This window comes from Croceicoccus esteveae (assembly GCF_031846435.1).
GTDB classification, from domain to species: domain Bacteria; phylum Pseudomonadota; class Alphaproteobacteria; order Sphingomonadales; family Sphingomonadaceae; genus Croceicoccus; species Croceicoccus esteveae.
In genome coordinates this window covers 286,396-344,066 of sequence record NZ_JAVRHS010000001.1, presented here as the reverse complement: position 1 = coordinate 344,066, position 57,671 = coordinate 286,396, and the positions used below count along the sequence as shown (strand labels likewise).

Annotated in this window: 42 protein-coding genes (2 of these 42 only partly in view); 26 read left to right on the top strand and 16 right to left on the bottom strand. The window is 61.0% G+C overall.

Translation table 11 applies throughout. The features are described from left to right. On the top strand, positions 1 to 1,296 hold the 3' portion of the coding sequence (gene sdhA / locus RM533_RS01575; RefSeq protein WP_311339427.1) for a succinate dehydrogenase flavoprotein subunit. Its footprint begins 525 nt before the window's first position; 1,296 of the gene's 1,821 nt are visible here — the last part of the coding sequence; its start codon lies off the left edge, out of view; the stop codon is at positions 1,294 to 1,296. Positions 1,297 to 1,378: 82 nt separating this feature from the next. Here the strand turns inward: sdhA and ligA are convergent, their stop codons facing one another. The 3 genes from ligA to RM533_RS01560 form a co-directional block, all read right to left on the bottom strand. Further along, positions 1,379 to 3,466, bottom strand: coding sequence for an NAD-dependent DNA ligase LigA (ligA, locus tag RM533_RS01570; protein WP_311339426.1), 2,088 nt, complete (start codon positions 3,464 to 3,466; stop codon positions 1,379 to 1,381). Between the two features lie 10 nt (positions 3,467 to 3,476). After that, positions 3,477 to 5,195, bottom strand: coding sequence for a DNA repair protein RecN (gene recN, locus RM533_RS01565; RefSeq protein WP_311339425.1), 1,719 nt, complete (start codon positions 5,193 to 5,195; stop codon positions 3,477 to 3,479). A gap of 225 nt (positions 5,196 to 5,420) precedes the next feature. Beyond that, positions 5,421 to 6,242, bottom strand: coding sequence for an outer membrane protein assembly factor BamD (locus RM533_RS01560; RefSeq protein ID WP_311339424.1), 822 nt, complete (start codon positions 6,240 to 6,242; stop codon positions 5,421 to 5,423). 289 nt (positions 6,243 to 6,531) lie between these two features. Between RM533_RS01560 and RM533_RS01555 the strand changes: the two genes are divergently transcribed. Further along, positions 6,532 to 8,289, top strand: coding sequence for a DUF885 domain-containing protein (locus tag RM533_RS01555; protein ID WP_311339423.1), 1,758 nt, complete (start codon positions 6,532 to 6,534; stop codon positions 8,287 to 8,289). 4 nt (positions 8,290 to 8,293) lie between these two features. On the opposite strand, the gene mnmA is transcribed toward RM533_RS01555, so the two are convergent. Beyond that, positions 8,294 to 9,487, bottom strand: coding sequence for a tRNA 2-thiouridine(34) synthase MnmA (gene mnmA, locus RM533_RS01550; protein WP_311339422.1), 1,194 nt, complete (start codon positions 9,485 to 9,487; stop codon positions 8,294 to 8,296). 267 nt (positions 9,488 to 9,754) lie between these two features. Here mnmA and sciP point away from each other — a divergent pair, with 267 nt between their 5' ends. From sciP to RM533_RS01525, 5 genes are all read left to right on the top strand, one after another. Then, a complete protein-coding gene (gene sciP, locus RM533_RS01545; protein WP_311339421.1) occupies positions 9,755 to 10,045 on the top strand; it encodes a CtrA inhibitor SciP in 291 nt (96 codons plus the stop codon). 152 nt (positions 10,046 to 10,197) lie between these two features. Then, entirely contained in the window at positions 10,198 to 10,461 is a 264-nt protein-coding gene (locus tag RM533_RS01540; protein ID WP_311339420.1) for a GlsB/YeaQ/YmgE family stress response membrane protein, read from the top strand. Positions 10,462 to 10,696: 235 nt separating this feature from the next. Then, positions 10,697 to 11,989, top strand: coding sequence for an efflux RND transporter periplasmic adaptor subunit (locus tag RM533_RS01535; protein ID WP_311339419.1), 1,293 nt, complete (start codon positions 10,697 to 10,699; stop codon positions 11,987 to 11,989). Positions 11,990 to 12,002: 13 nt separating this feature from the next. Continuing rightward, positions 12,003 to 15,413 (top strand): efflux RND transporter permease subunit, encoded by a 3,411-nt coding sequence (locus RM533_RS01530; RefSeq protein WP_311339418.1) that lies wholly within the window; start codon positions 12,003 to 12,005, stop codon positions 15,411 to 15,413. 88 nt (positions 15,414 to 15,501) lie between these two features. Next, entirely contained in the window at positions 15,502 to 16,710 is a 1,209-nt protein-coding gene (locus RM533_RS01525; protein WP_311339417.1) for a DUF445 domain-containing protein, read from the top strand. Between the two features lie 24 nt (positions 16,711 to 16,734). Here the strand turns inward: RM533_RS01525 and RM533_RS01520 are convergent, their stop codons facing one another. Both RM533_RS01520 and RM533_RS01515 read right to left on the bottom strand, forming a co-directional pair. Then, a complete protein-coding gene (locus RM533_RS01520) occupies positions 16,735 to 18,042 on the bottom strand; it encodes an FAD-dependent oxidoreductase (protein WP_311339416.1) in 1,308 nt (435 codons plus the stop codon). Between the two features lie 62 nt (positions 18,043 to 18,104). Further along, positions 18,105 to 18,917, bottom strand: coding sequence for an alpha/beta fold hydrolase (locus RM533_RS01515; RefSeq protein ID WP_311339415.1), 813 nt, complete (start codon positions 18,915 to 18,917; stop codon positions 18,105 to 18,107). A gap of 81 nt (positions 18,918 to 18,998) precedes the next feature. Here RM533_RS01515 and lepA point away from each other — a divergent pair, with 81 nt between their 5' ends. The 4 genes from lepA (at position 18,999) to RM533_RS01495 (ending at position 25,774) form a co-directional block, all read left to right on the top strand. Beyond that, complete coding sequence (gene lepA, locus RM533_RS01510; RefSeq protein WP_311339414.1) at positions 18,999 to 20,801, top strand: translation elongation factor 4; 1,803 nt, start codon at positions 18,999 to 19,001, stop codon at positions 20,799 to 20,801. 114 nt (positions 20,802 to 20,915) lie between these two features. Continuing rightward, positions 20,916 to 22,139, top strand: a complete 1,224-nt coding sequence (locus RM533_RS01505; RefSeq protein WP_311339413.1) for an NADP-dependent isocitrate dehydrogenase — start codon at positions 20,916 to 20,918, stop codon at positions 22,137 to 22,139. A 94-nt stretch (positions 22,140 to 22,233) separates the two neighbouring features. Beyond that, the gene (locus tag RM533_RS01500) at positions 22,234 to 23,862 is read left to right on the top strand and encodes a GNAT family N-acetyltransferase (RefSeq protein WP_311339412.1); all 1,629 of its coding nucleotides are present in this window, start codon (positions 22,234 to 22,236) and stop codon (positions 23,860 to 23,862) included. 118 nt (positions 23,863 to 23,980) lie between these two features. Next, the gene (locus RM533_RS01495; protein ID WP_311339411.1) at positions 23,981 to 25,774 is read left to right on the top strand and encodes a cation:proton antiporter domain-containing protein; all 1,794 of its coding nucleotides are present in this window, start codon (positions 23,981 to 23,983) and stop codon (positions 25,772 to 25,774) included. Positions 25,775 to 25,882: 108 nt separating this feature from the next. Here the strand turns inward: RM533_RS01495 and alaS are convergent, their stop codons facing one another. The 6 genes from alaS to dapA all read right to left on the bottom strand — a co-directional run bounded on the left by alaS (position 25,883) and on the right by dapA (position 34,333). Then, positions 25,883 to 28,540 (bottom strand): alanine--tRNA ligase, encoded by a 2,658-nt coding sequence (gene alaS / locus RM533_RS01490; protein ID WP_311339410.1) that lies wholly within the window; start codon positions 28,538 to 28,540, stop codon positions 25,883 to 25,885. 274 nt (positions 28,541 to 28,814) lie between these two features. Then, complete coding sequence (gene recA / locus RM533_RS01485) at positions 28,815 to 29,873, bottom strand: recombinase RecA (protein WP_311339409.1); 1,059 nt, start codon at positions 29,871 to 29,873, stop codon at positions 28,815 to 28,817. Between the two features lie 93 nt (positions 29,874 to 29,966). Further along, on the bottom strand, positions 29,967 to 32,039 hold the full coding sequence (locus tag RM533_RS01480) for a response regulator (protein ID WP_311339408.1): 2,073 nt from the start codon (positions 32,037 to 32,039) through the stop codon (positions 29,967 to 29,969). Between the two features lie 186 nt (positions 32,040 to 32,225). After that, the gene (locus tag RM533_RS01475; RefSeq protein WP_311339407.1) at positions 32,226 to 32,810 is read right to left on the bottom strand and encodes a DUF2062 domain-containing protein; all 585 of its coding nucleotides are present in this window, start codon (positions 32,808 to 32,810) and stop codon (positions 32,226 to 32,228) included. A gap of 116 nt (positions 32,811 to 32,926) precedes the next feature. Next, complete coding sequence (gene smpB, locus RM533_RS01470) at positions 32,927 to 33,409, bottom strand: SsrA-binding protein SmpB (RefSeq protein ID WP_311339406.1); 483 nt, start codon at positions 33,407 to 33,409, stop codon at positions 32,927 to 32,929. A gap of 42 nt (positions 33,410 to 33,451) precedes the next feature. Then, positions 33,452 to 34,333 (bottom strand): 4-hydroxy-tetrahydrodipicolinate synthase, encoded by an 882-nt coding sequence (dapA, locus tag RM533_RS01465; RefSeq protein ID WP_311339693.1) that lies wholly within the window; start codon positions 34,331 to 34,333, stop codon positions 33,452 to 33,454. A gap of 117 nt (positions 34,334 to 34,450) precedes the next feature. On the opposite strand from dapA, the gene RM533_RS01460 reads away from it, so the two are divergent. Next, the gene (locus RM533_RS01460; protein ID WP_311339405.1) at positions 34,451 to 36,517 is read left to right on the top strand and encodes a lytic transglycosylase domain-containing protein; all 2,067 of its coding nucleotides are present in this window, start codon (positions 34,451 to 34,453) and stop codon (positions 36,515 to 36,517) included. A 100-nt stretch (positions 36,518 to 36,617) separates the two neighbouring features. Here RM533_RS01460 and RM533_RS01455 read toward each other — a convergent pair whose 3' ends face one another. Continuing rightward, on the bottom strand, positions 36,618 to 37,250 hold the full coding sequence (locus RM533_RS01455; RefSeq protein ID WP_311339404.1) for an outer membrane protein: 633 nt from the start codon (positions 37,248 to 37,250) through the stop codon (positions 36,618 to 36,620). Between the two features lie 224 nt (positions 37,251 to 37,474). Between RM533_RS01455 and rlmN the strand changes: the two genes are divergently transcribed. The 3 genes from rlmN to RM533_RS01440 all read left to right on the top strand — a co-directional run bounded on the left by rlmN (position 37,475) and on the right by RM533_RS01440 (position 40,194). Then, positions 37,475 to 38,710 carry a dual-specificity RNA methyltransferase RlmN gene (rlmN, locus tag RM533_RS01450; RefSeq protein ID WP_432265001.1) on the top strand — a complete coding sequence of 412 codons (1,236 nt, stop codon included), beginning with the start codon at positions 37,475 to 37,477 and terminating at the stop codon, positions 38,708 to 38,710. A 59-nt stretch (positions 38,711 to 38,769) separates the two neighbouring features. Then, entirely contained in the window at positions 38,770 to 39,231 is a 462-nt protein-coding gene (locus RM533_RS01445; RefSeq protein WP_311339402.1) for an NAD(P)H-dependent oxidoreductase, read from the top strand. A gap of 159 nt (positions 39,232 to 39,390) precedes the next feature. Next, the gene (locus RM533_RS01440) at positions 39,391 to 40,194 is read left to right on the top strand and encodes an SDR family oxidoreductase (protein ID WP_311339401.1); all 804 of its coding nucleotides are present in this window, start codon (positions 39,391 to 39,393) and stop codon (positions 40,192 to 40,194) included. A 22-nt stretch (positions 40,195 to 40,216) separates the two neighbouring features. Here RM533_RS01440 and RM533_RS01435 read toward each other — a convergent pair whose 3' ends face one another. Continuing rightward, positions 40,217 to 42,262, bottom strand: coding sequence for a S46 family peptidase (locus tag RM533_RS01435; protein ID WP_311339400.1), 2,046 nt, complete (start codon positions 42,260 to 42,262; stop codon positions 40,217 to 40,219). Positions 42,263 to 42,462: 200 nt separating this feature from the next. Here RM533_RS01435 and RM533_RS01430 point away from each other — a divergent pair, with 200 nt between their 5' ends. From RM533_RS01430 to recF, 5 genes are all read left to right on the top strand, one after another. Beyond that, the gene (locus RM533_RS01430; RefSeq protein WP_311339399.1) at positions 42,463 to 43,713 is read left to right on the top strand and encodes a cyclopropane-fatty-acyl-phospholipid synthase family protein; all 1,251 of its coding nucleotides are present in this window, start codon (positions 42,463 to 42,465) and stop codon (positions 43,711 to 43,713) included. Between the two features lie 98 nt (positions 43,714 to 43,811). Then, positions 43,812 to 45,032 (top strand): argininosuccinate synthase, encoded by a 1,221-nt coding sequence (locus RM533_RS01425; RefSeq protein ID WP_311339398.1) that lies wholly within the window; start codon positions 43,812 to 43,814, stop codon positions 45,030 to 45,032. Positions 45,033 to 45,134: 102 nt separating this feature from the next. Beyond that, complete coding sequence (locus RM533_RS01420; protein ID WP_311339397.1) at positions 45,135 to 45,755, top strand: septal ring lytic transglycosylase RlpA family protein; 621 nt, start codon at positions 45,135 to 45,137, stop codon at positions 45,753 to 45,755. Between the two features lie 453 nt (positions 45,756 to 46,208). Beyond that, entirely contained in the window at positions 46,209 to 46,928 is a 720-nt protein-coding gene (locus RM533_RS01415) for a DUF4236 domain-containing protein (RefSeq protein ID WP_311339396.1), read from the top strand. A 211-nt stretch (positions 46,929 to 47,139) separates the two neighbouring features. Next, positions 47,140 to 48,285: a DNA replication/repair protein RecF gene (recF, locus tag RM533_RS01410; protein WP_311339395.1), complete on the top strand. Its 1,146-nt coding sequence runs from the start codon at positions 47,140 to 47,142 to the stop codon at positions 48,283 to 48,285. Here the strand turns inward: recF and RM533_RS01405 are convergent. After that, on the bottom strand, positions 48,282 to 49,001 hold the full coding sequence (locus RM533_RS01405; protein ID WP_311339394.1) for an arylesterase: 720 nt from the start codon (positions 48,999 to 49,001) through the stop codon (positions 48,282 to 48,284). The two genes, recF and RM533_RS01405, sit on opposite strands and share 4 nt — an antisense overlap. A 69-nt stretch (positions 49,002 to 49,070) precedes the next feature. On the opposite strand from RM533_RS01405, the gene RM533_RS01400 reads away from it, so the two are divergent. The 4 genes from RM533_RS01400 to putP all read left to right on the top strand — a co-directional run bounded on the left by RM533_RS01400 (position 49,071) and on the right by putP (position 55,882). Further along, positions 49,071 to 49,769, top strand: a complete 699-nt coding sequence (locus tag RM533_RS01400) for an ABC transporter ATP-binding protein (RefSeq protein ID WP_311339393.1) — start codon at positions 49,071 to 49,073, stop codon at positions 49,767 to 49,769. Between the two features lie 23 nt (positions 49,770 to 49,792). Then, positions 49,793 to 52,348 (top strand): ABC transporter permease, encoded by a 2,556-nt coding sequence (locus RM533_RS01395; RefSeq protein ID WP_311339392.1) that lies wholly within the window; start codon positions 49,793 to 49,795, stop codon positions 52,346 to 52,348. A 156-nt stretch (positions 52,349 to 52,504) separates the two neighbouring features. Beyond that, on the top strand, positions 52,505 to 54,334 hold the full coding sequence (gene typA / locus RM533_RS01390; protein WP_311339391.1) for a translational GTPase TypA: 1,830 nt from the start codon (positions 52,505 to 52,507) through the stop codon (positions 54,332 to 54,334). 66 nt (positions 54,335 to 54,400) lie between these two features. Then, positions 54,401 to 55,882: a sodium/proline symporter PutP gene (gene putP / locus RM533_RS01385; RefSeq protein ID WP_311339390.1), complete on the top strand. Its 1,482-nt coding sequence runs from the start codon at positions 54,401 to 54,403 to the stop codon at positions 55,880 to 55,882. Positions 55,883 to 55,926: 44 nt separating this feature from the next. Here the strand turns inward: putP and RM533_RS01380 are convergent, their stop codons facing one another. Continuing rightward, positions 55,927 to 56,682, bottom strand: a complete 756-nt coding sequence (locus RM533_RS01380) for a hypothetical protein (protein ID WP_311339389.1) — start codon at positions 56,680 to 56,682, stop codon at positions 55,927 to 55,929. A 145-nt stretch (positions 56,683 to 56,827) separates the two neighbouring features. Between RM533_RS01380 and RM533_RS01375 the strand changes: the two genes are divergently transcribed. Both RM533_RS01375 and RM533_RS01370 read left to right on the top strand, forming a co-directional pair. After that, positions 56,828 to 57,454, top strand: a complete 627-nt coding sequence (locus RM533_RS01375) for a 6-phosphogluconolactonase (protein WP_311339388.1) — start codon at positions 56,828 to 56,830, stop codon at positions 57,452 to 57,454. Between the two features lie 2 nt (positions 57,455 to 57,456). Continuing rightward, positions 57,457 to 57,671: the beginning of an NUDIX domain-containing protein gene (locus tag RM533_RS01370; protein WP_311339692.1), read on the top strand. Its footprint extends 304 nt past the window's final position; the window shows 215 of its 519 coding nt (coding positions 1-215); the start codon lies at positions 57,457 to 57,459; its stop codon lies off the right edge, out of view.

Here is a 57,671-nt window from a genome sequence, read left to right as displayed (position 1 = left end):
GCGATCGACCTCATCATGGTCAATGGCGAGTGCAAGGGCGTCATCGCCATGTGCATGGATGACGGCTCCATTCACCGGTTCCGCGGCCATGCGGTCGTGCTGGCAACGGGTGGCTATGGCCGCACCTATTTTACCGCCACTTCGGCGCATACCTGCACCGGTGACGGCGGCGGCATGGTGCTGCGCGCCGGTCTGCCGTTGCAGGACATGGAATTCGTGCAGTTCCACCCGACCGGCATCTATGGCGCTGGCGTGCTCATCACCGAAGGCGCGCGTGGTGAAGGCGGCTATCTCACCAATTCCGAAGGCGAACGCTTCATGGAGCGTTACGCGCCTTCGGCGAAGGATCTTGCCAGCCGTGATGTCGTCTCGCGCTCCATGGCACTGGAAATCCGCGAGGGACGCGGCGTTGGTCCGGAAAAGGACCACATGTTCCTCCACCTCGACCACATCGATCCGACGGTCCTTGCAGAGCGTCTGCCGGGCATCACGGAAAGCGGCAAGATCTTCGCCGGTGTCGACCTCACGCGGCAACCGCTGCCGGTGGTGCCGACGGTGCATTACAACATGGGCGGCATCCCCACGAACTATCATGGGGAAGTCGTGACCATCGGACCTGATGGAGATCCAGAAACCGTGGTGCCCGGCCTGTTCGCCGTGGGCGAGGCGGCGTGCGTTTCAGTGCATGGCGCAAACCGGCTGGGATCCAATTCGCTGATCGATCTGGTCGTGTTCGGCCGCGCCACTGGCCACCGCCTGCAAAAGCTGATCAAGCCGGGTACCGGTCATGACAGCCTGCCAACCGACAGCGCTGATTTTGCCCTGTCGCGGCTTGACCATTTCCGTAACGCCAATGGTGGCTCGCCCACAGCGCAGATCCGGTTGGCGATGCAGCGGACCATGTCTGGCCATGCAGCGGTGTTCCGCACTGACGAGGTCATGGCAGAGGGCATGGACAAGCTTGCCGGTATCTATCGTCAGATGGAGGATATTCATGTGACCGATCGTTCGCTGGTCTGGAACTCGGACCTTATTGAAACGATGGAATTGGACAATCTCATCTCGCAGGCCACGGTCACGATGCACTCCGCATTCAATCGCAAGGAGAGCCGCGGTGCCCATGCGCATGAGGATTTCCCCGAGCGTGACGACGCCAACTGGATGAAGCACACAGCGGTATGGTTCAACGGCTGGGGTGGCAAGGACGGTGACGTGCGGATCGATTACCGCCCGGTGCACGAATATACACTTACCGACGACATCGATTACATCGAACCGAAAAAACGCGTTTACTGATCGCGCGGACAATTGCCCGCCGCTGGAGCAATTTTCGGCGGCGGATTTGCCATTTACGCGGCAAGCTTGTCTGGCGCCCTGCTCAACCGGCGGCCGCGACAATCTCAGCCCAGGCAGCCTCATCGATGATTTCGATGCCCAGTTCGGCCGCTTTCTTGAGCTTTGAACCTGCTCCTGGCCCCGCAACGATCAGATCGGTACGCACGGAAACCGAGCCTGCAGTCCGTGCCCCAAGGCGTTCGGCCTGCGCCTTTGCTTCGTCCCGGCTGATGGTCTCCAGCTTGCCTGTGAACACCAGGACCTTGCCCGCAACCGGACTTTCCCGCACTTCCACTGCATAAGCCGGCGGTGACACCTGCGTCAGCAGATCGTCCCACACCTCGACGTTATGCGGCTCGTGAAAGAAATTGCCCAGCGCTGACAGCACCGCCAATCCCACCCCGTCAATGCCGGTGATGCGCGCAGCGGCGGCTTCGTCGCCTGCATGTGCCGCAACAGCAGCAGTCCGCAACGCATCGAGCGTCACGAATTCCTTCATCAGGTCGCGCGCGGTGACCGCCCCTACATGCCGAATGCCAAGACCGAACAGCAGCCTAGCTGCATCTGGACTGCGCCGGCTTTCCACCGCCATCAACAGCTTATCCACAGATCTGTCCTGCCATCCGTCAAGCGCGGCAATCCGGGCGCGCTGCTCGTGCAGCCGGAATATATCGGCCGGGCTTTCAACCCAGCCGCGGGCGAAAAAGTCGGCGATGGTCCGCTCCCCCAGCCCCTCGATGTCAAGGGCAGCCCGGCTGACGAAATGCTCGAGCCGCTGCGTGCGTTGAGCAGGACAGATCAACCCGCCCGTGCATCGCACGTCGACCTCACCTTCCTGCGCCACGGCTTCGCTGCCGCACTGCGGGCAATGGTCGGGAAACGCGAAGTCGGGCCGCGCCACGTCAGGGGTCAGATTAGCGACAACCTGCGGGATGACATCGCCTGCGCGCTGGATCCTCACCCGGTCACCGGGACGAACCCCGAGCCTGCCGATTTCATCACGATTGTGCAACGTTACATTGGTAACAGTGACACCGCCGACCAGCACCGGAGCCAGCCTGCCCACAGGCGTCAGCTTGCCGGTGCGACCGACCTGCACATCGATCGCCTCCAGCACGGTATCAGCGCGTTCAGCGGGAAATTTGCGCGCAATCGCCCAACGTGGCGCCTTTGCAACTTCACCCAGACGCTGCTGCCAGTCGAGCCGGTCCACCTTGTACACCACGCCGTCGATCTCATGATCGAGCGTCGGACGTGCTTCGGCGATGGCATCATAGTGCGCGCGCAGCTGCGTTGCGCCTTCCACGCAAGCAAGCAGACGCGAAACGGGCACCCCCCACTGCGCGATCTGCTGCATTACCGCAAACTGCGACGTTGCGGGCACTGCCGATGCCGCACCCCAGCCATGCGCCATGAAACGCAGCTTGCGCTGCGCTGTCACGCTGGCGTCTTTCTGACGCAATGATCCTGCCGCAGCATTTCGCGGATTGGCGAAAGTCTTGCCGTCGGCTGCCTGTTGCGTTGCGTTCAGCGTATCGAAATCTGCCTTGCTCATGTACACCTCACCCCTGATCTCAAACAGGGCAGGCACATCACCGGCCAGCAATTGCGGAATATCGCCAATGTGCGCAACATTGGCGGTTACATCTTCGCCGACCTGCCCGTCGCCTCGGGTCGCTGCCTGAACCAACTGGCCTTGTTCATACCGCAACGAACAGGATAGTCCGTCGATCTTGTCCTCTGCTGTAAAAGCAAGTGGCGCATCCTGCGACAGCGACAGGAACCGGCGGACGCGCGCAATGAACTCGGCAACCTCCTCATCGTTGAACGCATTGTCGAGGCTAAGCATGCGCATCTCATGCGTCACCTTCGTCAGTGGTGACGCACCGATCGCATGGCCGACCGCGTGCAAAGGGCTGTCCGCGCGCGCGAGATGGGGATGGCGTGCCTCAAGCCCGGCCAGCCGCCGGACCAGTGCATCATATTCGGCGTCCGTCAGTTCAGGGGCGTCATCGGCATGATAAAGTCGGTTGGCACGGTTTATGCGCCGCGCAAGCCGCATCATCTCGTTTGCAGCGTCCGCTTCACCTGCTGCAGTTCCGCGGCTTTCCTCATCAGTCATCGCGGTCATGCACCCTCGTTCAGCCATGTTCCAGCAGGCGTTCGGCCTGCGCGCGGGCTTCGGGCGTGACTTGCGCGCCTGACAGCATCCGTGCAATTTCCTCCTGCCGCTGCTCGGTCGACAATTGCACAACCGACGTTCGCGTGACCATTGCATCTGCAGGCAGGGATTTCTGCGCCAGCACAGGCTTCCCGCTCGATTTGGCGATCAGGTAATGTGTGTCGCCGCGTGCCGCCACTTGCGGACTATGCGTTACAGCAAGCAGTTGCCCGCCGGTGGCAAGCCGGGCCAACCGTTCGCCAATGGCGCTTGCCACCGCGCCGCCAACACCCCGGTCGATTTCGTCGAAAATGATGACAGCCGCACCGCCCTGCTCGGCCAGCGCCACCTTGAGCGCAAGGATGAATCGCGACAACTCGCCCCCGCTCGCGATCTTGGCAAGCGGGGCAAAAGGAGCGCCCGGGTTCGTGGCGATCAGGAACTCCACATTGTCCATGCCGTGCGGCCCCCACCGCTCCTCCTCCAGCGGGGTGACGGCAGTCTGGAACCGCGCGGCATCCAGCTTGAGCGGTGCAAGCTCTGCTGCCACCGCCGCATCAAGCCACCGCGCCGCTGCGAGGCGCTGAGCACTCAACGCTTCGGCAAGGTTGCGATACGCTTCTGCTGCCTCGGCCGCGTCCTTCTCAAGTTCGCGCAGGCGGTGTTCGCCGCCTTCGATGGCGTCAAGCGCTGCCCGCAAGTCCACCATGCGTCCGGCAAGTTCGTCCACCGCGCAATCATGCTTGCGCGCTGCCGCCCGCAGGTCGAACAGGCGCCGCTCGGTCGTGTCGAGCCGCTCCGGATCATGGCTGAGCACTTCGGCGGCGCGTGCGATATGCTCCTCTGCCTCTCCACCCTCGACGATGCAGCGGTCCAGTGCTTCCAACGCCTGCGCCAGCAGCGGGTGTTCCGGCGCGATCCGGTCAAGCTGGCGCGCCGCGCTGCGCAATTGCGCCAGCGCGCTGTCGGATCCGGCCCAAAGATGGCGCAGCGTGTCCAGATCACCCGACAGACGTTCACCCTTCTGCATGTCGGCGCGCGCAAGGGCCAACTCCTCCTCTTCTCCCGGGACCGGAGCCAGCGCATTGAGCTCTTCCAGATGCGCCAGGAACAGGTCCTGCTCGGCAGCAGCGGTGTCGGCGGTTTGCCGAGCGGCGAGCAATGCCTCTTGTGCCCTGCGCCACCTGCGCCATGCCCGGGCAACCTCGGCTTCGTCCGCCTCGGCATAACGGGTGAGCAGAATGCGGTGCCCGCGCGGGTTCACCAGCCCCCGGTCATCATGCTGACCATGCAGTTCGACCAGGAACGGCGCAATCGCGCGCAGCACGGCAACGCCGACAGGCTGCGCGTTGACGAACGCCTTGGACCCGGCACCTTCGCCAGTGGCGCTGTCCACCTTGATGGTGCGGCGCAGGATCAGCGGCTCACCTTCCTCGATCTCGATACCGCCATCTTCAAGCACCTGCGCCATGCCAGCCGGCAGGGAGGCAAATTCAAACAGTGCCGTCACGCTGGCCTCGTTGGCGCCGGCGCGCACCAGCGCACTGTCCGCGCGATTGCCAAGCACGAGGCCAAGCGCGTCCAGCAGGATGGATTTGCCTGCGCCGGTTTCGCCGGTCAGCACGCCAAGCCCGCGCCCGAATGCAAGATCGAGCGCCTCGATGAGAACGATGTTGCGGATCGCAAGGGAAGTCAGCATCGCGCCTGATCCTTTGCGCAGGTCACTGGCACCGCTCGACACAGTCCAGACGCCTGCAGCGGCCCTGCATGGCGTCCGGCCAGACCTGAGGAGATAATGACGAACAAACCGATGATCAGTGACTGCCCGGCATCAGTGCGATACAAAGCGCTTGCGGCGGGAATTGCAGTGCTCAGGCGATCGCTCGGGTAATGACCGGAAAACTGGAGCAAGAGAGCGCCCGGATCAGCCGACGTAATTCGGCGCCTTGGCCTGCATCAGCCGGTAGGCTTCCTTGTACCATTCGCTGCCGGGGTAATTGGCAGCCAGCACCGCAGCCGATTTCTTGGCCTCCTCCGGGATGCCGAGCGCCAGATAGCTTTCGGTAAGACGGTATAACGCTTCGGGAGTGTGGCTGGTCGTCTGATAATCGGAAACGACATCGCGAAACCGCAGCGACGCCGCCAGCCACTTGCCTGTCCGTTGGTAAAACCGGCCCACTGTCATCTGCTTGCCTGCAAGATGGTCGTTCACAAGATCAAGCTTGAGCCGCGCATCCTTGGCGTAATTGCTCTGAGGATAGCGACGCACCACCTCGGTCAGGGCCTGCCGGGCAGAAGCGGTAATCTGCTGGTCACGAGTCACATCGCTGATCTGTTCATAATAGGACAGCGCGACAAGGTAATAAGCGTAAGGCGCATCCTTGTTGCCCGGATGGATGGACAAGAACCGCTGCGCCGATTGAATGGAAGCGGTGTAGTCGCGCGCCGCATAGTAGGAAAAGGCGCTCATCAACTGCGCCCGGCGTGCCCACGGCGAATAAGGATGCTGACGTTCCACCTCGTCGAACAAGGCAGCGGCCTGCTTCACCTGCCCGCGATCAAGCCGTTCCTTTGCCGCGAAATAAAGCGATTCCACGTCACGCGCCACATAGGCTGTGTCCTTTTGCGCGCCTGCGCTCCCGCCACATGCCGCCGTAAGGGTCAGCGCTGCGGCAATTGCCACATTGAGGCTACGGGAAAACGGGCGGGACGTGCGGCAGGGCACCGGGCGCAAGGCATGGATCATCTCTTCCCTATAACCGTCGGCGCCCTGAACGCCAAGTGAAGCTTGAGAGCGCTGGCCGCCTCTCTTCAGAAGCTGCCTGTCTTCGAAAACAGCCTTTCTTCAAGCTGCGCGAAGCTACCTTGATGTTGCCAATGTTGCATTGATGCCGCGCTAGCTGCCTCGGTGCTGCGCAGAAACGCGGTTGCCACTTGCGCAACATTGCGCCGCTTGGCAGTCTGCCTGTCTGCACCACCACCCGGCGCAACCCGCCTTGCGGCAAACCGCCGCGCCTTTCATGGAACATCATCGCATGCAGAAACATCTTCTTGCCCTGGCCGCCGCGTGCTGCGCCATTGCCGCTCCTGTCGCACAGGCAGCACCTGCAGACGATCTCGACCGGCTGATGGACGACATCTACGCAGCCAGGCTCAAGGCCGATCCGGTTGCCGCTTCTGCCGCGGGCGTGGAAGATTACGATCGACTTCTGGGCGATTATTCTCCTGCAGCGATGGATGCCCGCGCAGCGCAGGCGGCTGCGTTCCTTGCCCGGCTGAACACGATCGATGTGGCCGGATTGTCGCCGGAGGATCAGGCAGATCACGCCATTGTCAGGCGGCTTCTCGAAGAGACTATGGCAATGAACGGCTTTGGCCAGCGACTGCTCGCCTTTTCCAGCTATTACTCGCCCTGGCAGGGCTGGGCAGAAATCAGCAATTCCATGCAATTTGTTAAGGGTCTGGATTACGAGGAATATCTCGCCCGCCTTGAGGCCATCCCCGCCGCCAGCAGTCAGGTGGTGGCCAATACCGGCGCGGCGCTCGCCGCAGGTCACGCGCTGCCCTGCGTCGCTGTTGGCGGCGTGGAAGGTTCGATCCGCGGCGCCGTCGCTGCCGCGCCCGAGGAAACCCGGTTCTACCGGCCGTTTGCCCGCACCCGCCCCGCAGATCTGACACAAGAACAATGGGCCGCGTTACAGGAACGTGCGCGCGCAACGATCAGCAGGACGGTTGCTCCTGCTTATGGCAAAGCTGCGGACTACATCCGCGATGAATATCTGCCCCGCTGTGCCAAGGCAGCAGGCGCACTGGCGCAGCCCGACGGTGCGGCTTTTTACGCCTTTCGTGTCGGGGCGAGCACCACGACCGATCTGACCCCACAGCAGGTGCATGACATCGGCCTTGCCGAAGTGGCGCGCATCGCGGCTGAAATGGAGACGGTTGCGGCCACGGCGGGTTATCGCGACCGGGCAGCCTTTGTCGACAAGCTGCGCACCGACCCTGCCTATTACGCAACCACCCCCGAAGAATTGCTGGCGGCAGCTTCTGCGCAGGCAAAGGCACTCGACGGGTTGATGCCAGCCTATTTCAACCTGCTGCCCCGCCTGCCTTACGGCATCAGGGCCGTCCCTGCCGAAACGGCGGAAGGAACGACAACCGCGTATTACTCCTCGGGCAGCCCGGTTAACGGCGTTGCAGGTCATTATTACGTCAACACGTCCAAGCTTGACCAGCGGCCATTGTGGGAACTGCCCGCATTGACAGCGCATGAGGCGGTCCCCGGCCATCATCACCAGATCGCGCTTCAGCAGGAACTTGCCCTGCATCCGTTGCGGCGCGAATTTGCCTATTTCACTGCCTTTACCGAAGGCTGGGGCCTGTATGCAGAGAGGCTGGGGCTGGACATGGGCATCTACGACACGCCGGAAAAGGATTACGGGCGCCTGTCCTACGAGATGTGGCGGGCCACACGCCTCGTGGTCGACACCGGCATTCATGCGCTTGGCTGGACCAAGGAGCAGGCGGTCGCCTTCATGACCGAGAATACGGCACTGTCGGCAGCCAACATCGATGCAGAGGTGAACCGTTACATCAGCTGGCCGGGACAGGCGCTTGGCTACAAGCTGGGCGAACTGAAAATCAGGCAATTGCGGGAACGGGCGGAACAGGAACTCGGGCCGAAGTTCAGCCTCGCGGCTTTCAACGATGCTGTCCTGGCGCAGGGGCCGGTACCGCTCGACGTGCTGGACACGCAGATCGAACGCTGGATCACAGCGCAGAAGAACGCCTGATCGGTCAGGCGGCGCGCTGCGTTTCTTCTATCCAGCCGCCGCCGACCACCCGATCCAGATGGTACAGCACCGCTGCCTGCCCTGGTGAAACGCCATATTCAGGAACTGCGAACCGCAGCGTCACTGTGCCACCGTCAATCGGATCACCCTCAATGGCTACCGGGACAGGCCGCGCCATCGACCGGACCTTGGCGGTCAGTCCGCCTGCAGGAACAGCCCCAATCCAGTTGGTGTCGATGACCATGGCGGCATCGACCGCCAGCAGCCGTCTTGGCCCGACCAGCACGCGCCGCGTTTCGGCATCGATGCGGATGACGTAGAGCGGCTGTTCCTGCCCGCCGATATCCAGCCCGCGCCGCTGGCCAACGGTAAAGTGGATGATCCCCTGGTGCCGGCCAAGCACCTCTCCTGTTACCTCATGCACGATCTCGCCACCTTCCTGCGCCTGCGGTCGCAGGCGTTTCACCAGCGATGCATAATCGCCATCTGGAACAAAGCAGATGTCCTGGCTGTCCGGCTTGGCCGCGACGCCAAGTCCGAGGGATGCTGCAATTTCGCGCACCTGCCGCTTGGGCAGACCGCCAAGCGGAAAGCGCAGGAAGTCGAGTTGACGCGACGTGGTGGCAAAAAGAAAATAGCTCTGATCACGCGCAAGATCGACCGCGCGATGCAAGAGCGCTCCGCCGCTGCCATGGTCCGCCGGGTCGCGCTCGTCCGCGAGCGCGACCCGGCGGACGTAATGACCGGTCGCAAGGCAATCAGCGCCAAGATCGCGCGCCATTGTGAAAAGATCAGTGAACTTGGGGCCGATATTGCAACGGATACAAGGGATCGGCGTGCGCCCGGCGAGGTATTCGTCGGCAAAGCGGTCGACGACCTCGTCGCGAAAGGCGCTTTCGTGATCGAAAACATAATGTGCAATCCCGAGCCGGTCAGCCACCGCACGCGCATCGCGAATGTCATCACCGGCGCAGCAGGCGCCTTTGCGCTTCGTCGCTTCGCCATGGTCGTAAAGCTGCAGGGTGATGCCGATCACCTCCGCGCCGCTTGCCGCCGCCAGCGCTGCGACCACCGAACTGTCGACGCCGCCTGACATGGCAACGACAATCCTGCGGGCAGAGACAGGATGCTCAAGCTGGAACAGGTCGGCGGCGTCTGTGCCTGCCATGAGCAGGCTGTGTGCAGGGGATGTGGCCATGCAGAGACCCGTTACACTTTTTGCAGCGCCGGCAAAACCGCTATTGCTGTCGCCAAGGCTCCGTTTTTTGTAATGGAGGAACAAATGCGTATTACCGGCATGCCTTTTACCTGATGCTAAGTGTTTTGCCGCAAACCCCATGCGATGCGATGGCGGTGCACGACACTCCGGGCAAACCGCGAAGGCGGGTCAGCCCGGCAGTCAGGCCCGACATCATTTGTGATCATGTGGCGTAGCATCTGCTTGCGCCCATGTGTCGAGGGCGCAATGATCGAAAACCGGAACATCAGGCCAGCAGTAGTGATCGGCCCTTTAGGGGAACCGCTGACGATGGCCGACCTGCCGTCGCCCAACACCAGACGCTGGGTGGCGCGACGCAAGGCAGAGGTGGTGGCAGCTGTAAATGGCGGCCTGCTCAGCATCGACGAAGCATGTGCCCGCTACGGGTTGAGCATCGAGGAATACCAGACCTGGCACGATGCGATCCGCCAAGTTGGGCTCGAAGCATTACGCGTGACCAAGATACAGGACTACCGCAACCGCAAGGCAAGGTACTGACATGATATGCCTCCAGCACGAAATGTTCCGCAGACCTCCTGGGAACAGCGCCGCCAGGGCAGCCGTGCTGATACGCCGAATTAAAACTTCATCATTGCTGCGGAACGGGTAAACCTTTGTTGCGTTGATGACCGGAACTGAGGAGAACAAACATGAGCTGGATCATTGCAATTATTGTTGGCGGTATAATAGGCTGGCTCGCCAGTATAGTTATGCGCCGCGACGCTTCCATGGGAATATTCTGGAACATAGTGGTGGGTATTGTAGGCTCTTTTCTTGGCCGGATCATTGGCGGCCTGGTTGGCGCAGGAAGCACTTTGACCAGCCTTGATCCAGTTGGGTTGCTGATGTCGTTCATCGGCGCGGTCGTCCTGCTGGCGATTGTCAATCTTATCCAGCGCGGACGGGCTCGCTGAAGTATTCAGCTGTCGGCGGCAGCGTTGCCGCCGGCAGCAGGCCTGCCGTTCATCCCGATGTTCGTCGCACTGCTACGCTCATCAAGAGTGATGGTGACGGTGCTTTGCTTTTCTTCCTTGGCGCGCTATGATAATCGAATACCGGCTCCGGACAATCTGAAACCGGGGGGTCTGAAACGGCTTCGGGACGCAGGCGCAGTCCGCCCGTCTATAGGCAATACTGGCGGTCAGGATCATGAATTACAATTCTCCGGTCGGGGTTGACCGAACCGACTCGGTTACCGACTCCGGCACTACCACCCCTCTGTCACTTAAAACCACACATGGATTGGCGCGCCAGCCGGAGAGCCGCGATGCGCAGCATGGTGGCGCTGCAGATGAAGCGTTAAACGGAGAAAGCGACATTGCGCGTTCCGGCAAGCGCCGCCTCATCATCATCAGCGCGGCCGTTCTGCTTGTCCTGCTGGTTGTAGCGGCCTATTTTCTTGGCAGCGACGACAGCGTGACGCTGGCCGAAGGTGCCGACGCCGCTGATAACCAGATCCCTGCGGTATCGACCATCGTTCCGGGCCGCAGCACTGTTCAGGGGCGCATCACCGCATCAGGCACCTTGTCCGCCCGCCGGCCCATTCCGGTTGGCTCCGTCGGAGAAGGAGGCGCAGTGCAGACCGTCCTTGTCGATGAAGGTGACTGGGTTCGCCAGGGCCAGGTTCTTGCGGTAATCGACAGATCTGTTCAGTCGCGCCAGCTTCAGGCGCAATCGGCGCAGGTGGCGGTGAACCAGTCCGACCTGCAGCTGGCGCAGTCCAATCTGGACCGTGCATTGCAGCTTGTCGATCGCGGATTCATCAGCCAGGCCGACGTTGACCGTCTTACCGCAACACGGGACGCTGCACGTGCGCGGGTGCGTGTTGCCGAGGCTCAAACAGGCGAATTGCGTGCTCGCAATGCCCGGCTGAACATCGTTGCGCCTGCTGCAGGGCTGGTGCTGGAACGCAGCGTTGACCCCGGTCAGGTCGTTGGCGCGGGAACCCAATTGTTCACCTTGGCCAAAGGCGGAGAAATGCAATTGTCTGCGCAGATCAGCGAAGCAGATCTGTCGCGCATCAGCGTCGGCGCCAACGCCGCTGTGCAGCCGGTCGGAACCGATCGCAGCTTTGTTGGGCAGGTTTGGCAAATCGCACCCACGATTGACGAGCAAAGCCGGCAGGGCACTGCCCGGATCGCGCTTTCCTACGACGAGGCGTTGCGCCCGGGCGGCTTTGCGACCACCACGTTGCAATCGGGTACCGTGTCCGCGCCGGTCCTTCCTGAATCGGCGATACAGTCCGATGCCAATGGCAGCTTCGTTTTCGTCGTCAATCCCGACGATCGCGTGGTCCGGCGCCCGATAAAAACTGGGCTGGTGACCAGCGACGGGATCGTGATTGCCTCGGGTCTTGCCGGCAATGAACGCGTCGTCCTGCGTGCCGGCGGGTTTCTGAGCGAGGGCGATCAGGTCACTTCGCGGCCTGCCAGAGCTGATTGACGGGACCGGACTTTTGAACTTCAACAACATTTCTGCCTGGTCGATCCGCAACCCGATCGTTCCCATCGTGTTTTTCGCGGCCCTTTTGTTCGCCGGTATTCTGTCTTTCAACACGCTGGACATCAACAATTCGCCGGACATCGACTTTCCTGGTGTCAACGTCAGCGTAAGCCAGCCAGGTGCTTCGCCGACGGAAATCACCAATCAGATCACGCAGAAGGTCGAAGCGGCCGTCCGCTCCATCAACGGGGTCGACGAGATCCGCTCCACCGCCAGCGAAGGCAGCAGCAACACATTCGTTCAGTTCCAGATTGGCGTCGATGCCAATAATGCGGTGAACGAAGTGTCGAACGCCATCGACCAGGTCAGGGGCGATCTGCCCGACGGCATCCTGGAGCCGCGTATTACCAAGGTGGACATCGGTGGCGGCGGACCGATCGCCTATTACGCGGTCAGCGCCGAAGATATGACGATGGAGGAGCTGAGCTGGTTTGTCGACGACACCGTCGCGCGGCGGCTGCTGTCGATCGAAGGGATGGCGGCGGTCAGCAGGGCTGGCGGAGTAGACCGCGAAATCCGGGTGGTACTCGATCCTGCGCGCATGCAGGCTTATGGTATCACCGCTGCACAAGTGAACGCCGCGCTGCGGCAGGTGAACACCGATGCCGCTGGCGGGCAAGCAGAAATTGCAGGATCGCGTCAGTCCGTCCGTATTCTCGGAAACGCGGAAACAGCGTTCGACCTTGGCGAAACGCGCATCAATCTGGCAGGCGGACGCATTGTCCGGCTGCGCGACATCGCCGATGTTTCCGACAGCTTCTCGGAGCAAAGCTCCATTGCCAAACTGCGCGGCCGGCAAGTCGTGACGTTCAGCATGGAACGCGCAAAGGGCGAATCTGACGTGTCGGTCTATGACGGTGCGGTAGAAGAGCTGGCGGCAATCGAGCAAGAAAACCGCGGCATTCATTTCACCGAATTGTTCACGACGGTCGATTATACCAAGGAGCAGTATCATACCTCCATCGTTGCGCTGGTCGAGGGTGCGCTGCTGGCCGTGGTGGTCGTGTTCTTCTTCCTGCGCGACTGGCGTGCAACGCTGATCAGCGCCATTGCCATTCCGCTTTCTGCCATCCCGACTTTCTGGTTCATGGATCTGCTCGGCTTCACGCTGAACACCTTTTCGCTCCTGGCGCTCAGCCTGGTAGCCGGCGTGCTGGTCGATGATGCAATCGTCGAGATCGAGAACATCGTGCGGCACATGCGCATGGGCAAGACTGCATATCAGGCCTCGATTGACGCTGCGGACGAGATCGGTCTTGCCGTGGTCGCAACGACCATGTCGATCGTGGCGGTGTTCCTGCCCGTTGGCCTGATGCCGGGCATCAGCGGCCAGTTCTTCAAGAACTTCGGGCTGACGGTTGTCGCCGCGGTATTGATGAGCCTTGCCGTGGCGCGGATGATCACGCCCATGATTGCGGCCTATTTCCTCAGGGCGAAAGGCAATGCCGAACATGGCGAGGGCCGCGCGATGGACATATACATGGCCCTGCTCCGCTTCATGCTGAAGTCGGAGGATGCAGAGGCTTTCAAGCAAAGGCGCCCTTCTGCGCTTGCCCTTCTGGTTCCACCGCTTGTACTCGGCATCACCATATTTGTTTACGGCCTAGTTATCACCATAGCCTTTTCCGGCTGGGAAGAAGCAGGCGCGGCCATCATCAATGCCGCACTTGCAGGTGGAGCGGCTGCCGGCGCATTTTTCGCGATCATCCTTGTTATTGCGGCAATTGCCAGTTTCCTGCGCGACGGCAGCCTGAGCGGCGTTGTGGCGCGGGCGCGTTCCTTCGGCCATCGCACGCAGGCCCGTTTGCGCGACCACAGATTATGGGCTTTCTATATCGGGCTGACTGCCCTGGTGGTTACCGTGGCGCTGTTCGGCGTTCTGCCGCAGCAGTTCCAGCCTTCGTCAAACGAGGATAACAGCAGGGTCAACATCGAGATGACCCCTGGCACCACGATCGACCAGACAGAGCAGGTCGCCGACCAGGTGACCGCAATCGTCGAAGGCGCACCTGAAGTGCTGCGCGTGCTCGAACGCGTGCGTGAAGGTTCGGCAACATTGTTCGTGACGCTGGTGCCGGCGGAGGAGCGGGCAGCAACCAGTGTCGAGTTTGAACGCCGCCTCTCTCCGGCTCTTCAGAATGTCGCCGACGCCAGAGTGAGCTTTGCCTCGCAGGCAGGCGGGTTCGGGTCGGGACGCGACTTGTCGATCATGCTGGCCGGCTCGGATCCTGAAGAGCTTGAGGCAACAGCGCAGACGCTGGTCGAACAGATGCGCGGGCTGGACACGCTGGTCGCGCCCCGGCTGGAGGCGGACCTGCAGCGCCCCGAGCTGATCATCACTCCGCGCTTTGACCTTGCCGCTCAGCTTGGTGTGACGACTGCATCGCTCAGTCAGGCGGTGCGCATCGCAACCATCGGCGAGATCGATCAGAACGCTGCAAAGTTCTCGCTGTCTGACCGGCAGGTGCCCATTCGCGTGGTCCTGCCCAAAAGCTCGCGGCAGGATTTCTCGATCATCGAAAACTTGCCGGTGCCGACACAAAGCGGCGGTTCGGTTCCCCTCAACCGGGTGGCGGAGATCAGCTTTGGTGCCGGACCAACCCAGATCCAGCGTTATAACCAGTCGCGGCGCGTGCTGGTGGGTGCCGATCTTGCCGAAGATCAGGTGTCAGGCCCGGTAATGGAGCAAATCAAGAACCTGCCCATCATGCAGAACCTGCCGACCGGCATCTCGACACCGCCGGTGGGCGACGAACAATTCCAGGTGGAGTTGATCGAAAACTTCACCATCGCGGTGGTAACAGGAATTCTCCTCGTCTTTGCCGTGCTGGTGCTGCTGTACAAGCGGATCGTTTCGCCCCTGGTTAACATGACGTCGCTGCTGCTGGCTCCTCTGGGCGGATTGCTTGCGCTGGTGGCGCTGGGCGAGCCGGTCTCGATGCCGGTCTATATCGGTGTGCTCATGCTGCTTGGCATTGTTGCCAAAAACTCCATTCTTCTCATCGATTTCGCGCTTGAGGAGATGGACAGTGGCGTTGCCAAAAGCATCGCCATCATTGACGCAGGCCACAAGCGGGCGCAGCCGATCGTGATGACGACCGTGGCCATGGCAGCCGGCATGGTGCCGACGGCCCTGTCCCTGTCAGGCGACGGCGCCTGGCGTCAGCCAATGGGCGTGGTGGTAATTGGCGGGCTGCTCCTGTCCACACTTCTGACGCTGGTGATCGTGCCTGCAGGCTTCAGCCTTGCCGATGGTTTCGAAAAGCGGATCGGTCCGATCATGCGGCGTCGCTTCCTCACCTACCGTCCGGGCGACGACACCGCTCCTGTGCCTCCCCAGATACCGGTCCAGCCGGCCGAATGAACATCTAAGCACAGCCGCAGCCTTGATTACGCAAGCTTCATTACGCCACGGCGTCGCAACACAGCCGGGCAACGATCCGGGACGCAGGATGCGCGCAATTGCCACCGGCCTGCTGATTATCATGGCTGTCGTGTTTGTCGTCTCGCGCAGCTATGAAGGTGGTCATGCTGCGATCGGTTTTATCCGGGCGTTCAGCGAGGCGGCGATGATCGGCGCGCTTGCGGACTGGTTTGCCGTTACAGCATTGTTCCGTCATCCACTCGGCATTGCCATTCCGCACACTGCGATCATCCCCAACAACAAGGATCGCATTGCCGATACGCTTGCGCAGTTCCTGAAGACAAATTTCCTGATCCCCCAGGTCGTCGCGCGCCGCATGGGCGGGATCAATCTGGCGCAAGCCATCGGCGATTTTCTGGTGCAGCCGGGCCGGGTGGCTACGTCGCAACTGCGCACAGGGGTCATGAACCTGGTTGCTGAAATCCTGGAATCGCTTGATCCTGACCGGCTCGGCGCGCAGGTGAAGGCCGGGTTGCGGCATCAGCTGGAGAAGATCGCCATCGCGCCCGCACTTGGCGGTCTGCTGGCTGCCTTCATTGCCGACAGGCGGCACATCCCCTTGATGGAGACGATGATTCGCTGGGCCGGCAACACGCTGGAGCAGAACGAGGATTTGCTCCGCCAGATGATCCATGCCCGCACCAATGCCGTGCTCCGGTGGACTGGTCTCGATGAGAAGCTTGCCAATTCCGTAGTAAACGGTCTTTACCGGATGCTGGCTGAAATGCTGGTTGACCCTGCGCATCCAATGCGGTTGCGCGTGCAGGAGGGGCTGGAAAGCCTGGCTGACAGGCTGCGCAATGATCCAGCGCTGCAGGAGCGGGTCGAGGGGATGAAAAACGATCTGCTTGCCAATCCTGCCGTCGGCGATTGGTGGCAGGGCGTATGGGAACGGTTGCGCCGCTCCATGATCGATACGGCGCGCAACCCTGACGGCCTTTCGGACCATCTTGGTCATAGCCTTGCCGAACTGGGTGAAGCCCTGCGTCGTGATCAGGCGCTGCAAACCCAGATCAACAGATTTTTCAGGCGCAGCGCAGTCGCCGTGACGTCACGCTACGGGAATCAACTGGTTCAGCTGGTATCGCAGACGGTCAGACGCTGGGATGCGACGACCATCACCGATCGCGTCGAAGGTGCGGTTGGAAGAGATCTGCAGTTCATAAGGATCAATGGCACGCTGGTTGGCGGTCTCGTCGGCCTGTGCATCCATGGTCTGGAGCTGCTGGTGTTCTGAGCACCACCTATCTGGTGCCCGTAGCTATTTCTGAGCCTGAACAGCACGGATCATGTCATCGACATCGGTGAATTTTTCACGCGGAGACCCTGATCTTGCCGCTGTTTTCTCGGCTTCCTCGATCCGCTTCCAGTCTTTGAACGTGACAATGTTCAGCGCGCGTTCGGCGACCAACCGGTCGAAGCCTTCCCGCCCTTCCTTAGCCGCCACATTGTCAAGATCTGCCGCGATCTGCTTCACGATGCCAAACCCATCCGGCTTGTTGGTGCCAATCGTTCCGGTCGGACCCCGCCTTGCCCAGCCCACACAGTAGAGGCCGGGCGCCACGCGGCCGTCTTCGTTGGCGATACGCCCCAGCCGATCGTCAAACGGGACGCCCGCGATTCGCATGCTGCGATAACCGATGGCGGAGACCACCAGGCCGCAAGGGATGGAAGTGACCTCGCCAGTGCCGACCGCGCGGCCGCCGTCCAGCCGCGTACGCTCCACCTCCACTGCTTCAACCCGATCATCGCCAATCAACTGGACAGGAGCGGAAAAGAAATTGAACTCGATTTTGACAGGCTTGTTGCTGTCGTTGCGGGCGGATGCAAACTCCCGCAGCAGGGCCACCGATTTGCGTTGCCCGGGCTCAAGCGCATCGTCCTCCTCCTGCGGCGGAAGATCAGCCGGAGTTACAATCGGGACCGCGCGTTCTAGTCTGCCAAGTTCCCCAAGCTCCTTGGGGGTCATGGCAATCTGATGCGGCCCGCGGCGACCCAGCAGCACGATCCGGTCAAGCGCCGAGGACGCAAGCTGGTCAAGCGCGCTGGCGATAATGTCGGAGCCGGTGAACTCCTCACGCGTCTTTGCCAGAATGCGGGCAATGTCGAGCGCGACATTGCCATTGCCGATGAGGACAGCCGTTTTGCTCGAAAGATCGGGCTTCAGCCCTGCAAATTGCGGGTGACCGTTGTACCAGCCGACAAATTGCGCGCTGCCATATACCCCGGCAAGGTCACTGCCGGGAATGGTGAGCGGACGGTCATGCGGTGCGCCGGTGGCAAGCACGACAGCGTGGTAAAGCTCCTGCAGTTCCGCAACCGTTACGTCTTTACCCACGTCGATATGGCCGACAAACCGCACATTTCCTGTCATTGCGGTCTTTTCATATCGGGATGCGACATGTTTTATCGTCTGGTGATCGGGCGCGACCCCGGCGCGAATTAGGCCATAGGGAACCGGCAGCCGGTCGAACACATCGATGCGCACAGCATCACCCCAATGCTTCAACGCCGCCTCGGCAGTGTAATAGCCGGCCGGACCGGAACCGATGATGGCGATGTGGCGCATGTGCAATCCTCTTGTATAGCGAACCTGGAATGCTACCTTGCTGATGCAAAAAGAAAAGAGGTTCAGGCGGCCGCTTCTGCCTTGCCATCGTTCAGAAACGCAAGGATACGCTGCGTGATCCGCGCCGGGGACGCAAGCGGCACCAGATGACCTCCGTTGCGCAGTTCCATGGTGCGGGCCTGCGGGATGAGGCAGGACAAGGCGCGTTGATGTGCGATCGGCACAACCGGGTCGTCTGCCATGCCGATCAGCAGGACGGGCACACGCACAAATGGCAACAGGGCAGCAACGCTCCACCCCGAAATGGCGCCCAGCTGGGCTGCCACACCCGTCGGATCGGGTGTCTGAAATTGCTGAAGAAGGCCTGCGCTGGCTCCGCCTTCGCGCATCATTGCAGCAAAGGCGTCTCGCATCCGGGATGCGTCGGCATATTCCCGCACGTCCAGCAGCCGCGCAAAGATGGCCGGATCACCGACCGGAAGCGGAATGCCCGAAGTGGTTGCGATCAGCAGCAGCCGGGCTACCCGGGACTGTGCCTGAACCGCGATCTGCTGGGCAAGCGCGCCTCCCCAGGAAAATCCGAAACAATCGAACGGCGCGCCCGGATGCAACCGCTCCATGATGTCCAGCACAGCCTTTGCCATGCAGGGCATCAGATAAGGCACCTTGGGACCGGGCGAGCCGCCGCAGCCGGGCATGTCGGGGCACACGATCTGCCGCCCCGGCAGCGCAGCAGCAAGCCGTTCCAGCATGCCTGCACCAAAACCAATGCCATTCAGCATGAGAAGCGGCGGGGCACCCGAACCGGCCATGCCGGCGGTCACCACGTTGAAGCGCAGTCCGGCTGCGACGATAATGCTGGAGGTAAAGTGCATTTGCCCGCAGCTAGCATCATCAAAAGGCGGCGCACAGCACTTGTTGCTGACATAATGCACAGGCGCAGCTAAGGGCGGCAAATGACCGAACTCTCGCTGATCCGCAATTTTTCCATCATCGCGCATATCGACCATGGCAAATCGACGCTTGCCGACCGCCTGATCCAGACAACGGGCGGGTTGAGCGAACGCGAAATGAGCCAGCAGGTGCTGGACAATATGGACATTGAGAAGGAACGCGGCATCACCATCAAGGCGCAGACGGTGCGCCTCGATTACACCGCCAAGGATGGCAAGACCTATGAGCTCAACCTCATGGACACGCCCGGCCACGTCGATTTCGCCTATGAAGTGTCGCGCAGCCTAGCCGCCTGCGAAGGTGCGCTGCTGGTGGTCGATGCGGCGCAAGGGGTGGAAGCGCAGACGCTTGCCAACGTTTACCAGTCGATCGAGCATGACCATGAAATCGTGCCCGTCATCAACAAGATCGACCTGCCCGCCGCCGAGCCGGAAAAGGTCCGCACCGAAATCGAGGATATCATCGGCATTGATGCCAGCAATGCGGTAATGACCAGCGCGAAATCCGGCATCGGCATCGAGGATGTGCTGGAGGCGATCGTCGCCCGCATCCCGCCGCCTGTGGGCGAGCGCGACGCTGCGTTGCAGGCGATGCTGGTCGACAGCTGGTACGACCCCTACCTCGGCGTGGTCATCCTGGTGCGTGTCATGCAGGGCGTGCTGAAGAAGGGCTTGAACATCAAGTTCATGCAAGGGCAGACCGAGCATCTGGTCGACCGGGTCGGCTGCATGCGGCCCAAGATCGAACAGCTTGCCGAACTTGGTCCCGGCGAGATCGGCTTCATCACCGCGCAGATCAAGGAAGTGGAACAGGCGAAGGTCGGCGACACCATCACCACGGTGAAAGGCGGCGCGACCAAGGCGCTGCCCGGCTACAAGGAAGTGCAGCCGGTGGTGTTCTGCGGGTTGTTCCCTGTCGATGCGGCCGATTTCGACAAGCTGCGCGAATCGATCGGCAAGCTGCGATTGAATGACGCGAGCTTCTCCTTCGAAATGGAATCGAGTGCTGCGCTGGGTTTCGGTTTTCGTTGCGGATTTCTCGGCCTGCTCCATCTGGAAATCATCCAGGAGCGGTTGAGCCGCGAATATGATCTGGACCTCATCACCACCGCGCCATCTGTCGTCTATCGCCTGACCATGACGGACGGCACCACGCAGGAATTGCACAATCCTGCCGACATGCCCGATCCGGTACGGGTGGAAACGATGGAGGAGCCGTGGATCAAGGCAGTGATCTACACGCCCGATGAATACCTAGGGCCGATCCTGAAGCTGTGTCAGGACCGGCGCGGCATCCAGCGCGACCTGACCTATGTGGCGGGGCGCGCGCAGGTCACCTACGAACTGCCGCTGAACGAAGTGGTGTTCGACTTTTACGACCGGTTGAAATCCATCAGCCGGGGCTATGCCAGCTTCGACTATCAGCAGATCGGCTTGCGCCAAGGCGATCTGGTGAAGATGAACATCCTGGTCAACAACGAGCCGGTCGATGCCCTGTCCATGATCGTGCACAGGAGCCAGGCGGATATGCGCGGCCGCGGCCTGGTCGAGCGGCTGAAGGAGCTGATCCCCCGGCACATGTTCAAGATCCCCATTCAGGCCGCGATCGGTGCCAAGGTGATCGCGCGCGAAACGATCAGCGCGATGCGCAAGGATGTGACGGCGAAATGCTATGGCGGCGACATCAGCCGCAAGAAAAAGCTGCTGGAAAAGCAGAAGGAAGGCAAGAAGCGGATGCGTGAATACGGCAATGTCAGCATTCCGCAGGAAGCCTTCATCGCCGCGCTGCGCATGGGCGAGGAATAAGTCACAGCTTGCACGAACCCTGCGCCACTTGCGCAGGATCGGCGCTTTGCTAAGAAGCGCGCAACCCGCGCGCTGGCGCAGCGCACCCGCAAAATCAGTAAGAAGGCAGGCTCGATGCAGAAGATCAAGGTAAAGAACCCCGTTGTCGAGATCGACGGCGATGAGATGACCCGCATCATCTGGCAGTGGATCCGCGACCGGCTGATCCTGCCTTATCTCGACATCGACCTGAAATATTACGACCTGTCGATCGAATATCGTGATGAGACGGACGATCAGGTTACTATCGATGCCGCCAATGCCATCAAGGAACATGGCGTCGGCGTTAAATGCGCGACGATCACGCCCGATGAACAGCGGGTAGAGGAATTCGGTCTCAAGCAGATGTGGCGCTCGCCCAATGGCACGATCCGCAATATCCTTGGCGGCGTGGTGTTTCGTGAACCGATCGTGATCGACAATGTGCCGCGGCTGGTGCCCGGCTGGACCGACCCCATCGTCGTTGGCCGCCATGCGTTCGGCGATCAGTACAAGGCGACCGACACGCTGATCCCCGGCCCCGGCAAGCTGCGGCTGGTGTTCGAAGGCGACGACGGCAAGGTGATCGACAAGGAAGTTTTCCAGTTCCCCAGCAGCGGCGTCGCCATGGCGATGTACAATCTGGACGATTCCATCCGCGATTTTGCCCGCGCCAGCTTCAATTATGGCCTGAACCTCGGCTGGCCGGTGTATCTGTCGACCAAGAACACGATCCTCAAGGCCTATGATGGCCGCTTCAAGGATCTGTTCCAGGAAGTATTCGACACCGAAGGCTTTGCCGAAAAGTTCAAGGCGGCGAACATCACTTACGAACATCGCCTGATCGACGACATGGTCGCCTCAGCGCTCAAATGGAGCGGCAAGTTCGTGTGGGCCTGCAAGAATTACGACGGCGACGTGCAGTCGGATACCGTTGCGCAGGGTTATGGCTCGCTCGGCCTGATGACGTCCGTGCTGCTTGCGCCCGATGGCCAGACGGTCGAGGCCGAAGCCGCACATGGCACCGTCACGCGTCATTACCGCCAGCACCAGCAGGGCAAGGCGACATCCACCAACCCGATCGCATCGATCTTTGCCTGGACGCGCGGGCTGATGTATCGCGGCCGTTTCGACGACACGCCAGAGGTGGTGGAGTTTGCCAGGACGCTGGAACGGGTCTGCATTCAGACGGTTGAAAACGGCCAGATGACCAAGGATCTGGCGCTGCTGATCGGCCCGGACCAGAACTGGCTGACGACGGAACAGTTCTTTGAAGCGATTGTCGGCAATCTGGAAGCGGAAATGGCGAAGGGCGCCTGATCCTTCGCAAGCCACGTTGAACGGCACCGGGCGCACGCGCGAACGGTGCCGTTCGTCTTTTCGGCATGACACGATAACGAAAGCAGGCAGGATCATGGCCAATACCAAGGCACGTCTCGAGGTGCGGCAGGCAAAGGCCGGCGATGTCAGCGCGATTGCCGCCCTGATCCGGCGCGCCTACACCGATCTTCCCGCCTACACCTTTGGTGAGATCCGCGGGCAGATCAACAATTACCCCGATGGCTGCTTCATCGCCAAGCTGGATGGAACGCTGGTCGGCTATTGCGCGTCGATGCGTATCGCGGGCGATGTCGCGTTGAAGCCACACAGCTGGGACGAGATTACCGGCAATGGTTTCGGCTCCCGGCACAACCCGACCGGTGACTGGCTGTATGGCTATGAAATGTGCGTCGATCCCGCCGTGCGCGGCACCCGTATCGGGCGCCGGCTTTATGAAGAACGCCGCGCACTGGCTGAACGGCTTGAGCTTTCCGGCATTGCCTTCGGCGGCCGCATGCCCAATCTGGCGCGCAACTGGCGCAAGGTCGATGGGCCTGAAGACTATCTGAAGCAGGTGGAAGATGGCAAGCTGCACGATCCTGTCCTGCGCTTCCAGCTTGCCAATGGGTTCGAACCCATCGGCATTCTCAAAGGCTATCTGCCCGAGGACAAGAAGTCGAAGGCCTATGCCGTGCACATGGCATGGCGCAACCCCTTCGTCGATCGTGACCAGCCCAAGAAGTTCCGCCTGCCCCGCGATGTTGAAAGCGTGCGCGTCGCCACCTGTCAGTTGCAGGCGCGCGCGGTGAAGGATTACGACGAGTTCATGCGCGGCGTAGAATATTTCGTTGATGTTGCCGCTGATTACGAAGCGGACTTCATCCTCTTTCCGGAATTGTTCACCCTGCCGCTCCTCTCCTTCGCGGATCAGGAGCTGTCACCCGGCGAAGCGATCGAGGTATTGTCCGCCTACACGCCGAAAATCCGCGAGGCGCTGTCGAAGATGGCGCTGGAATACAACATCAACATCATCGGCGGATCGCACCCGACCCGCATGGAGGATGGCGACATCCACAATGTCGCCTATGTGTGCCTGCGCGACGGATCGATCCATGAACAGGAAAAGATCCACCCGACCCCGAACGAGGATTACTGGTGGAACATTCGCGGCGGCGACAGCATCGATGCCATCCCCACTGACTGCGGACCGATCGGCGTCCTCATCTGCTATGACAGCGAATTTCCGGAACTTGCCCGCAGGTTGGTCGATGAAGGCGCGCGCATCATCTTCGTGCCGTTCTGCACCGACAGCCGCCAAGGATACATGCGCGTGCGCTATTGCGCACAGGCCCGCGCGATTGAAAACCAGTGTTTCGTGGTCATGAGCGGCAATGTCGGCAATCTGCCAAACGTCGGCAACATGGACATCCAATATGCGCAAAGCTGCATTCTGACCCCATGCGATTTCCCGTTCGCGCGCGATGGCATCGCCGCCGAAGCGACGGAAAACGTGGAAACATTGACCATCAGCGACGTCAACCTTGCCGATCTGTCCTGGGCGCGCGCCGAAGGCACGGTGCGCAACCTGGCCGATCGCCGCTTCGATCTTTACCAGATCGAATGGGCTGGCAAGGTCGGCAAACCGCTGGAACAACATGCCGGTGAAGCAGCAGAGGCATCAGGTGGCAGACCGCTGGGACCAAGATCGCCGGGCGGCGGTTGATGTTTCAGGACGTCCATGCAGAGGCGGTGTCGGTTGCCTGGCCGGCAGGCAGTCTGCCGTCGTGTCGGCTGCCTTGATGCTGGCAAAATTCTGCACGTGCAGCTAAGGCTTCTCACAGATGGCAAGTGAACTTCAGATGTCGCCCGTTTTGTCGGACGCGCTTGTCATCCTTGGTGCAGCGGGCATTGTCATCCCAGTTTTCGCCCGCTTTCGCATAACGCCGATCATCGGGTTCATTCTCGTTGGCATGGCAGTGGGGCCTTACGGGCTGGGCCGCCTGGTATTCGAGCATCCATGGCTGCAATATTTCTCTATTACTGATCCCAAGGGGCTGGAGCCTTTTGCGGAATTCGGCATTGTCCTTCTCCTGTTTACCATTGGTCTTGAACTGTCGTTCAACCGATTGTGGTCGATGCGCCGGCTGGTGTTTGGCCTTGGGGCACTGGAACTGGCGCTTTCTGCTGCGCTGATCGCCTTTGTGCTGATGGTGATGGGCCAGTTCTGGACAGGCGCTCTTGGTCTGGGGCTGGCTTTGGCGCTGTCGTCCACTGCCCTGGTCCTGCCAATTTCCGGAACGCGATCGCCGGTTGGCAAGGCAGCGCTGTCCATGCTGTTGTTCGAAGACATCGCTATCGTGCCGATCATCTTTCTGCTTGGGGCAATGGCGCCTTATGCAGCGGCAGGCGGCATGGACGGCCTGGTCACGACCTTGTGGACAGGGGCACTGACCATCATTGTCCTGATGATTGCCGGCCGGTTCCTGCTGCCAAAGCTGTTCGCGCAGGCCGCACGCACGAAAAGCCCGGAACTCTTCCTCGCTGCCAGCCTGCTCGTGGTCATCGTATCGGCGCTTGCCACTGCGGCCGTTGGCCTGTCACCGATAGTCGGCGCGTTGCTGGCCGGATTGTTGATAGCCGAAACCGAGTATCACACCGAGGTGGAAGGGATCACTGCTCCCTTCAAAGGGCTCGCTTTGGGAGTCTTCCTGATTACCGTCGGCATGGGAGTAGATCTCGCCGTCATCGCTGATAATATCACGGCCATCGGACTTGCCGTCGGCGGCGTGCTGTTGCTCAAGGCCTTCGTCACAGGCTTTCTGCTGCGGCTCATGGGTGCTGCTCGCGGCACGTCCATCGAAACTGGCATCATGATGTCCAGTCCTTCGGAGACAACGCTCATCGTTCTTTCGGCTGCTGCAAGCGCACAGTTGATCCAGCCCCAGACAGCGCAATTCTGGCAGATAGTAACCGCGATCGGCCTGACAATCACACCGGTGCTGGCACTGCTTGGCCGGATTGTGGCGCGCCGCGTCGATGCCGCTGGAATGGCGCCTGTCGAAGTCGAAGCGCATGTGCCCGATCGCGCGATCATTCTGGGGTATGGTCGGGTCGGACAACTCATTGCGGACATGATGACGCGCCATGACCGCAAGTTTCTTGCCATAGATGGCGACCCGACCAACATTGCCGTGGCACAGGCGCGCAAACATCCGCTGCTATTTGCTGACATCAGCGGTCCGGTCCTTGACCGGCTGGATGTCAGCGATGCTGCAGCATTCATCATCACCATGGACGAGCCGGTGCTGACCGCCCGTCTGGTGCGCAAGCTGCGCAACCGTCATCCCGCCATTCCTATCCTGGCCCGCGCACGCGATTCCGCGCATGCGGCGGAACTTTACCGCGCTGGTGCCACCGATGCAGTCCCCGAACAGTTGGAAAGTTCCTTGCAATTATCGGAGTCGGTTCTTGTAAGCATGGGTGTAGCCATGGGTCCGGTCATCGCCTCGATCCACGAAAAGCGGGATGAATTTCGCGAGCGCATCATGCGCGAAGGCGAATTGACACAGAAACCCAAGCTGCGCCCTTCACTCAGCGACAGGGATGCTACGCAAGCGCTCGCAGAAACTGCATGAGCCGCTGCCTTCCTCAACGCTGGTCCTGTTACAGCGCTCCTCAGGTTTAGCAGCGCTGACGCGACACCCGGAGAGCGCAGCGCAGGGTGCGTTATGCGCCCCGGAACCTCAGCCTGCGAGTGCCGCCCTTATTGCATCAAGCGCTGCCTGCGCTGCCGCGCCGTCCGGTCCGCCGCCCTGCGCCATGTCAGCCCGGCCACCGCCGCCTTTTCCGCCAAGCTCCGCTACGCCGGTCTGTACCAGTGTAACAGCGCTGAACCGCTCGGTCAGATCATCCGTAACCGCCGCAGCCAAAGCCGCCCGGCCGTCGTTCACCGCCACGATGGCGGCCACTCCCGAACCCAGGGCCTTTTTGGCCTCATCGAGCAGCCCGCGCAATTGCTTGGCGTCCATGCCTTGCAGGATCTGCCCCGAGAACTTCACACCATCAATCGTTTCAGCAACGGAGGAGCTGGCCTGGTTTACACCGCCTCCTGCCTGAGCAAGCGCCAGCGCCTTGCGCAGCTCGGCCACTTCGCGATCCAGTCGTTTGCGCTCCTCCGCGAGCGCGCCGACCCTGTCGGCAGCTTCGTCGGGAGATGTTCTGAGCGTTGCCGCGATCGTCTTGAGGGCATCTTCGCGACCAATCAGCCATTGCCGCGCCGCTTCTGCGGCGAGTGCCTCGATCCTTCGCACGCCTGACGAAACCGCTGTTTCCGACACGATGCGGAAAATGCCAATGTCGCCAAGTGCATCGACGTGAGTGCCTCCGCACAATTCGGTTGAATATGCAGCGGCAGTTTCGCCGCCCATGGCAAGCACCCGAACCTCGTCGCCATATTTTTCGCCAAAGAGTGCCATTGCCCCTGCCTCTATCGCCTCGTCCGGGGTCATCAGGCGCGTAGAAACAGGCGCGTTGCGCCGGATCTGTGCGTTTACCTCAGCCTCGATCGCCGCGATATCGGCCTCAGTGAGTGGGGCAGGATGGGAAAAATCAAAACGAAAGCGATCCTGCGCCACCAGTGATCCCTTTTGAGTAACATGCGCCCCGAGCCGATGACGCAGGGCCGCGTGGAGCAGATGCGTCGCTGAATGATGGGCCCGTATGGCATCCCGGCGGGTCGTGTCTATTGCCAGATGGACGGTTTCGCCGCGAGCAATGCTGCCACTTTCGATCGTGCCATGGTGGGCGATCAAGCGCCCCAGCGGCTTGGAGCAATCGTCGATAGGCAAGCGCAGACCGGCGCTATTCTCGATCAGGCCGTCATCGCCACTCTGGCCGCCACTCTCGCCATAGAACGGCGTCTGGTTGACGACCAGCATGACTTCATCGCCGACATCGGCAAATTCGACTTCCATGCCGTCGACAACGATAGCGACGATCCGCCCTTCGCCATCACTTGCCGTGTAGCCGGTAAATTCGGTGCTGCCCTCGCGTTCGGCAATGTCGAACCAGATCGCCTGCGATGCCGCTTCACCCGACCCCTTCCAGGCAGCGCGGGCAGCCTCCTTTTGCGCCGCCATTGCATTATCAAACCCGGCGCGATCAACCGCGATATTGCGCGACCGCAACGCGTCCTCGGTCAGATCGTAAGGAAAGCCGTAGGTGTCATAAAGCCGGAACGCAGTCTCACCCGGCAACTCGTCACCCTCATCGAGGCCGGCCGCCTCCTCGTCCAGAAGGCGCAGACCCTTGTCGAGTGTCTGGCGAAAGCGCGTCTCCTCGCGATCAAGCACCTCCTCGATCAGCGGCTGCGCCCGTGCAAGTTCGGGATAGGCCTGACCCATCTCACCGACAAGAGCGGGAACGAGCCTGTGCATCAACGGACGTTCGGCGCCCAGCAAATGGGCGTGGCGCATGGCACGTCGCATGATCCGGCGCAGCACGTATCCACGTCCCTCGTTCGACGGCAGCACCCCATCTGCCAGCAGGAACCCGGCGGAGCGTAGATGATCCGCAATGATCCGGTGGCTGGCGGCGTGCGGCCCATCGGCGGCAACCCCGGTGTGCGCTTCTGATGCCGCGATCAGCGCCTTGAAGATATCTATGTCATAATTGTCATGCACGCCCTGCATGATGGCAGCGATCCGTTCGAGCCCCATGCCGGTGTCGATAGACGGCCGCGGAAGCGGGGCGCGCGAACCGTCAGCCGCCTGCTCGAACTGCATGAAAACCAGGTTCCAGATCTCGACGAAGCGGTCGCCGTCTTCCTGCGCAGAGCCGGGCGGTCCGCCAGCGATGTGCGATCCATGATCGTAGAAAATCTCGCTGCACGGGCCACATGGCCCGGTATCGCCCATCGACCAGAAATTGTCAGCGCTGGCTATCCGGATGATCCGTTCATCAGGCAGGTCGGCAATTTTCTTCCAAAGATCATATGCTTCGTCATCGGTATGATAGACGGTGGCCGTCAATCGTGCAGGATCAAGCTTCCACTCCCGGACGAGCAGCGTCCAGGCATGCTCGATTGCCTGTTCCTTGAAATAGTCACCGAAAGAGAAATTGCCCAGCATTTCAAAGAAAGTATGATGCCGTGCAGTGTAGCCCACATTATCAAGATCGTTGTGCTTGCCGCCTGCCCGAACGCATTTCTGCGCCGAGGTGGCGCGCGGCTCGACACGGCTTTCCAGCCCGGTGAACACATTCTTGAACGGGACCATGCCTGCGTTCACGAACATCAGCGTCGGATCGTTGTACGGAACCAGCGGCGCCGAGTGCAGCCGCTCATGTCCCGACGCGGCAAAATAGTCGAGAAAGGAGGCGCGAAGATCGTTGGTCGAAGTCATGACGCAGGAGTTAGACAAGGCCGGTTGTCACCACAAGCTGCCATTTTGTTGCTGGAGTCGTAGTCAGCCAAGATGCTGTCACCCGGCAGGAGGTCACAGCAACATCAATCTGTCGTCTTCTGCATGACCGAACTGCGTTACCTGGTGCTTCCAAGCGCCACAGCCATCACCAACCATGATCTGGCAAGCAAGAACTCTCATCCCCGAGCCATCCTGAAGGCAGCATGCGACGGCCCGCTTCGCACGCTGCTCCAGAAAATTCACACGATTAGCATCATTCCTCGTCGGTGCCGGGATTCGTCATCATTTCCTCGGCCACCTTGTCGGTGCGGCCGCGAATGGCGGCTTCCAGCTTTTCGCGCATCTCGCCATTTTCCTTCAGGAAGGTCTTGGCGTTCTCACGCCCCTGACCAATGCGTACGCTGTCATAGCTGAACCAGGCGCCAGACTTTTCAACCAGCCCTGCCTTGACGCCAAGATCAAGTATTTCGCCAATCTTGGAAATACCCTCGCCATACATGATGTCGAACTCGACCTGCTTGAACGGCGGCGCAACCTTGTTTTTCACCACTTTGACCCGCGTCGAATTACCGACAATCTCGTCTCGATCCTTGATCGGACCGGTGCGGCGAATATCCAGCCGGACCGAGGCATAGAACTTGAGCGCATTGCCGCCGGTGGTGGTTTCGGGATTGCCGTACATCACGCCAATTTTCATCCGCAGCTGGTTGATGAAGATCACCATGCATTTGGAGCGATTGATCGATCCGGTCAGCTTGCGCAGCGATTGCGACATCAGGCGCGCCTGCAAGCCGACATGGCTGTCGCCCATCTCGCCCTCGATCTCGGCGCGGGGCACCAGCGCCGCCACCGAATCGACCACCAGCACATCAACCGCATTGGAGCGCACCAGCGTATCGACGATTTCAAGCGCCTGCTCGCCAGTGTCGGGCTGCGAAACGATCAACTCGTCAACGTCAACACCCAGCTTTTTGGCATAAACCGGATCAAGTGCATGTTCGGCATCAACAAACGCCGCAGTGCCGCCGTTCTTCTGCGACTCGGCGATAACATGCAGCGCCAAGGTGGTTTTTCCCGAGCTCTCCGGGCCATAAATCTCAATGACGCGGCCTTTCGGCAACCCGCCGATACCCAGCGCAATGTCGAGGCCCAGCGATCCTGTCGAGATCGCCTCGACGTTCATTGCCTCCCGGCTGCCCAGCTTCATTGCCGAGCCTTTCCCGAATGCCCGATCGATTTGAGCGAGTGCGGCGTCCAATGCCTTCTGCCGGTCCAAACTGTCTTCCTTCACAAGCTTGAGATTTGCTGCCATCCGATGCTTCCCTGCAGTGCTACGATGCTGACGCCAAAGGTCAACCGGACGTTAACACTACAACAACACGGTTAGGAGAACAAGACAAGAACATCAATCAGGCGCAGGCTGCGGTTCCAGCAAGGTTGCAACCTTCGTGCCGATGTCGGTCATGGTGAACGGCTTGGCCAGGAAATACATTCTTGCGATGTCGATTTCCCGGCGCAGCTGTTCCTCGGCATAACCTGACATGAAAATAACCGGCAGGTCCGGATAGCGCTCGCGGATTGCCTGCATCATCGCCGGACCATTTAGATTGGGCATCACGACATCGCTGATTACAAGATCGAAAGGCTCCTGCTGCTCGATGCAGCGCAATCCTTCCTCGCCATCGGCGGCAGTGGTCACGGCATAACCAAGCCGCGTCAGCGAGCGCTGCGCAACAGTGCGCACCATATCCTCATCCTCCACCAGCAAGATCCTGCCGGTGCCGCCATACCGGCGCTTGGGCTCCTTGCTCGCCACATCCGGCGCGCTGCCCATGTCATCGCCTGGAAGAGCATTGTACACCGGAAGATATACACTGAAGCGCGCGCCGCCCTCGGCATGGTTATCGGCAAAGATGAAGCCGCCCGACTGCTTGACGATGCCATAAACCGTCGACAAGCCAAGCCCTGTACCCTTGCCCAGTTCCTTGGTCGTATAAAACGGCTCGAAGATCTTGCCGAGACGATCAGGCGCGATGCCGGTTCCGGTATCCTCCACCACAAGCGCAGTATATTCCGCAGGAGGAAGAATGTCATTGTCCATCCTGCGCACATCTGTGGGCGACATCCGGCGGGTCGAGATGGTCAGCCGCCCCTCGCCGCCTTTTTCCGCAATGGCATCGCGTGCGTTGACAGCCAGATTGATGATAACCTGCTCCAGCTGCTGAGGGTCGGCGCGAACAGGACCAAGCCCCAGCTGGTGTCGCACTTCGAGCCGGATATCCGCACCTATCAGACGTTTCAGCATTGCCGAAACTTCGGATAGGACCTCTGGAAGCTGCACGATTTGCGGACGCAGCGTCTGCTGCCGGGAGAAGGCGAGCAATTGCCGGGTCAGCGATGCGGCCCGGTTGGCATTGCTCTTGATCATCGCCAGATCTTCGTAATCGCTGTCTCCGGGGGTGTGTCGCTGCGACATGAGGTCGCAGTAGCCGAGGATGGCGGTTAGCACGTTGTTGAAATCATGTGCCACGCCGCCTGCAAGCTGGCCCACCGCCTGCATCTTGGTGGCCTGTCCGATCTGCCGCTTCAGCCGCGCTTCCTCCGCCGCGTCCTTGAGGCTGAGGAGGACCGCCGCATCGCCGACGCCGTCAAGCGCCGTCACTCCCATCGTCAGTGGCTGCTCGGCTGTTGCCGCAAGCCGGATCGACAAGGCAGCAGCACCGCTGCGGCCTCCACTTTGACTGATCGCCTCTTGCAGTGCACCGCGGTCCTCCGGCACCACCAGTGCCACGGCAGACGACGGCAGATCGCCGTCGGCTGCTTCGCCATGAACTGCCTGGCGGAAGGAAAGATTGGCAAACAGGATGCTTCCGTGCCGATCCAGCAGCGCCAGACCAATCGGCAAAGTCGCAAGCAGACGCTGTGCGTGTTCGAGCGTGAGCGGCTCTCCAGCGCCTGCGCCTTTGGCGGGTGCCTGCTGGCTGAAACTCCAGATGACGAAGCCATTGCTGCGCCCTCCGCTACGCAGATCCAGTGCCCATTCACCGCCATTGCAATCAGACACGGTGCCAAAAGCCTGACCATGCAACAAGGCGGTGCGCAATGCTTCGTCGATGCGGGTTGGTCCCTCGTCATCGCCTTGAGCCGAATGCAGCAAGCCGGCTGCTCCAAAAGCGTCTTCATGAGCAGCATTGGCGCATATCATCCGGCCTGCCCGATCGGTTATCGCCACCGGGTTGGCGGTCCCGTTGAAAGCCAGCAGAAGCACTGCGCGGTCAGGCTGCAGATCTGCACGACGCTGCCATCGGTCCTTTCGGTAAGAACCGGCACCTGCAAGCGCGGTCAGCAGCAGCGTCGCCCCTGTGTAGCCGGCAGTCAGCGTCCAGCTTTGGAATGCCCATTGCAGAAGCGCCGCAGTCGTCAGCAGAAGTGCGCAGATGGCAAGGAGGGCAGGCGCTGCTGCCGATACTGATGCCATCAATCGGCGAAACGGGGATAGCGGAGCAGATGACGCTGGCAGAGATGTCAGGGTGGGCAAAGCGTTTTCACCTGCAGGCACGTTCCAGCCTCCCTTGCGTCCATCTTTGTCCCAACGCACTGCGTCAACCCTGTCTCCGCCGGCCGCGTGCACTTGCGACCGGATGCCGCGGCCGCACGGCCGCGATTAATCCCGCGGCGGCTTGTTCATGCTCGTCTCACGCGGTCCTGACAGCAGCCGCATGCGTTTGCGCGCAATCCACCAGCGCCACAGGAAGCTCGATACCACATAGCCAACAGCCGCAGACACCACCGCCAGCACGACAAAGCCAAATGCCGTGATGCCGGCAACCTCCAGCGACCAGCCGATTTGATCCCACAGGCTCGACCCTGATCCGCTGCCGCCGACAACGATATGCGCAGGAGGTCGGGGAAACAGATCGACCTTGAAGACAAACTGCCCGACCCGGGTAGCCGTGACCAGCCAGAACGGCAGAGTGAACGGGTTGGTGACAAAGGTGACCATTGCTGCCAACGGCACGTTCGCGCGCAACGGCAGCGCCAGAAATGCTGCAAGAAATATCTGCCCAAAGGGTATGATGAAGCTGGAAAAAAGACCAAGCGCGACCCCGCGGGGCACCGATCGGCGGGTAAAACGCCACAGTTCGGGGCTGAGAAACCGGTGCGCAATCGGCGCCAGGAACCGGTTGCCGGCCATCGCTCCTCGCGTCGGCATCTTGCTGCGGGTCCAACGGGCAATACGGCGTTTCATTATCCGTTTTGGCCTACGCCGCACTGCCCCGGCGTGCAATCCAAGATTGATCCGATATGGTCGCAAGGAAGCTTGGGCGTCGACAGCTTGACTGCTGCATTAACGCAGACCCCGCTTCATCCGTGTTCGCGCAGCAATCTTTGCTGTTGCCGTTTCCAGTCGCGATCCTTTACCGTTGCACGCTTGTCGGCAACGTTCTTGCCGCGTGCGAGGGCAAGTTCGACCTTGGCGCGGCCTTGTGCGTTGAAATACACTGACAGCGGCACCAGTGTCATGCCCTTGCGTTCCACCGCACCGTGCAGCTTGGCAATCTCGCGTTCATGCAGCAGCAGCTTGCGCGGACGTTTGGGTTCATGATTGTTGCGGTTGCCATGGCTGAACTCCGGGACGTTGGCGTTGACCAGCCACACCTCGCCCTTGCGCAGTTCGGCATAGCTTTCCGCGATTGACCCCTCACCGCCGCGCAGGCTCTTAACCTCGGTTCCGGTAAGCGCGATGCCAGCTTCGAACACGTCCTCCACATGATAATCGAACCGGGCGCGCCGGTTTTCGGCAACGGTCTTCTGCTTGTCGAAGGTGCTGGGTTTTGGTCGGGCCATGGAAGCGCGATGTAGGTCAGCAGCGCAGCAAATAAAAGAGTGTTAGAGCAATCCTGCATGCACCAGCGCATCGTCCACCGCGCGGCGGGCAGCAGCATTGCAGGGGGTCAATGGCAGGCGGACAGCGTCGGTAAGCCAGTCGTGAACCTGCGACAGCGCGTATTTCAGCGGTGCCGGCGAAGCATCCTCGAACATGGCATAATGCAGCGGGTAGAGCCGATCGTTGATCCGGCGGGCCTCGGCAAAATCATTGCGGGCACATGCGTCCTGAAATTGCGCGCACAGGCCGGGCGCTACATTGGCAGTGACGGAAATGCAGCCGACCGCCCCTGCGGCATTGGCCGGCAACGATAATTCGTCATCGCCGGAAAGCTGGCAGAAGTCGCGGCCGATGCCCATGCGGTGATCCACCACGCGCGACAGGTCGCCGCTGGCATCCTTGATCCCGATGATCTTGTCCGGAAACAGATTGACCAGATCGCAAACGGTTTCAGGTTCGATGTCCGTCACCGTGCGGCCCGGCACGTTATACAGCACGATCGGCAGATCGGCATTGCGGGCAAGATGGGAGAAATGCGCGATCAGCCCCGCTTGCGCAGGCCGGTTATAGTAAGGTGCGACGACCAGCGCGGCGTCAGCCCCTACGCTTGCGGCATATTCCATGTGCATCAGCGCCGATGCCGTATCGTTCGATCCGCAGCCGGCAATTACCGGCACCTTGCCTGCTGCCTGCTCGACACAGATGCGGATCACCTTGTGATGCTCCTCATTGCTGAGCGTCGATGCCTCTCCTGTCGTGCCGCACGGGACCAGCGCAGTCGATCCGGATGCGATCTGCCAGTCCACCAGCCGCCGGAAAGCCGCCTCGTCGATTGCGCCATCGCGAAAAGGTGTCACCAGCGCAGGAATGGACCCTGAAAACATCGACATGGCTCCGAATGTTTGTGTATCTGTATCTTGGCAAGCAGAACGACGCCTGTGGCCACAGTTTGGTACCAGCCAGACAGGCGTTCACCGCGTGATAAGGAGGACCGGCCCATAATGTCCAGCATGACCATGCAACAAGATCGCAAACAGTTTCCCGCCAGCAGGGATTCAACGCCGCGTGCCCGGGCTCTACGCAGCGCAATGGTGGCCGTGCTTGCCACCTGCATGGTTGGCTCGACTCCACTGCTGGCTCAGGATGCACAGGGCTTCGGGCAGCTCACCTGGAACCCATCTGACTGGGATCGCGCGCGCATCCAGCACATGGCGATGCAGCCAGGGCCCATGGCGCTTGCCGTAGGTCGTTGGAACACGCTTACCACGACGCGCAATCTGGGCTTTGATGCCTATGCCGAATTCCTGTTGCGCTACCCCGGATTTCCCAAGGAGGAATTGCTGCGCGCCCGCGCCGAGGACGGGCTTGAAGATACCTACGTGGATCCGGCGCGGCTCGTGCGGTATTTCGACGCTTTTCCACCTGTCGGCAATGCCGCCCGTGCACAATATGCGATCGCCTTGCGGGCGCTTGGCCGCTCCGAAGCATCGGGCGTGGCCAGAGCCGCGTGGCGCGGCGGCACGATGTCGCCGGTCGCAGAAGCAATGCTGTTTGCTGATTACGGGCGTGACCTTACGCCTGATGATCATGCCTCGCGAATGGATTCGCTGCTCTGGCAGAATGATCGCACAGCGGCGGAACGGCAGATTGCGTTCGTCACCGGACCGCAGCGATCAATCGACATGGCCCGGCTTGCCGCGATGCAGGGCAGCACGCCTGCCGCCCTTGGCCTGACGATCCCTCCACAAGCTTACAGCGATCCTGGCTATATCTACAATCGCGCCCGGCAAATGCGGGAATCGGGTCAGCCTGGTGCAGCGCAAAGCCTGCTTGCCAACGCTCCGCCGCTCACCCGTCTCCCCGATAATCCGGAGCGGTGGCTGGAGGAATTGCGGCGCAACGCCGAAAGCGCTTTGAAGGCAGGCGATCTTGCGATGGCCGTGCGCATCGCTGATCGTGCGGTGGAGGCGTTTGCTCCCGGTACTGACGTAAGCAAAATGTCCAGCTCCATCCGCGACGATTACGAAAAGCTGTTCTATCCGGTTGGCGAAGCGGCGCTGGCGCGGGGCGATGCTGCCAGTGCGGCGCGCATGTTTGCCACCTATGGCGCATCGCAACGCACAGCCCCTGCCCGCAGCAAGGGGTTCTATTTTGCAGGGCTTGCTGCAGAGCGCGCAGGCCAGCGGGATTTCGCCTCCCGTGAATTTGCCGCAGCAGCAGGGTATCCCGATCAGTTTTACGGACAGCTCGCGCTGGAAAAGCTTGGCCGCCCGCTGACGCCGTCGCGCATCGCGCTGCCTGAACCTTCCGAAGCTGCGAGGGCTGCTTTTTACGCGCGGCCGCTGGTGCAGGCGGTAAGCGAAGTGGGGCGTATCGGTGACTGGAAAACCGCTGTGTTCTTCTTTCGCGAACTTGCCGAACAAGCGGTCACGGACGAGGATTTCGCACTGATCGCGCAGCTTGCCCGCACGACCGGTCGGCGTGACCTTGCCGTCATCGCGGGACGCGAGGCGGCGACCAGGCAGGTCTACGGATTTGCCCCTCACGCCTTTCCCCGCGTCGATGTGCCGCTCGGCAACAATGCAAACTGGTCGATCATCCATGCCATTGCGCGGCAGGAAAGTCAGTTTGCCACCGATGCGGTCAGCCATGCAGGCGCGCGTGGACTGATGCAGCTCATGCCGGGCACCGCGCAGGAACAGGCCGGCAAGATGGCGTTGTCGTACAATCGCGCAGCATTGATCGACGACCCGCAATACAATATCCGGCTGGGCTCAGGATATTTCAGCCGCATGATGGACGTATTCGGCGGAAGCTATCCGCTGGCGATCGCGGCGTATAATGCCGGACCCGGTAATGTGGGCAAATGGTTGCGTGCCAATGGCGATCCGCGCAAGGGGCAGATCGGCTGGGTCGACTGGATCGAGGCGATCCCGTTTACCGAAACGCGCCGCTACGTTGCGCGGGTGCTTGAGAACGCGGCTTTCTACGATGCCCTCTATCCCGACGCAGGGATGCGCAGCGGCACTTACCCCCTCAGCCATTATATGGGCAAGCAACCCGGCTGATGGTGCGGCAGGCCTGCCGTAGCCATTTTGCTCTGATATGAAAAACCGGGCTGCGAACTGCGCAGCCCGGCATGTCTTCACGGCACAAGCCAGCTTGCGATCAGAAGCGGATACCGTACGACGCGACAATCTGATGGCGGTCGAGGTCGACATCGTAACGATCGCTGTCAGGGCCGTTGTCGAAGTCGATTTCCGCCTTGCTGTAGTTGGAATAACGATATTCCAGCTTCGTAAAGCTGTTCTGGTTCAACGCATATTCCAGACCCGCGCCAATCCGGAAACCGTCGGCGTGGATGTTTTCGTCGCGAAAAAACTCGCCAAGAGTGCTGCGCAATTCGAACTTGCCGTTAGTGTAGCCGCCCTTGGCATAGGCAAGCAGGTCAGGACGAACCTTAACACCGACACGTCCGCCGATATAGAGATCGCGGCCGGTCTTTACCCGACCGATGCCGAAATCATTAACATCGAGATTGTTGGTGTAGTTCTTCTTGCCTGTAGAATCGGTGAACTCACCTTCGATACCTGCAACTGCACCGCCAAGATCGATGTCATAACCTACGCCGACACCATACAACAGTCCGTCAACTGACTCTCCATCAGGCTTCGCGATGTCATAGCCAAGCAGGCCTTCTACCCGCGCTCCGGTGAAGGTGTTTGCGACCTGCGCTTGTGCCGGAACGGCAATGGCGGTCATGGCGGCGCCGGATGCGAGGGCGATTACAAACTTGTTCATTTACTGCTCCGTTGTTCCCTGAGAAGGATCCCCATGGGGTGAGAACCTGTTGAATGATTGGCTCTGCCAACGGTTTCATGAACCTGAGACAACATGTCTCACCACCAGCGAAAATTGTCACCCTGCTTATCAAATGTATTTGTAATCAGTATGTTACTGAACGGCTTGGAACGCATTCTGCGACATTTAAGCAACACTTTGCGCTGCAACTGTTTGCACTCTATATGCGGGCCATGCAGATCCCCGGCCATATCGACCCCGTGCCTGTCCCGCGTGAAGTCACACCGCGCGCCGATGGCCGCATTGACATTCTGGGTTTGCCCAAATCGCGTATTGCCAGCCTGCTCGCGGACGCAGGGCTCGACACGCGGCTGGCAAAGCTGCGCGCCAAGCAGCTGTGGCACTGGATGTATCACCGCGGTGCGGCTGATTTTGCCGGCATGACCGATATTGCCAAGCCGATGCGCCCTTGGCTTGCCGAACGCTTCGTAATCGCGAGGCCAGAGATCGTCGAGGCGCAGCAATCGCGCGACGGCACCCGCAAATGGCTGCTGCGTACGGCCGACGCGCATGATTACGAGATGGTGTTCATCCCCGATGCGGATCGCGGCACGCTGTGCATATCCAGCCAGGTCGGCTGCACCTTGAACTGTCGGTTCTGCCACACCGGCACCATGCGGCTGGTCCGCAACCTCACCCCCGGCGAGATCGTCGGACAGGTCATGCTGGCGCGCGATTCGTTGGGCGAATGGCCGAGGGGCCGCATGGATGTGCCGGACGAGGAGACGGAAAGCGAATACCGCGCCGACGGGCGGTTGCTCACCAATATCGTGCTGATGGGCATGGGCGAGCCGCTGTACAATTTCGACAATGTGCGTGACGCGATGGCCATCGTCATGGATGCCGAGGGGCTCGCCCTGTCAAAGCGGCGGATCACGCTGTCAACCAGCGGAGTGGTGCCGATGATGGCCCGCTGCGGGGAAGAGATCGGCGTCAATCTTGCCGTTTCGCTGCACGCGGTGACGAAAGAGGTGCGCGACGAGATCGTGCCGCTGAACCGTAAATATGGCATTGAGGAACTGCTGCAGGCCTGCGCCGATTACCCCGGCGCGTCCAACGCACGGCGGATCACCTTTGAATATGTCATGCTGAAAGGCCGCAACGACAGCGACGATGATGCGCGCGAACTTGTCCGCCTGATCTGCAAATATGCCTTGGCCGCGAAGGTCAACCTGATCCCGTTCAACCCCTGGGACGGGGCGCCTTACCAATGCTCGGACCCGCAGCGGATCCGCAGCTTTTCGAACATCATTTTCGAAGCCGGGATCAGCGCGCCGGTGCGGACTCCTCGCGGGCGCGACATTGACGCTGCCTGCGGCCAGCTCAAGACATCTGCTCACAAACAGAGCCGTGCGGAGCTCGACAGGCTGGCGGAAGAAAAGCAGCTTGCGCTGGGTTGATTCCATCGACGTGGCAGCGATGCACACGCTGATCGGGACGGTCGCACACGGAGTTTTTCATGAAGATCCTGCAGATTGACCGCAGCACCAGCTACGATCGTTCAGTGAGCCGCATCTTGACCGGCGCAATACTGGACCATTTTACAGCCAAAGGTTCCGGCGCCAAAATGGAACGCGATCCCGGCGCCATGCCGCTCCCCCACCTTGATCGTGTAACCACAGGCGCTATCCGCCTGCTGCCTGAAGATCATGATGCGAAGATGGCATGTTCGTCCGATTGCGCGGTACTGGACCAGTTCCTCCAGAGCGATGTCGGGATTACCGGTGCGCCGATGTACGATTTTACGTTCTCAAGCGCAGTGAAGTCATGCATGGACCGGCCCGGCGAGCCGGATCTGACTTATCGTTATGATGAAGTTGCGTCGCATTTCCTGCCGGCGGGCGCAGGATTGTCATCGCCTCTGCGCAGGGTGGCTAATATGAACAGGGCGGACCACAAGAGCATCAGGAATGTCTGTTGAAAGCCTTCTTTGCGCTCATCGGCATGAACAATACCTCCGTCATTCGTGTCGACAAGATCGGCTATGGAGCCGAAGTGCGGGACAAGCGCATTGCCGCTGCAAAGGCAGAGATCGCAAGATCATGATCGGTTTCGCGGCGCAGGCCTCTGGGGTATCGGCATGAGCGCCGGAGCGGTGCTGATCACAGGAGGCGCAAAACGGCTGGGTTCGGTGATGGCGCGGTGTTTCGCGGACGCAGGGTACCATGTGATCATCCATTATCGGCGCTCGGCGGCTGCCGCAGCCGCGCTGGCTGCCAACCTGCCGGACGCGTCGACAGTGGAGGCAGACCTCGGCGATCCTGCCGAGGCGCGCGCAATGGTCGAACGCCTGGGTGCCATGCACCCCGATTGGCGCGTGCTGGTCAACAATGCGGCGATTTTCGAGCCTGACACGACGCAGCAGGACACACAAGCAGGGGATTCGCAGGCGATTTTTTCGCCCGCCTGCCTTGCCCGTGCAATGACCATCAACGCCGCCTCACCGGTTGTGCTGGCCCAGACCTTCCTGCGCTGTGCAAAGACTCGCGGACATGCCGGGCGCAGGGTCATCAATGTCATTGATCAGAAGATCGCCAACATGAACCCTGATTTCTTCTCCTATACCATGGCCAAGCAGGCGCTTCATGCCGCGACCCGCATGTTGGCGATGGAGCATGCCGCAACTTCGGACCGGATCTACAGCCTGTGCCCCGGAGCCATGTTGCCAAGCCACGACCAGCGCAGCGAGGAACACCAGATCAGCGGCCGGATGAACCTGCTGGAACGGCTGGTCGAGCCAGAAGAACTTGCAGCTGCCGCCGTGTTCCTGGCACAAGGGACTGCCGCAAATGGCCAGACGCTGTTTATCGATGCGGGCCAGCACCTGCTCGACCAGCCGCGTGACGTACTCTACCTCGCCCGCCAGAGCACAGGGAGAGGCTGAGCGCCTCTCCCTTGCATCTGTGTTACCGCTGCGCCAGTTCGCGCACCAGACGCGGGGCAGGATAGATCTTCGTCAAGGCTTCCTGGATTGCAGCGGCAGACACCGACACGGTCCGATTGAGTTCGGGATCGTAGCCGTAATTTCCGCCAATCGAATGGATGTTGCCATCAAAGGCTGCCCCGATGACCGATCCGTCGCGAGCAATCACGGGCGATCCTGAATTGCCGCCGATGATGTCGTTGGTCGATACAAAATCATAGACAGTGGATTTATCGATCGTCCGTTCGTTGGAGAGGAACGCAGCGGCAAGATTGTAAGGCTCACTGCCCGTTGCCCGTTCGAAAGCTCCGCCGATCGTGGTGACAGGGTCGAGGGTGCGGCCACGCTCCTGCCAGCCCCTGACCTGTCCGTAACTGATGCGCAGGGTAAAGGTCGCATCAGGGTAGATCGTGTCGCCATAAGCCGCGAAACGCGCATCGGAAAGGCGGGTCTGTGCGGCCGCGACCGGACCTTCGACACGCTGGTTGATTTGCTTGCGCAGATCGCGCTGCCGTTGGTCGAGGCGGAGCGCGTAGCGGATCATGGGATCATCCGATGCACGGATCGCTTCCAGCCCGCCCTGCCACAAAGAACGGCGATAGGCAGGATCGGCCAGCCGCGTCCCTGAAACCAGGCGATCGGCAAGCGCCTCAGGCGATTCGCGCCCCAGCAGAAGCTTTGTGTCGGCGTCATCGGTGCCCAGATATTCGCGTGCCTTGGCAAGGCTCCACGACAATTGCTCCTTTTCCAGCCATGGATGGATGGGCTTTTGATCAAGAAGGTTCTTTTCAAGCAGCGGCAGAGCGCTGTCGGTGTAACCGGGCAGCCGCTGCGCGTTGGGCTGGCTGCGTTCCTCCGCCGCGCGGACGAGCGTTTGTGCATAGCCATAAAGCTCGCCCGATGGTTCGATGAACTCATATGGCAGGTAAAGATCGCGGTAGGCGCGCATTGACTGGTCGATCTCCGTCCATGGATCGTTCGCGCTGTCTGCTGCGGATCGCTGGCGCAGATCCTGCTCACCTGCATCCAGTCGACCAGTGAACGCCGCGTCATTCAGCGCGCGTTGACGGGCAAGAAACACTTTCAAGCGATTTTCCAGCCCGAACAGCGTATCCTTTGCCTCGCGCGCCTTTTCCGCGTCCGTTTCGCCCAAGGCGATCAGCCGCCCGCGCAGTTCGGACATGGTAGCGATAGCCACCGGCAGCCGCACGTCGCGGTCGAAGTCGACCTGCGCCTGTGTATAGAGGCGGGACGTCGATCCGGGATTGCCGACGACGAAAGTGATTTCGCCTGGTTGCGGCGCACGCGGATTCCAGCGCAGATGATCGGGCGTTGCGGCCGGCCGGCCATTGTCATAGGCGCGCAGGAACGACGCATCGAGCGCATAGCGCGGATAGTTGAAATTATCGGGGTCCCCGCCAAAGAACGCGGCCTGGAACTCGGGCGCCCAAGCCAGCCGGACATCGGAATATTTGCGATAGCGGTATAGCTTGTATTGCCCCCCGCCGAACAGGCTGACCACCTGGCAACGGATGTTCCCATCCTCGCAACCGGTCGATTCCAGCTGCGAGATGATGGCGTTGCGCGCATCGATCAATGCCTCTCCCGACAAGGTGCCGATCGCCTGCTTCACCTGGTTCGTGACATCGGTGATCTGCGTCACGACCTCCGCCTGCTGGCCGGGGCACATCAGTTCTTCCTGCCGGCCGGACGGGTTGAAGCCGTTATCAACCAGATCCCGGCTGGCGGTGGACAGGTTCTGAAGACAATCGACCACGCAATGATGATTGGTGAGGATCAATCCTTCGGGCGAGACGAAACTCGCCGAACATCCGCCGGTCAGCCGCACGGCGGCAGCGCGCGTCCGGTCCAGCCATTGCTGATCGGGTGCCCAGCCATACTCGCCCTGCATCTTCGCGGTCGGAAAATTGTCGAAGGTCCACATGCCTTCCTCCGCCTGCGCAGGCGGTGCCAGCATAAGCGGCGCCGCGACCATGGCACCTGAAAGGATGAGATGACGAATACGCATGAAAGACAAGCTCCCTGAAGATTAGTCGGCACGTCCTCTCGACATTGCCGCAACAAGCCTGGTTACGTTTGCAACGGCCTTGCCGCTTCATGACACAGGTGACAGGCGGTGAAAAGCGGCTGCGCGGCGGTCATGCCCCTTGTGAACTCTGCCCGTGTGGATAGGAAGCGCAACAGACAGAATGAACGGAGCTTTTTGTCGTGGCAAGTGAACAGATCCTCAACCGGTTTCTCGCTGGCGTTGTCCGGCAGGGAACATTGACCGTCCATCATGCGAGCGGCCGCACCGCGAATTTCGGCAGGCCCACGCCCGGCTTTCCCGATGTGACGATCCGGCTTGCCGATGATGGGGTGGCACGCAGGATCGTGACCGATCCCCGGTTGGGCGCGGCGGAAACCTATATGGATGGCCGTCTGGTCATCGAGGTGGGTGAGATCATGACGCTGGTGCAACTATTGCGCACCAACCAGCCGTGGGACCACGGGCAGGAATTGCGGCAGCCGGGCGGCATCCGCAAGATCGCGAACGGCATCGCTCATCTGGTGCAATCGATCAACCGGCGCACATCCTCGCGGCGCAATGTCTCGCATCATTATGATATCGGCAATGATCTTTACCGGTTGATGCTGGACGCGCCGCACATGCAATACAGCTGCGCCTACTGGCCGCGGCCGGACATGACGCTGGAACAGGCGCAGGAAGCAAAGCTTGCCCATATCGCGTCCAAGCTGGCGCTGGCGCCGGGGCAGCAGGTGCTGGACATCGGCTGCGGCTGGGGCGGCATGGCGATCTACCTTGCAAAACATGCCGATGTGCAGGTGACCGGCATCACCTTGAGCGCGGAGCAGCTGGCGCTGGCCAAGACGCGCGCCAGCGATGCGGGCGTTGCGGATCGCGTGCGGTTCGAACTGGTCGATTATCGCGATCTTGCCACCAGCGGGCGGCAGTTCGACCGCGTGGTGTCGGTCGGCATGTTCGAACATGTCGGACAGCCGCAGTTCCGCACCTTCTTCCGCAGCCTTGCCCGGCTGATGAAGCAGGATGCAGTCGCGCTGGTCCACACCATCGGCCGCATGGGCGGTCCCGGCAGCACGGATGCGTTCACGCGCAAATATATCTTTCCCGGCGGGTACATTCCGGCTTTGAGCGAAACCGTCGCGGCAAGCGAGAAATCGCGGCTGATCGCGTCCGATGTGGAAACCTTGCGGCTGCATTACGCACTGACTTTGCGCGAATGGTATGCCCGCTGCATGGAACATCGCGACGCAATCGAAGCGATGTACGACACGCGCTTCTTCCGCATGTGGATTTTCTATCTCGCCGGGGCGACCTCCGCCTTCGAAAGCGGCGGCATGTGCAATTTTCAGATCCAATATGTGAAGGACCGCCGTGCCCTCCCCCTCGCCCGCGATTACATGGCAGAGGCCGAAGCCGCGCTGATCGGCGGCTGAACCGGCATTCAGCCCTGGCTCGTCTGTCGCCGGTTGCCGCTGCGCATCTGCCCTGATACGCGGCGCATCGTCGCCGTCCATTTATCGAAAGCAACTTCATGCCAAAGTCCGACATCAAGAAGGTCGTTCTCGCCTATTCTGGCGGGCTGGACACCAGCGTCATCCTGAAATGGCTGCAGGTGACGTATGATTGCGAAGTGGTGACCTTCACCGCTGACCTTGGTCAGGGCGAGGAGCTGGAACCCGCCCGCCGCAAGGCGCAGATGATGGGGGTGCCGGACGAGCACATCTACATCGACGATCTGCGCGAGGAATTCGTGCGTGATTTCGTCTTCCCGATGATGCGCGCCAACGCCCGCTACGAAGGTGATTACCTGCTGGGCACGTCCATCGCGCGGCCGCTGATTTCCAAACGTCTGGTGGAAATCGCGCGCGAAACCGGTGCGGACGCCATCGCGCATGGCGCGACCGGCAAGGGCAATGACCAGGTGCGGTTCGAACTGAGCGCCTATGCGCTGGCGCCCGACATCAAGGTCATCGCACCGTGGCGGGACTGGGACCTCGCCTCGCGCAGCGCGCTGATCGCCTGGGCGGAGGAACATCAGATCCCCGTCCCCAAGGACAAGCGCGGCGAAAGCCCGTTTTCCACCGACGCCAATCTCCTCCACACCTCCTCCGAAGGCAAGGTGCTGGAAGATCCGTGGGAAGAAACGCCCGATTACGTCTATTCACGCACCGCCGATCCCGAAGACGCGCCGGATACGCCTGAATATGTCACCATCGATTTTGAACGCGGCGATGGGGTTGCGCTCAATGGCACGGCGATGAGCCCGGCGGGGCTGCTGACCGCGCTTAATGAGCTTGGCCGCAAACATGGGATCGGCCGGCTCGATCTGGTCGAAAACCGCTTCGTCGGCATGAAATCGCGCGGCATGTACGAAACACCGGGCGGCGAGATCTACGCCCGCGCCCATCGCGGGATCGAGCAGATCACGCTGGATCGCGGCGCGGCGCATTTGAAGGACGAGTTGATGCCGCGCTATGCCGAAATGATCTATAATGGCTTCTGGTTTTCACCCGAACGCGAAATGCTGCAAGCCGCGATCGACTTCAGCCAGAAGAAGGTGACAGGCACCGTGCGGCTCAAGCTCTACAAAGGCAACGCGAGCGTGGTAGGCCGCAAAAGCCCCGTCAGCCTGTATTCCGAACGTCATGTCACGTTCGAGGATGATGCCGGCGCTTATGACCAGAAGGATGCAGCAGGCTTCATCAAGCTCAATGCGCTGCGGCTGCGGTTGCTGGCGAATCAGGGTGACTGAAACGCTTCTTTAACCATGCTGCATGTGCGAATGACGGCGGGCGGTGGCACCTGTACGATGGGTGGAACCCCTCGGCTGTCTGCACCATGCTATAAGCGGCGCATGATCAGACCTACAGGTTTTTCGACCCGCCGCCCGATCTTTGCCCGCAATCCGTGGTCGCGCACGCTGATTCGCCTGCGATCGCATCGCGTTTCGGCGGCATTCGCAATCGCGGCAATGCTGCCAGCTACAGCAGCCATTGCCGTTCCCGGCAGCGATGCGCCCGGACAGCAAGTTGCCAATTCGCGCCTTGCAGATCCCGCGCCTGGTGCAGTGACGCTTGTTCCGCCGGTGCTCGATAACACCGACGCGCCTGCTGGCGCGCCTCTGGCCACCACCGTACAACTCGACACAGAGCCTGCGACTGCCGACGATAGCGATGGCGACCATCTTGGTAGCGGCGTGGCAAGCTATTACGGGCCAGGTCTGGCAGGCAGGCCGACCGCCAACGGCGAGCCATTTGATCCGAGCGAACTGACTGCGGCACACCGCACGCTTCCGTTTGGCAGCAAGGTAAAGGTCACCTCGCGACTCACCGGAAGATCAGTGGTGGTGCGGATCAATGATCGTGGCCCTTTTCATGGTGAACGTGTCATTGATCTGTCGACAGCGGCAGCCAAGCGGATCGGCCTTGCCAGGCGCGGCAAGGGAGAGGTCAGCCTCGCGCTGCTGCTCGGCTGAGCCGAACACCCAAGGGTCGGTTCCGGTGCCGGTGCCGGTCGGCTGACCAGAGTGCTTGCAGCCCACGAACCGAGCGCCATTGCGTCAAATTGTTCGGGTAATCACCAGGATTGGTGGGCAAAGGGTGGGCACAGCTTAACCAAAGCGAGGGCGACAAAGCCAAGGTGCGATCCGGCGGGTCGTTAACGGGCGGCGGTAATTCGTCAGCGCTTGAGCTTGCTGACCGGCATTCGATGAGATTGCGCCAGCGGCACTTCGCACGAGCGTGCGAGATCAGCGTGCGACGGCCATATCAGATTCGATATTTACCCCGTCGGTCTTATTCATCACCTATGGATTGCCACCAGATCGCGTGATGCTAACAACAAATCGTTACGTCCTGGATCGCTTTGCGCTCTAGAATAACGATCAGCTGTATGCTTCTCGAGAACTGATCAAGTTGAGGTAGATATTGTGGGGTTTAGGTTTCACAAATCGATCAGGTTGCTGCCAGGTGTTCGCCTAAATCTGAGCAAGTCCGGCGTGAGTACCACTTTCGGAGTTCGGGGCGCGAATGTGAATGTTGGCAAGCGCGGTATACGACGTACCATCGGCTTGCCCGGAACAGGCATTTCTCACACCGCTGTCCTATCCAGCGAAACAAAAGGCCTTAAACAAGGTCCTTTCGACTCCGATCAGGTGCAGCGACGACCAAATTCCCGCTATGGCTGTCTCGCCCTGTTGATCGTCGCGATCTTGCTGATCTGGCTCAGCAGCTGCAACAGCGAACTGCCACACGATCCGAATTTGGCTCCAGCGAGCGGAGCAGCAAGCAATTTCACAAACGGGCAGACGGCTTATGTCACAGCTTCAAGGCTGAATATGCGCGACGGTCCCTCGAAAGCAGATAGCGTAATGGGTCAATTGCCAATCGGGTCACAGGTTCGAATCCTCGATCGATCTTCAGAATGGCTAAAGGTTGCTCATAATGGTGCTATGCTATGGATCTCGGCAGAGCATGTATCGGAGACGGGGCCGGATCATGAGGTGCCGGCATCAAGGTTGCCTGTAATTGCAACAGAACAACAGAGCCGGGCTGAGACATCGGGAGGTTTGTTCTGGGGTAAATCTTGCAAAAAAGGAAAGCCGTGTGGCAACGCCTGCATCGCGCGGGACAGGGTTTGCCACAAATAGGACTGCAACAAGTCGTGCTTAATATTTGTTAGGCTTTGCTCTCAATGCAGATCGATCGAAGTCGGCTTTAACGCCATGCTATACTTGGGCTTGGGATACCCTATGTCCACAAAGCATAGAACACCGCCGGACTGGCGACGAACATCCCCTCGTTATCGCTCTTGTGAAAAACTGCGTGGCATGCATGATCGCTAGCCTCTAGTCGTTCGTCATGGTGCTCGACCGGATCCAGCTGGCAAATTTCCGCAATCATGCCGCAAGCCGGCTCGACGGGACCGGTCGCTTCAACCTGCTGGTGGGGGAAAACGGCGCTGGAAAGACCAACGTGCTGGAAGCGCTGTCGCTGTTTGCACCGGGACGCGGTATGCGCCGGGCCGAACTTGCCGAGCTGAGCAGGCAGGATCCTCTTGGCGACCTTGTTCACCAGGGCTTTGCAATTGGCGCCGATCTGGCAAGCGGGCAGACGCCTGTGCGGCTTGGCACCATGATAGATGCGCAGCGCCCAGGTCGGCGGATCGTGCGGGCCAGTGGCGCACCCCTGCCCGCCTCGCGTCTGGCTGAATGGGTAAGCGTCTCCTGGCTGACCCCGGCGATGGACCGGTTGTTTGCCGAAGGGCCAGGGGCGCGGCGGCGCTTTACAGACCGGCTGGTGCTGGCGCTCCGGCCCGAGCATGCCAGCAACGCGACCCGCTATGATCGCGCGATGCGGGAACGCAATCGGCTGCTCACGGCAGAACATCGCCCTGACCCTGTGTGGCTGGAAGCGATCGAACGGGAAATGGCGATTGCCGGCTGTGCCCTGATGGAGGGGAGGCAGGATACCATGGCGCTGCTGAACGCGGCTCTCTCTCAACTGCCGGATGCACCTTTTGCCCGACCGGATCTGGCGATCAGGACCAGCGGCCGGGCTGATTGCGGCAACTATGATCGGGAGAATGGCCGCGCGGGCTCCGCCGCTGCCGCCGAGGCTCTTGCCAAGGTGTTCGCAGACAGCCGCGCACGCGATCGTGCTGCCGGACGCACTCTGGCAGGGCCGCACCGTGATGATCTGTATGTCACCATGTCTGCCAGCGGCCGTGCTGCCGCCGAATGTTCGACAGGCGAGCAGAAAGCCATGCTGATCGCGATCATCCTTGCCCATGCCCAGCTTGCCGCCGGCGCCCGGCCGCTCGTACTGCTGCTCGATGAGATTGCCGCGCATATCGACCCTGCGCGACGCGAAGCCCTGTTTGACCGGCTGCACGGCACTGGCGCTCAGATCTGGATGACCGGCACCGAGCCCGAGCCGTTCGCCGCAATCCTGCCGGCCGCATCTGTGTGGCAGGTGAAGGCAGGATCGGTCGAACGCGTCCGCTAACCGCCCGGTGCAGCGGCAGCCTTGCGAACAGCCTCGGCAATGGTGTCAATCGAATGCGCGACCATGGCCTGAACACCGTCTGCGGTGGGATGCAACTGGTCCGCCTGCACCAGGGACCGGTCCTGCAGCAACGGTTCGACAAATAGCGGGACCAGCGCGGCATCATATTTATCCGCAAGTTCGGGATAGATCGCGTCGAAGGCGGCGGCATATTGCGGCCCGAGATTGGGCGCGGCACGCATTCCCATCAGGATCATCGGCACGCCAAGGCTGTCGAAGCGTGCCATGATGGTGTCGAGATTGTCTTTGGCTTCCTGCGGCGACAGACCGCGCAGCATGTCGTTGGCACCAAGTTCGATGATGGCGATCTGCGGCGCCTGATCCATCCCGTCGAGCACGAAATCAAGCCTTTGCAGCCCTGCAGCAGTGGTGTCGCCCGAAACGCCGGCGTTCACGACCGCGGCATTGATACCCCGCGCGCGCAAGCCCGCCTCGAGCTGTTCGGGGTAGGCATCGCGCCGCGCAATATTGTAACCTGCAAACAGGCTGTCACCCAGCGCCAGGATAGACACTTGCGCCCCTTGTGGCACTTCGGGCAAAGAGGCTTGTGCCTCGGACTTGTTGCGATCGGACTGCACCGGCGCTGCGCTGCTGCACGCGTTCAACATCGGCAAGACCATCAAGGTGGCGGCCATCACGGTTAGTGCTCTTGTCATTGTAGCGTCATGCTTTTTACTCCACCAGCCTGCCATACGGCATCTGCCACACCGGATACAATCCTGCACATGAACATCCCTGCCATCCGAGCCGAAAGGCTGTTGCTGACACTTGGTCGTGGACCGGGAGCGGTCGAAATTCTGCGCGGAATCGATCTTGTCGTGCCGGTGGGACAGACCGTTGCGCTTCTCGGGCCGTCGGGCTCGGGGAAAAGTTCGCTGATGGCCGTGTTGTCCGGGCTTGAACGGGCGAGCGGCGGAATGCTGCAGGTTGCCGGGCAGGATTTCGCAACGCATGATGGTGGCGGGCTTGATGAAGACGCGCTCGCCCGCGCCCGGCGGGGCCGCATCGGTATTGTCCTGCAGGCCTTTCACCTGCTGCCCACGATGACAGCGCAGGAAAATGTTGCAGTAGCGCTTGAACTGGCCGGTCGCGCTGACCCGTTCGAGGTGGCTGCAGCAGAACTTGCCGCCGTCGGGCTGGAGCACCGGCTTACCCATTATCCGGCGCAATTGTCGGGCGGTGAGCAGCAGCGGGTCGCCATCGCACGTGCATTATCCACCCGGCCAGACTTGATCTTCGCCGACGAGCCTACCGGCAACCTCGACAGCGCCACCGGACAGGCAGTGATCGACCAGCTGTTCGCCCGGCGGGAGGCCGCAGGCGCAACGCTGTTCCTCATCACCCACGACCCGGTGCTCGCGCAGCGATGCGAACGCATTCTGGAACTGGCCGACGGGCAGATCCTAGCGGACACGCTGCGTTGAACCAGACATGGTCACGCTGGGGCATGGCAGCGGCACTTGCGCGACGGGATTTTTCCTGGCGCTTCCGCGGGTTGCGGCTGCTTGTGATCTGCCTTTTCCTAGGCTCGGGTGCACTGGCAGCCATCAACACACTGGAAGGCGCGATCCGGCAGCAGCTTGCCGGACAGGGGCAGGAGATCCTTGGCGGGGACATCGAATTCTCCCGCTACGCAAGACCGGCGCAGGCCGATGAACTGGCCGCGATGGCTGCATTGGGGCAGGTTTCGTCGGGAATGCGGCTCCAGGCAATCGCCGTCGCAGGCGACCGCACAGCGCCTGTCCAGCTTAAATCGGTGGATGCCCGCTGGCCGCTCTACGGGCAATTTCGCGCGCGACAGCTCATCGCCGGCGTTGCGGACAGCAACGGCGCAGGTGGCGCAGTAACAGCAGGCGAGGTCACAGCAGGCGCGCCGGCGCCGATGACGGCCTGGGCAGGTCAGGGTGCGCTCGACCGCCTGGGGGTCCAGCCCGGTGACAGTGTCAAGATCGGCAATGCCACCGTTCTTGTCGCCGGCGTCATCGCACAGGAGCCGGACCGCCTGTCCGAAGGTTTCGCGCTCGGCCCGCCAGTGATCGTGTCGGACCAGACGCTGGCTGCAACAGGGCTCGTGCAGTTTGGCAGCATGGCGGTTGCCAAATACCGCATTGCGCTTCCCGATGGCGCAAACCTTCAAGTGATTGGCGACACCTTTCAGGAACAGTTCGCATCGCAGGGCTGGTCGGTGCGTACCCGCGACCGTGCGGCGCCTGGTGCGGACAGATTGCTGGAAAGCCTGGGACAGTTTCTTTCGCTGGTCGGATTGGCAGCGCTGATCATCGCTGGCATCGGCATCGCAGGTGCGGTCGCATCATGGCTCGACAGCCGACGCGGGACCATGGCCACGCTCAAGGTGCTGGGCGCGGACAGCACCGATGTCCTGCGCATCCATGCACTGCAGATCGCCGCGGCGACCGTGGTGGGTGTGAGCGCTGGCTTGCTGGCAGGCATGCTCGTCGTACCGCTGCTTGCCCGCCTGCTTGCCGATCTGCTGCCGGTGAGCGGGGTGCTGGTGTTCGACATTGGCGCACTGGCGCGGGCTGGCGTGTTTGCCCTGCTGGTAGCATTCGTCTTTTCCGCGCCGGCGCTGATTGCGTCGCGCACCGTCACTGCCATGGCCCTGTTGCGGGCGCGTGTGTCGCCGATGCGACATCTGTGGCGCAGGGCACTGCTACCTGTAGGGCTGGGTCTTGCAGGGATCGTGGTATTGACGCTGCTTACTGCACATGATCCGTTGCTTGCCGCGGGCTTCCTTGGTTCGACTGCCATCGTGCTGGCGCTGCTCGCCCTCATTGGCGTTGCCGTACGGATGCTAGCCAGCAGCGCGTATGGCCACACAATTCCTCTTGCCATGCGGATGAGCATGGGCGCACTTGGTCGGCCAGGCGCGCCCACCGTGGCGCTGGTCACCGCGCTAGGCTTCGGCCTTTCCGCCTTCGCCGCCATTGCTGTCATCCAGACAGGCATCGATGCCTATGTCGCAGGAACAGTGCCGGAGCGTGCACCCGACTATTTCGTGCTCGACCTGCCGCGGGAAAACGCGGCTGCCTTTGCGCAGGTGGTGGAAAGCCGCGCGCCCGGCACGCAGATCCGCACCGCTCCTGCTCTGCGCGGGGCCGTGCTCGCCTACGGGCCGGAAGATGACATGGTGCGCGTTGCCGATCTTGATGAAATTCCTGAAGGAGCCTGGGCACTGCGCGGTGAACGCGGGCTCACCTACTCGGCTACGCTGCCGCCCGGCAACCGGATCACGCAGGGCCGCTGGTGGCCACAGGATTACACAGGCGAGGCGCTGGTTTCGATCGACGACGAACTGGCGGTCGCGCTGGAGCTTGAGATCGGTGACATGATCACGATTGGTCTGCTTGGTGTAGAGCGGACCGCGCGCATTGCATCGTTCCGCACGATCGAATGGGATGATTTCGGCTTCAACCATGCCTTGATCTTCTCGCCCGGCTCAATCGAGAATGCTCCGCACAATCTGGCCGCGTCGCTGATCCTGCGCGGCGAGGTGGATCGCGCCGGCTTGCTGGGCGCGCTGGTGCGGCAGTTTCCCGGCAGTGCGGTCATCGAAATTGGTCCGGTGCTGGGACAGGCGCGCGCCTTGCTCGGCAATGTCGGAGCAGCAGTGCTGGCCGCAGCATCGGTGACGGTGCTGGCAGGTCTCGCTGTCTTGCTGGGTGCGATTGCAGCAGCACGGGCGCGCGAGACATACGATACCATCGTGCTGCGTGTGCTTGGCGCAAGTCGTGGGCAGATCCTGAGCGCGCTGGCGGTACGCTACCTTATCCTGGCGGCTCTGCTGTCGGCCATTGCGCTGGCTCTAGGTGCAGGCGTCGGCTGGTACGTAATGACTGGCATGTTCGACCTGCCCTTCCGGCCAGATTGGCTGGTGGTCGCAGCGGTGCTGACAGCAGGTGCGCTGACGGTTGTCATGGCGGCCGTCGTGGCGTCGCTGCCAGTGTTGCGCGCAAGGCCAGCTCAGGCCCTGCGCGATCTTTGAAGTCGGGCAAACGGAACGGCTGGCGCGATCATTTTTTGCACTTGCTGCAATGCACCAAATCGACTATGGCGCGCCCCTTGCCCGTTGGACTCGTGACCAATTGCTCACCCGCGCGGCATCTGCAACATTCCTGTCCGCCGAAACGAGGCCACCTGCATGACCGCTGAGAAGCTGCGCAATATCGCCATTATCGCCCACGTCGATCATGGCAAGACCACGCTGGTCGACCAGTTGTTCCGGCAGTCGGGCACCTTTCGCGAAAATCAGCGCGTCGACGAACGATCAATGGATTCGGGCGATCTGGAGCGGGAGCGGGGCATCACGATCCTCGCCAAATGCACCAGCGTCGAATGGAACGGCACACGCATCAACATCGTCGATACGCCCGGCCACGCCGATTTCGGCGGCGAGGTCGAACGCATCCTGTCCATGGTGGATGGCGTTATCCTGCTCGTTGACAGTTCCGAAGGCGCGATGCCGCAGACCAAGTTCGTCACCGGCAAGGCGCTGGCGCTCGGCCTGAAGCCGATCGTGGTCGTCAACAAGATCGATCGTGCCGATGGCCGGCCCGACGAAGTTCTGAACGAGGTGTTCGACCTGTTCGTCAGCCTGGATGCAAACGATGAACAGCTGGATTTCCCCGTGCTCTACGCTTCGGGCCGCAACGGTTATGCCAGCGACGATGTCAATGCGCGCGAAGGCGATCTGACCCCGCTGTTCGAAAAGATCGTCAGTCATGTCCCTGCCCCGTCGGCAGATCCTGACGGTCCGTTCAAGTTCCTGGTGACACTGCTGGACCGCGACAATTTCGTTGGTCGTATTCTTACCGGATTGGTCGCAAGCGGCTCGGTCAAGGTCAATGCGCCGATCCACGCGCTGAATGCAGACGGCAAGATCATCGAGACGGGCCGCGCGTCCAAGATCATGGCTTTTCGTGGGTTGGAGCGGGTGCCGGTAGAAGAAGCAAAGGCTGGCGATATCATTTCGCTCGCCGGGCTTGCCAACACCACGGTTGCCGACACGATCTGCGATCCCAGCGTGACGGAACCATTGCAAGCGCAGCCGATCGACCCGCCGACGCTGTCGATGCGCTTTTCGGTCAATGATTCCCCGATGGCTGGCCGCGAAGGCAGCAAGGTCACGAGCCGCATGATTCGCGACCGGCTCATGCGTGAAGGCGAATCCAACGTGGCCATTCGCGTCACCGAAGCATCGGACAGGGACAGCTTCGAGGTTGCCGGACGCGGCGAGCTGCAGCTTGGTGTGCTTATTGAAACCATGCGCCGCGAAGGCTTCGAGCTTGGCATCAGCCGTCCGCGCGTGTTGTTCGGCACCGATGAAGATGGCAAGCGCACCGAGCCTTATGAAACCGTCGTCATCGACGTCGATGATGAGTTTGCCGGCACGGTCGTCGAAAAAGTCGCCATTCGCAAGGGTGAGATGACCGACATGCGTCCTTCTGGTGGTGGCAAGACGCGCATCACCTTTTCGGCACCGTCGCGCGGATTGATCGGCTATCATGGCGAATTCCTTTCCGACACGCGCGGCACCGGCATCATGAACCGCCTGTTCGACAAATACGGCCCGCACAAGGGTCCGATCGAAGGTCGCGCCAATGGTGTGCTGATCTCCAACGGCACTGGCGAGGCGGTTGGTTACGCGCTCAACATGCTGGAAGATCGCGGAATATTGTTCGTCAAACCGCAGCAGAAGATCTACGAAGGCATGATCATCGGCGAAAACGCCAAGCCCGACGATCTGGAAGTCAATCCGATGAAGTCGAAGCAGCTGACGAACTTCCGTTCGACCGGCAAGGACGATGCCATCCGGCTTACTCCGCCCAAGCAGATGACGCTGGAACAGGCGATCGCCTACATCGACGATGATGAAATGGTCGAAGTCACGCCCGAAAATATCCGGCTGCGCAAGGCGATCCTTGATCCCAATGAACGCAAGAAAGCACGGCGCAAGGGTGAAGCGGCCTGATCACCGCGTTCCGGTCCGGTGCATGCAGGGGTGACTTTGCCGGCATGATCAGCAAGTAAGCAGGTCATGCAGACGGGAACCCTGATATCGCTCGCCCTTTATTTCATCCTGATGATTGGCATCGGGCTTTATGCCTGGCGCAAATCGACGGACAGCTCCGAAGCCTATCTGCTCGGCGGGCGTGATCTTCACCCCGCCGTCGCGGCCCTGTCCGCGGGCGCGTCCGATATGTCCGGCTGGTTGCTGCTGGGTTTGCCGGGGGCGCTTTATGCAACAGGATTGGTGGAGGCGTGGATTGGCATCGGCCTGTTCATCGGTGCGTTCGCCAACTGGATCATCGTTGCCCCACGCTTGCGCCAGCAGACCGTCGACTATGGCAATGCACTGACCATCCCGGAATTTCTCGCCAATAGGTTTCCTGATCGCGCCACGGCGTTGCGTGTCGTATCGGCAATCATCGTCGTCCTGTTTTTCACCGTCTATACAGCGGCGGGGCTTGTGGGTGGCGGCAAGCTGTTTGTGACAAGCTTTGCCGGCCTGTTCGGCGACACCGGCATGAGCGATTACATGACCGGTATCTGGCTCACCGCCGGCGTGGTGCTTGCCTACACTATGGTGGGCGGGTTTCTCGCCGTGTCGCTGACCGATTTCGTGCAGGGCTGCATCATGGTTGTCGCCCTGGTGCTCATGCCGCTGGTGGTGCTGACGGGCGATGGCGGTCCGGGCGCGGTGGCGCAGACCCTGCGCGGCATCGACCCTGATTTCCTCAGCCTCGCCAACGGGCTTACCATCATCGGCTTTCTTTCCGCCATCTGCTGGGGCCTTGGTTATTTTGGTCAGCCGCACATCATCGTGCGGTTCATGGCGGTACGCAGCGTCGCGGCGGTATCGACCGCGCGCAACATCGGCATGAGCTGGATGTTTGTCTCCTTGCTCGGTGCACTCGGGGTCGGACTGACCGGGCGCGCCTATGCGGTCCAGAACAACATTCCGCTTGATGACCCTGAAACGATTTTCATCCTCCTTGCGCAGACCTTGTTCCACCCGCTCATCACCGGATTTCTGCTGGCGGCATTATTGGCAGCGATCATGAGCACGATCAGCTCGCAATTGCTCGTCTCCTCCAGTTCGCTGACCGAAGACTTCTATCGCCTGTTCCTGCGCAAGCACGCCAGCGAGCGGGAGGCGGTAAATGTCGGCCGGGTGTGCGTGCTGCTGGTAGCGCTCGCCGCGATCGTCATTGCCCGCGATCCCGACAGCCAAGTGCTTGGGCTGGTCGCCAATGCCTGGGCGGGGTTCGGCGCGGCGTTTGGCCCGCTCATCATCCTTGCCCTCACCTGGCCGCGGATGACCGGCACCGGCGCGCTGGCCGGGCTGGTAACAGGTGCGGCCGTGGTCATCGTGTGGATCGCGATGGGCTGGAACGCTGCCTTCCTCGGCGGCGAAGGCATTTACGAGATCATCCCCGGCTTTGTCGCAGCGTGGGTGGCCATCGTGCTTGTGAGCCGGGCGACTGCGCGTGGGCCGGCGCAGCGAATGCCTGCATAGAGCGCCGGCCATGTCCGTCAGCCATGTCCTTGCTCCAGCGCGGTTCACAAACCGCCCCGTTCCAGCAGCATCAGTGATGCATAAACCAGCGCGCCACCGATAAAAGGTGCAAAGCGGCTTTGCCGGTCTTCGGGCAGTTCTTCTTTCAGCACGTTGAGCGTGATGCCTCCTGCCAGAAAGGCAAACAGAAAGCCGATCATCACCGGCGGCACGGTCCAGGCAAGGCCGATCAGCCAGCCGGTCACGACGGCGGCTGTAATGACCCAGCGCCCCCGCGCCTGGTAGGCTTCGACATGATCGTTGCGCATGCCGAAATCGCTGGTGACAAAATGCAGGGTCATGGCCACGAAATACAGGATCAGCGACGACAATCCTGATTGATCACGATGCAGCAGCAGATAGCCTACCAGAAGGTTGAGCGTGGCAAAACTCGCCACGTGTATCCATTCCAGCTCGCTCCCGATGCGGTCTCCACGCCCCTGCGCCCGTGATTGCGCGCGCGAGACCCTGACGGTGCTTTCCAGCCCGTAGAACACCACCAGACCCAGCAGCGCGACCGCATAGACCATGCTTTCAGCCATGGCTTCTGCAAGACCAAGCTCGCTGGCGAAGGCGCGCTTGTGCACGCCCAAATCGGGCAGCACATGCAGGAAAACATAAGACACGGCGACACCGCCTGAAAATGACAGCCAGGCACTGCGCGGCGCAGCAGAAAGAAAGGTCAGCCTGCCGATGAACAGGTGCACAGCGGCAAAAACTGTCACCATAGCGGCTGTCACAAGGAAACTGGATGATGCCATGCTGCGTATATTGCCTGCAGGTGCTGCCCGATACAAGGTAGCGCCTCTGCCGCAAAACGGGCGCGACGGACAGTTTGCCCGGCCTTGTGGAAGTAAGTCCCGATCGCCATTCTCATCAAGGCATCCCTTTGCGCGAAAGAACTCCATGCTGACTGAAATTACCTACCATCATGACTGGGACGATGAACGGATCGCTGACTGGCTGCATGGGCGCATCAGTGCTGCACTGGCGATGCGCGAAGGTCCTGTCGCGGTGAGCGTTCCGGGCGGCTCGACGCCGTTTCCCATACTGGAAAACCTTGCCCTCATGGATCTTCGATGGGAGCGGCTGGAGTTCTGGCCCGGCGACGACCGGTGCGTGCATCCTGACCATGAAGCGAGCAATCTTGGCCGCCTGCGCAATGCACTTGCGGCAACCGATGCGCAGGTAATACCGCTGGAGGAAGACAGCCAGCCGCCGCATTTTGCGCTTGTCTGGTTGGGCATGGGAACAGACGGACATATCGCATCGCTGTTCGAAAACACCAATCCCTTGCCTGATGATGAGCAGATGGTGCGGCGGATCACGCCCGACCCGCTGCCGCAGGATGCGCCGTTCGACCGCATCACCATGACACTGCCCAAATTCCTGGCTGCAGAGGAACTGATGTTCGTGATCCGCGGCGAGACCAAGCAGCAGCTGTTTCAAGAAGCGGTGCGTGGCCAAAACGATCTTCCCGTCGCGCGTCTGCTGCACAATGCGCGCGCCAGCATCACCTGCTTCACCGGTTGATCGTGCCAGCCGGGTATCTGCCTGCCCCGCTCCACCGGGCAGCGCTGCGGCTTGCACACGGTCTGCGCAAATATTGGTGGCGGATCGCCCGCCCGACGATCGAAGGCGTCTGCATTCTTGCGTTCAATGATCGCGGTGAACTGCTGCTGGTGCGGCACAGCTACCAACGAAAGGGTATCTGGTGCCTGCCCAGTGGCGGCATCAGCTCGAACAATGG

What these genes read in the sequence shown, in the direction of transcription:
- ligA (WP_311339426.1), bottom strand. Translation starts at nt 3,466, where the DNA reads ATGACCGCGATGACTGATGAGGAAAGCCGCGGAACTGCAGCAGGTGAA.
- recN (WP_311339425.1), bottom strand. Translation starts at nt 5,195, where the DNA reads ATGCTGACTTCCCTTGCGATCCGCAACATCGTTCTCATCGAGGCGCTC.
- RM533_RS01560 (WP_311339424.1), bottom strand. Translation starts at nt 6,242, where the DNA reads ATGATCCATGCCTTGCGCCCGGTGCCCTGCCGCACGTCCCGCCCGTTT.
- RM533_RS01555 (WP_311339423.1), top strand. Translation starts at nt 6,532, where the DNA reads ATGCAGAAACATCTTCTTGCCCTGGCCGCCGCGTGCTGCGCCATTGCC.
- mnmA (WP_311339422.1), bottom strand. Translation starts at nt 9,487, where the DNA reads ATGGCCACATCCCCTGCACACAGCCTGCTCATGGCAGGCACAGACGCC.
- sciP (WP_311339421.1), top strand. Translation starts at nt 9,755, where the DNA reads ATGATCGAAAACCGGAACATCAGGCCAGCAGTAGTGATCGGCCCTTTA.
- RM533_RS01540 (WP_311339420.1), top strand. Translation starts at nt 10,198, where the DNA reads ATGAGCTGGATCATTGCAATTATTGTTGGCGGTATAATAGGCTGGCTC.
- RM533_RS01535 (WP_311339419.1), top strand. Translation starts at nt 10,697, where the DNA reads ATGAATTACAATTCTCCGGTCGGGGTTGACCGAACCGACTCGGTTACC.
- RM533_RS01525 (WP_311339417.1), top strand. Translation starts at nt 15,502, where the DNA reads ATGCGCGCAATTGCCACCGGCCTGCTGATTATCATGGCTGTCGTGTTT.
- RM533_RS01520 (WP_311339416.1), bottom strand. Translation starts at nt 18,042, where the DNA reads ATGCGCCACATCGCCATCATCGGTTCCGGTCCGGCCGGCTATTACACT.
- RM533_RS01515 (WP_311339415.1), bottom strand. Translation starts at nt 18,917, where the DNA reads ATGCACTTTACCTCCAGCATTATCGTCGCAGCCGGACTGCGCTTCAAC.
- lepA (WP_311339414.1), top strand. Translation starts at nt 18,999, where the DNA reads ATGACCGAACTCTCGCTGATCCGCAATTTTTCCATCATCGCGCATATC.
- RM533_RS01505 (WP_311339413.1), top strand. Translation starts at nt 20,916, where the DNA reads ATGCAGAAGATCAAGGTAAAGAACCCCGTTGTCGAGATCGACGGCGAT.
- RM533_RS01500 (WP_311339412.1), top strand. Translation starts at nt 22,234, where the DNA reads ATGGCCAATACCAAGGCACGTCTCGAGGTGCGGCAGGCAAAGGCCGGC.
- RM533_RS01495 (WP_311339411.1), top strand. Translation starts at nt 23,981, where the DNA reads ATGGCAAGTGAACTTCAGATGTCGCCCGTTTTGTCGGACGCGCTTGTC.
- alaS (WP_311339410.1), bottom strand. Translation starts at nt 28,540, where the DNA reads ATGACTTCGACCAACGATCTTCGCGCCTCCTTTCTCGACTATTTTGCC.
- recA (WP_311339409.1), bottom strand. Translation starts at nt 29,873, where the DNA reads ATGGCAGCAAATCTCAAGCTTGTGAAGGAAGACAGTTTGGACCGGCAG.
- RM533_RS01480 (WP_311339408.1), bottom strand. Translation starts at nt 32,039, where the DNA reads ATGGCATCAGTATCGGCAGCAGCGCCTGCCCTCCTTGCCATCTGCGCA.
- RM533_RS01475 (WP_311339407.1), bottom strand. Translation starts at nt 32,810, where the DNA reads ATGAAACGCCGTATTGCCCGTTGGACCCGCAGCAAGATGCCGACGCGA.
- smpB (WP_311339406.1), bottom strand. Translation starts at nt 33,409, where the DNA reads ATGGCCCGACCAAAACCCAGCACCTTCGACAAGCAGAAGACCGTTGCC.
- dapA (WP_311339693.1), bottom strand. Translation starts at nt 34,333, where the DNA reads ATGTTTTCAGGGTCCATTCCTGCGCTGGTGACACCTTTTCGCGATGGC.
- RM533_RS01460 (WP_311339405.1), top strand. Translation starts at nt 34,451, where the DNA reads ATGTCCAGCATGACCATGCAACAAGATCGCAAACAGTTTCCCGCCAGC.
- RM533_RS01455 (WP_311339404.1), bottom strand. Translation starts at nt 37,250, where the DNA reads ATGAACAAGTTTGTAATCGCCCTCGCATCCGGCGCCGCCATGACCGCC.
- rlmN (WP_432265001.1), top strand. Translation starts at nt 37,475, where the DNA reads ATGCGGGCCATGCAGATCCCCGGCCATATCGACCCCGTGCCTGTCCCG.
- RM533_RS01445 (WP_311339402.1), top strand. Translation starts at nt 38,770, where the DNA reads ATGAAGATCCTGCAGATTGACCGCAGCACCAGCTACGATCGTTCAGTG.
- RM533_RS01440 (WP_311339401.1), top strand. Translation starts at nt 39,391, where the DNA reads ATGAGCGCCGGAGCGGTGCTGATCACAGGAGGCGCAAAACGGCTGGGT.
- RM533_RS01435 (WP_311339400.1), bottom strand. Translation starts at nt 42,262, where the DNA reads ATGCGTATTCGTCATCTCATCCTTTCAGGTGCCATGGTCGCGGCGCCG.
- RM533_RS01425 (WP_311339398.1), top strand. Translation starts at nt 43,812, where the DNA reads ATGCCAAAGTCCGACATCAAGAAGGTCGTTCTCGCCTATTCTGGCGGG.
- RM533_RS01420 (WP_311339397.1), top strand. Translation starts at nt 45,135, where the DNA reads ATGATCAGACCTACAGGTTTTTCGACCCGCCGCCCGATCTTTGCCCGC.
- recF (WP_311339395.1), top strand. Translation starts at nt 47,140, where the DNA reads ATGGTGCTCGACCGGATCCAGCTGGCAAATTTCCGCAATCATGCCGCA.
- RM533_RS01405 (WP_311339394.1), bottom strand. Translation starts at nt 49,001, where the DNA reads ATGACAAGAGCACTAACCGTGATGGCCGCCACCTTGATGGTCTTGCCG.
- RM533_RS01400 (WP_311339393.1), top strand. Translation starts at nt 49,071, where the DNA reads ATGAACATCCCTGCCATCCGAGCCGAAAGGCTGTTGCTGACACTTGGT.
- RM533_RS01395 (WP_311339392.1), top strand. Translation starts at nt 49,793, where the DNA reads ATGGCAGCGGCACTTGCGCGACGGGATTTTTCCTGGCGCTTCCGCGGG.
- typA (WP_311339391.1), top strand. Translation starts at nt 52,505, where the DNA reads ATGACCGCTGAGAAGCTGCGCAATATCGCCATTATCGCCCACGTCGAT.
- putP (WP_311339390.1), top strand. Translation starts at nt 54,401, where the DNA reads ATGCAGACGGGAACCCTGATATCGCTCGCCCTTTATTTCATCCTGATG.
- RM533_RS01380 (WP_311339389.1), bottom strand. Translation starts at nt 56,682, where the DNA reads ATGGCATCATCCAGTTTCCTTGTGACAGCCGCTATGGTGACAGTTTTT.
- RM533_RS01375 (WP_311339388.1), top strand. Translation starts at nt 56,828, where the DNA reads ATGCTGACTGAAATTACCTACCATCATGACTGGGACGATGAACGGATC.